This window comes from Variovorax sp. GW821-FHT09A10 (genome assembly GCF_059418385.1).
The window spans coordinates 277,313-330,553 of sequence record NZ_JBWKPT010000004.1 but is presented as its reverse complement, the minus strand read 5'-3'; the positions used below and the strand labels follow the sequence as shown (position 1 = coordinate 330,553).

The 53,241-nt window shown below is 69.3% G+C and carries 56 protein-coding genes (2 of these 56 only partly in view); 28 read left to right on the top strand and 28 right to left on the bottom strand.

The features are described from left to right. Positions 1–313, bottom strand: partial view of a hypothetical protein gene (locus AC07Q9_RS18225; protein ID WP_495311139.1) — the 5' portion only. It extends 647 nt beyond the left edge of the window; the window shows 313 of its 960 coding nt (coding positions 1–313); its start codon is at positions 311–313; its stop codon lies off the left edge, out of view. Positions 314–456: 143 nt separating this feature from the next. Here AC07Q9_RS18225 and AC07Q9_RS18220 point away from each other — a divergent pair, with 143 nt between their 5' ends. Continuing rightward, positions 457–1,899 carry a sensor histidine kinase gene (locus tag AC07Q9_RS18220; protein WP_489060584.1) on the top strand — a complete coding sequence of 481 codons (1,443 nt, stop codon included), beginning with the start codon at positions 457–459 and terminating at the stop codon, positions 1,897–1,899. Next, the gene (locus AC07Q9_RS18215) at positions 1,896–2,621 is read left to right on the top strand and encodes a HEAT repeat domain-containing protein (protein ID WP_495311137.1); all 726 of its coding nucleotides are present in this window, start codon (positions 1,896–1,898) and stop codon (positions 2,619–2,621) included. The genes AC07Q9_RS18220 and AC07Q9_RS18215 overlap by 4 nt, the downstream gene beginning before the upstream one ends. A 5-nt stretch (positions 2,622–2,626) precedes the next feature. Here the strand turns inward: AC07Q9_RS18215 and AC07Q9_RS18210 are convergent, their stop codons facing one another. From AC07Q9_RS18210 to AC07Q9_RS18200, 3 genes are read right to left on the bottom strand one after another with little or no spacing between them, the layout of a single operon-like run. After that, the gene (locus AC07Q9_RS18210) at positions 2,627–2,827 is read right to left on the bottom strand and encodes a hypothetical protein (RefSeq protein ID WP_062480380.1); all 201 of its coding nucleotides are present in this window, start codon (positions 2,825–2,827) and stop codon (positions 2,627–2,629) included. Positions 2,828–2,835: 8 nt separating this feature from the next. Further along, positions 2,836–3,651 carry a biotin--[acetyl-CoA-carboxylase] ligase gene (locus AC07Q9_RS18205; RefSeq protein ID WP_495311135.1) on the bottom strand — a complete coding sequence of 272 codons (816 nt, stop codon included), beginning with the start codon at positions 3,649–3,651 and terminating at the stop codon, positions 2,836–2,838. A gap of 2 nt (positions 3,652–3,653) precedes the next feature. Continuing rightward, on the bottom strand, positions 3,654–4,382 hold the full coding sequence (locus AC07Q9_RS18200) for an SET domain-containing protein (protein ID WP_495311133.1): 729 nt from the start codon (positions 4,380–4,382) through the stop codon (positions 3,654–3,656). Between the two features lie 84 nt (positions 4,383–4,466). Between AC07Q9_RS18200 and AC07Q9_RS18195 the strand changes: the two genes are divergently transcribed. After that, complete coding sequence (locus AC07Q9_RS18195; protein ID WP_495311131.1) at positions 4,467–7,436, top strand: DNA topoisomerase III; 2,970 nt, start codon at positions 4,467–4,469, stop codon at positions 7,434–7,436. A gap of 6 nt (positions 7,437–7,442) precedes the next feature. Continuing rightward, positions 7,443–8,423 carry a Bug family tripartite tricarboxylate transporter substrate binding protein gene (locus tag AC07Q9_RS18190; RefSeq protein WP_495311130.1) on the top strand — a complete coding sequence of 327 codons (981 nt, stop codon included), beginning with the start codon at positions 7,443–7,445 and terminating at the stop codon, positions 8,421–8,423. A gap of 7 nt (positions 8,424–8,430) precedes the next feature. Here the strand turns inward: AC07Q9_RS18190 and AC07Q9_RS18185 are convergent, their stop codons facing one another. Then, complete coding sequence (locus AC07Q9_RS18185) at positions 8,431–9,366, bottom strand: LysR substrate-binding domain-containing protein (protein ID WP_495311419.1); 936 nt, start codon at positions 9,364–9,366, stop codon at positions 8,431–8,433. A gap of 109 nt (positions 9,367–9,475) precedes the next feature. Between AC07Q9_RS18185 and AC07Q9_RS18180 the strand changes: the two genes are divergently transcribed. The 3 genes from AC07Q9_RS18180 (at position 9,476) to AC07Q9_RS18170 (ending at position 11,607) form a co-directional block, all read left to right on the top strand. Then, complete coding sequence (locus tag AC07Q9_RS18180; protein ID WP_492682101.1) at positions 9,476–10,438, top strand: tripartite tricarboxylate transporter substrate binding protein BugE; 963 nt, start codon at positions 9,476–9,478, stop codon at positions 10,436–10,438. 12 nt (positions 10,439–10,450) lie between these two features. Next, on the top strand, positions 10,451–11,332 hold the full coding sequence (locus AC07Q9_RS18175; RefSeq protein WP_495311128.1) for an N-formylglutamate amidohydrolase: 882 nt from the start codon (positions 10,451–10,453) through the stop codon (positions 11,330–11,332). Between the two features lie 95 nt (positions 11,333–11,427). Then, complete coding sequence (locus tag AC07Q9_RS18170) at positions 11,428–11,607, top strand: hypothetical protein (RefSeq protein ID WP_062480395.1); 180 nt, start codon at positions 11,428–11,430, stop codon at positions 11,605–11,607. A gap of 9 nt (positions 11,608–11,616) precedes the next feature. On the opposite strand, the gene AC07Q9_RS18165 is transcribed toward AC07Q9_RS18170, so the two are convergent. Continuing rightward, positions 11,617–12,249 carry a TetR/AcrR family transcriptional regulator gene (locus AC07Q9_RS18165; RefSeq protein WP_495311127.1) on the bottom strand — a complete coding sequence of 211 codons (633 nt, stop codon included), beginning with the start codon at positions 12,247–12,249 and terminating at the stop codon, positions 11,617–11,619. A gap of 72 nt (positions 12,250–12,321) precedes the next feature. Here AC07Q9_RS18165 and AC07Q9_RS18160 point away from each other — a divergent pair, with 72 nt between their 5' ends. The 3 genes from AC07Q9_RS18160 to AC07Q9_RS18150 are packed head-to-tail and all read left to right on the top strand — an operon-like array spanning position 12,322 to position 16,369. Continuing rightward, a complete protein-coding gene (locus tag AC07Q9_RS18160; protein WP_495311126.1) occupies positions 12,322–13,158 on the top strand; it encodes a thioesterase family protein in 837 nt (278 codons plus the stop codon). A gap of 37 nt (positions 13,159–13,195) precedes the next feature. After that, positions 13,196–14,836: an acyl-CoA dehydrogenase family protein gene (locus tag AC07Q9_RS18155; RefSeq protein WP_495311124.1), complete on the top strand. Its 1,641-nt coding sequence runs from the start codon at positions 13,196–13,198 to the stop codon at positions 14,834–14,836. A gap of 18 nt (positions 14,837–14,854) precedes the next feature. Then, positions 14,855–16,369, top strand: a complete 1,515-nt coding sequence (locus tag AC07Q9_RS18150; protein ID WP_495311122.1) for a class I adenylate-forming enzyme family protein — start codon at positions 14,855–14,857, stop codon at positions 16,367–16,369. An 18-nt stretch (positions 16,370–16,387) separates the two neighbouring features. Here AC07Q9_RS18150 and AC07Q9_RS18145 read toward each other — a convergent pair whose 3' ends face one another. Further along, a complete protein-coding gene (locus AC07Q9_RS18145; RefSeq protein WP_492682089.1) occupies positions 16,388–17,275 on the bottom strand; it encodes a gamma-glutamyl-gamma-aminobutyrate hydrolase family protein in 888 nt (295 codons plus the stop codon). Positions 17,276–17,380: 105 nt separating this feature from the next. Between AC07Q9_RS18145 and AC07Q9_RS18140 the strand changes: the two genes are divergently transcribed. After that, positions 17,381–18,433 carry a sugar phosphate isomerase/epimerase family protein gene (locus tag AC07Q9_RS18140; protein WP_390347737.1) on the top strand — a complete coding sequence of 351 codons (1,053 nt, stop codon included), beginning with the start codon at positions 17,381–17,383 and terminating at the stop codon, positions 18,431–18,433. Here the strand turns inward: AC07Q9_RS18140 and AC07Q9_RS18135 are convergent. Then, positions 18,430–19,728 (bottom strand): aspartate aminotransferase family protein, encoded by a 1,299-nt coding sequence (locus AC07Q9_RS18135; RefSeq protein WP_495311119.1) that lies wholly within the window; start codon positions 19,726–19,728, stop codon positions 18,430–18,432. The two genes, AC07Q9_RS18140 and AC07Q9_RS18135, sit on opposite strands and share 4 nt — an antisense overlap. A 120-nt stretch (positions 19,729–19,848) precedes the next feature. On the opposite strand from AC07Q9_RS18135, the gene AC07Q9_RS18130 reads away from it, so the two are divergent. Continuing rightward, complete coding sequence (locus AC07Q9_RS18130) at positions 19,849–20,325, top strand: Lrp/AsnC family transcriptional regulator (protein ID WP_159274176.1); 477 nt, start codon at positions 19,849–19,851, stop codon at positions 20,323–20,325. 9 nt (positions 20,326–20,334) lie between these two features. Here the strand turns inward: AC07Q9_RS18130 and pdxR are convergent, their stop codons facing one another. Beyond that, positions 20,335–21,801, bottom strand: a complete 1,467-nt coding sequence (gene pdxR, locus AC07Q9_RS18125) for a MocR-like pyridoxine biosynthesis transcription factor PdxR (RefSeq protein WP_495311117.1) — start codon at positions 21,799–21,801, stop codon at positions 20,335–20,337. A gap of 87 nt (positions 21,802–21,888) precedes the next feature. Between pdxR and AC07Q9_RS18120 the strand changes: the two genes are divergently transcribed. The 8 genes from AC07Q9_RS18120 to AC07Q9_RS18085 all read left to right on the top strand — a co-directional run bounded on the left by AC07Q9_RS18120 (position 21,889) and on the right by AC07Q9_RS18085 (position 28,646). Beyond that, positions 21,889–23,142: an MFS transporter gene (locus AC07Q9_RS18120; RefSeq protein ID WP_495311115.1), complete on the top strand. Its 1,254-nt coding sequence runs from the start codon at positions 21,889–21,891 to the stop codon at positions 23,140–23,142. A 389-nt stretch (positions 23,143–23,531) separates the two neighbouring features. After that, positions 23,532–23,789, top strand: coding sequence for a hypothetical protein (locus AC07Q9_RS18115; protein ID WP_099794174.1), 258 nt, complete (start codon positions 23,532–23,534; stop codon positions 23,787–23,789). A 58-nt stretch (positions 23,790–23,847) separates the two neighbouring features. Next, on the top strand, positions 23,848–24,117 hold the full coding sequence (gene infA / locus AC07Q9_RS18110) for a translation initiation factor IF-1 (protein WP_099794175.1): 270 nt from the start codon (positions 23,848–23,850) through the stop codon (positions 24,115–24,117). A 121-nt stretch (positions 24,118–24,238) separates the two neighbouring features. Then, positions 24,239–25,681: an ATP-dependent RNA helicase DbpA gene (gene dbpA, locus AC07Q9_RS18105; RefSeq protein WP_495311112.1), complete on the top strand. Its 1,443-nt coding sequence runs from the start codon at positions 24,239–24,241 to the stop codon at positions 25,679–25,681. A gap of 96 nt (positions 25,682–25,777) precedes the next feature. Then, positions 25,778–25,948 carry a hypothetical protein gene (locus tag AC07Q9_RS18100; RefSeq protein ID WP_180288607.1) on the top strand — a complete coding sequence of 57 codons (171 nt, stop codon included), beginning with the start codon at positions 25,778–25,780 and terminating at the stop codon, positions 25,946–25,948. A gap of 88 nt (positions 25,949–26,036) precedes the next feature. Further along, the gene (locus tag AC07Q9_RS18095) at positions 26,037–26,357 is read left to right on the top strand and encodes a hypothetical protein (protein ID WP_492682075.1); all 321 of its coding nucleotides are present in this window, start codon (positions 26,037–26,039) and stop codon (positions 26,355–26,357) included. Between the two features lie 17 nt (positions 26,358–26,374). Beyond that, positions 26,375–27,397 carry a MerR family transcriptional regulator gene (locus AC07Q9_RS18090; protein WP_495311109.1) on the top strand — a complete coding sequence of 341 codons (1,023 nt, stop codon included), beginning with the start codon at positions 26,375–26,377 and terminating at the stop codon, positions 27,395–27,397. 34 nt (positions 27,398–27,431) lie between these two features. Further along, positions 27,432–28,646 carry an acyltransferase family protein gene (locus AC07Q9_RS18085; RefSeq protein ID WP_495311107.1) on the top strand — a complete coding sequence of 405 codons (1,215 nt, stop codon included), beginning with the start codon at positions 27,432–27,434 and terminating at the stop codon, positions 28,644–28,646. On the opposite strand, the gene AC07Q9_RS18080 is transcribed toward AC07Q9_RS18085, so the two are convergent. After that, positions 28,583–29,470 carry a LysR family transcriptional regulator gene (locus AC07Q9_RS18080; RefSeq protein ID WP_495311105.1) on the bottom strand — a complete coding sequence of 296 codons (888 nt, stop codon included), beginning with the start codon at positions 29,468–29,470 and terminating at the stop codon, positions 28,583–28,585. The two genes, AC07Q9_RS18085 and AC07Q9_RS18080, sit on opposite strands and share 64 nt — an antisense overlap. Positions 29,471–29,559: 89 nt before the next feature. On the opposite strand from AC07Q9_RS18080, the gene AC07Q9_RS18075 reads away from it, so the two are divergent. After that, positions 29,560–30,456, top strand: a complete 897-nt coding sequence (locus AC07Q9_RS18075) for an EamA family transporter (RefSeq protein WP_495311103.1) — start codon at positions 29,560–29,562, stop codon at positions 30,454–30,456. A 4-nt stretch (positions 30,457–30,460) separates the two neighbouring features. Here AC07Q9_RS18075 and AC07Q9_RS18070 read toward each other — a convergent pair whose 3' ends face one another. The 11 genes from AC07Q9_RS18070 to AC07Q9_RS18020 all read right to left on the bottom strand — a co-directional run bounded on the left by AC07Q9_RS18070 (position 30,461) and on the right by AC07Q9_RS18020 (position 41,112). Next, positions 30,461–31,387, bottom strand: coding sequence for a fatty acid desaturase family protein (locus AC07Q9_RS18070; RefSeq protein WP_495311101.1), 927 nt, complete (start codon positions 31,385–31,387; stop codon positions 30,461–30,463). Between the two features lie 79 nt (positions 31,388–31,466). Further along, entirely contained in the window at positions 31,467–32,183 is a 717-nt protein-coding gene (locus AC07Q9_RS18065; protein ID WP_390347722.1) for a GntR family transcriptional regulator, read from the bottom strand. Next, on the bottom strand, positions 32,180–33,454 hold the full coding sequence (locus AC07Q9_RS18060; protein WP_495311099.1) for an FAD-dependent oxidoreductase: 1,275 nt from the start codon (positions 33,452–33,454) through the stop codon (positions 32,180–32,182). The genes AC07Q9_RS18065 and AC07Q9_RS18060 overlap by 4 nt, the downstream gene beginning before the upstream one ends. Then, complete coding sequence (locus tag AC07Q9_RS18055) at positions 33,451–33,699, bottom strand: (2Fe-2S)-binding protein (RefSeq protein ID WP_495311098.1); 249 nt, start codon at positions 33,697–33,699, stop codon at positions 33,451–33,453. Before AC07Q9_RS18055 ends, AC07Q9_RS18060 begins: the two co-directional genes overlap by 4 nt. After that, positions 33,696–34,799 (bottom strand): NAD(P)/FAD-dependent oxidoreductase, encoded by a 1,104-nt coding sequence (locus tag AC07Q9_RS18050; protein ID WP_495311095.1) that lies wholly within the window; start codon positions 34,797–34,799, stop codon positions 33,696–33,698. The genes AC07Q9_RS18055 and AC07Q9_RS18050 overlap by 4 nt, the downstream gene beginning before the upstream one ends. An 11-nt stretch (positions 34,800–34,810) precedes the next feature. Further along, positions 34,811–35,746 (bottom strand): 4-hydroxyproline epimerase, encoded by a 936-nt coding sequence (locus AC07Q9_RS18045; RefSeq protein ID WP_495311094.1) that lies wholly within the window; start codon positions 35,744–35,746, stop codon positions 34,811–34,813. Positions 35,747–35,761: 15 nt separating this feature from the next. Further along, a complete protein-coding gene (locus AC07Q9_RS18040) occupies positions 35,762–36,904 on the bottom strand; it encodes a branched-chain amino acid ABC transporter substrate-binding protein (RefSeq protein ID WP_095948363.1) in 1,143 nt (380 codons plus the stop codon). Between the two features lie 449 nt (positions 36,905–37,353). Further along, positions 37,354–38,328, bottom strand: coding sequence for a tripartite tricarboxylate transporter substrate-binding protein (locus tag AC07Q9_RS18035; protein ID WP_495311092.1), 975 nt, complete (start codon positions 38,326–38,328; stop codon positions 37,354–37,356). Between the two features lie 39 nt (positions 38,329–38,367). Then, entirely contained in the window at positions 38,368–39,573 is a 1,206-nt protein-coding gene (locus tag AC07Q9_RS18030; protein WP_495311091.1) for a M20 aminoacylase family protein, read from the bottom strand. 94 nt (positions 39,574–39,667) lie between these two features. Beyond that, a complete protein-coding gene (locus tag AC07Q9_RS18025) occupies positions 39,668–40,522 on the bottom strand; it encodes a pirin family protein (protein ID WP_495311089.1) in 855 nt (284 codons plus the stop codon). After that, entirely contained in the window at positions 40,519–41,112 is a 594-nt protein-coding gene (locus AC07Q9_RS18020) for an NADPH-dependent FMN reductase (protein ID WP_307695289.1), read from the bottom strand. The genes AC07Q9_RS18025 and AC07Q9_RS18020 overlap by 4 nt, the downstream gene beginning before the upstream one ends. 140 nt (positions 41,113–41,252) lie before the next feature. Between AC07Q9_RS18020 and AC07Q9_RS18015 the strand changes: the two genes are divergently transcribed. Next, the gene (locus AC07Q9_RS18015) at positions 41,253–42,191 is read left to right on the top strand and encodes a LysR family transcriptional regulator (RefSeq protein WP_495311086.1); all 939 of its coding nucleotides are present in this window, start codon (positions 41,253–41,255) and stop codon (positions 42,189–42,191) included. Here AC07Q9_RS18015 and AC07Q9_RS18010 read toward each other — a convergent pair. Both AC07Q9_RS18010 and AC07Q9_RS18005 read right to left on the bottom strand, forming a co-directional pair. After that, positions 42,181–42,597, bottom strand: a complete 417-nt coding sequence (locus AC07Q9_RS18010; RefSeq protein ID WP_495311417.1) for a PIN-like domain-containing protein — start codon at positions 42,595–42,597, stop codon at positions 42,181–42,183. The two genes, AC07Q9_RS18015 and AC07Q9_RS18010, sit on opposite strands and share 11 nt — an antisense overlap. Further along, the gene (locus AC07Q9_RS18005) at positions 42,594–43,286 is read right to left on the bottom strand and encodes a DUF433 domain-containing protein (RefSeq protein ID WP_495311084.1); all 693 of its coding nucleotides are present in this window, start codon (positions 43,284–43,286) and stop codon (positions 42,594–42,596) included. Before AC07Q9_RS18005 ends, AC07Q9_RS18010 begins: the two co-directional genes overlap by 4 nt. A 158-nt stretch (positions 43,287–43,444) precedes the next feature. Here AC07Q9_RS18005 and AC07Q9_RS18000 point away from each other — a divergent pair, with 158 nt between their 5' ends. Further along, positions 43,445–43,921, top strand: coding sequence for an FKBP-type peptidyl-prolyl cis-trans isomerase (locus AC07Q9_RS18000; protein ID WP_101490752.1), 477 nt, complete (start codon positions 43,445–43,447; stop codon positions 43,919–43,921). A 67-nt stretch (positions 43,922–43,988) separates the two neighbouring features. Here AC07Q9_RS18000 and AC07Q9_RS17995 read toward each other — a convergent pair whose 3' ends face one another. Continuing rightward, the gene (locus AC07Q9_RS17995; protein ID WP_495311081.1) at positions 43,989–45,566 is read right to left on the bottom strand and encodes a CYTH and CHAD domain-containing protein; all 1,578 of its coding nucleotides are present in this window, start codon (positions 45,564–45,566) and stop codon (positions 43,989–43,991) included. Between the two features lie 163 nt (positions 45,567–45,729). Here AC07Q9_RS17995 and AC07Q9_RS17990 point away from each other — a divergent pair, with 163 nt between their 5' ends. Both AC07Q9_RS17990 and AC07Q9_RS17985 read left to right on the top strand, forming a co-directional pair. After that, the gene (locus AC07Q9_RS17990) at positions 45,730–46,146 is read left to right on the top strand and encodes a VOC family protein (RefSeq protein WP_489060522.1); all 417 of its coding nucleotides are present in this window, start codon (positions 45,730–45,732) and stop codon (positions 46,144–46,146) included. 146 nt (positions 46,147–46,292) lie between these two features. Then, positions 46,293–47,375: a pirin family protein gene (locus AC07Q9_RS17985; RefSeq protein WP_495311076.1), complete on the top strand. Its 1,083-nt coding sequence runs from the start codon at positions 46,293–46,295 to the stop codon at positions 47,373–47,375. A 24-nt stretch (positions 47,376–47,399) separates the two neighbouring features. Here AC07Q9_RS17985 and AC07Q9_RS17980 read toward each other — a convergent pair whose 3' ends face one another. After that, entirely contained in the window at positions 47,400–47,690 is a 291-nt protein-coding gene (locus AC07Q9_RS17980) for a YciI family protein (protein WP_062473524.1), read from the bottom strand. 223 nt (positions 47,691–47,913) lie between these two features. Between AC07Q9_RS17980 and AC07Q9_RS17975 the strand changes: the two genes are divergently transcribed. From AC07Q9_RS17975 to AC07Q9_RS17965, 3 genes are all read left to right on the top strand, one after another. Further along, a complete protein-coding gene (locus AC07Q9_RS17975; protein ID WP_489060518.1) occupies positions 47,914–48,222 on the top strand; it encodes a putative quinol monooxygenase in 309 nt (102 codons plus the stop codon). A gap of 94 nt (positions 48,223–48,316) precedes the next feature. Next, positions 48,317–48,907: a hypothetical protein gene (locus AC07Q9_RS17970; protein WP_495302527.1), complete on the top strand. Its 591-nt coding sequence runs from the start codon at positions 48,317–48,319 to the stop codon at positions 48,905–48,907. Between the two features lie 15 nt (positions 48,908–48,922). Beyond that, positions 48,923–49,519, top strand: a complete 597-nt coding sequence (locus tag AC07Q9_RS17965; protein WP_495311073.1) for a hypothetical protein — start codon at positions 48,923–48,925, stop codon at positions 49,517–49,519. A gap of 18 nt (positions 49,520–49,537) precedes the next feature. Here AC07Q9_RS17965 and AC07Q9_RS17960 read toward each other — a convergent pair whose 3' ends face one another. The 3 genes from AC07Q9_RS17960 to AC07Q9_RS17950 form a co-directional block, all read right to left on the bottom strand. Then, positions 49,538–50,137, bottom strand: a complete 600-nt coding sequence (locus tag AC07Q9_RS17960; protein WP_495311071.1) for a hypothetical protein — start codon at positions 50,135–50,137, stop codon at positions 49,538–49,540. A 111-nt stretch (positions 50,138–50,248) separates the two neighbouring features. After that, complete coding sequence (gap, locus tag AC07Q9_RS17955; protein ID WP_056575024.1) at positions 50,249–51,250, bottom strand: type I glyceraldehyde-3-phosphate dehydrogenase; 1,002 nt, start codon at positions 51,248–51,250, stop codon at positions 50,249–50,251. 63 nt (positions 51,251–51,313) lie between these two features. Further along, positions 51,314–53,241, bottom strand: the 3' portion of a protein-coding gene (locus tag AC07Q9_RS17950) for a transketolase family protein (protein WP_495311069.1). 178 nt of this gene lie beyond the right edge of the window; the window shows 1,928 of its 2,106 coding nt (coding positions 179–2,106); the start codon falls outside the window, past its right edge — the gene reads right to left on this strand; its stop codon occupies positions 51,314–51,316.

Here is a 53,241-nt window from a genome sequence, read left to right as displayed (position 1 = left end):
GCACGCCCGCGGCGTAGATGCCTTCGCTGTCGTTGCCCACCGCGGCGGTGGAACCGGGCTGCGGCGCACTCAGCGAGGGCAGCGGCTCGGAGCCCGGCACGGCGGCGCGGTTCTCGGCGGGTGCGGGTGCGGGCGCGGGGGCCGGGGAGGGCGCGGGGGCGGGCGCCGGAACCGGTGCGATCGGCAGCATCGGCATGCCACCGCCGCCTCCGCCACCTCCACCGCCGCATGCGGTGACACCCACGCTGGCGGCCAACACGGTCGCGGCCATCCAGAGCGGCTTGGGGCAGCCGCCCACTGTCTTTTGCTTCATGATTTCTTCCCTGATGTTTTTGAATTGCAGAAACTGCACGTCAAGGCTACAACCAGTCACACCTTGTCAATGAAACGTCACACCTGCGAATCGCAGTACTAGTTCACGCTCGCCCGCGTTCTTTCGCCTTGCCAGGAACTCCCTTGAAGCTCTTCCAGCGCGCCCAGCGCTCCCTGTTCGGCGAGATCCTCGACTGGATGCTCACGCCGCTGCTGCTGCTCGTGCCGGTGAGCATCGGCGTGACCTGGCTGGTGGCGCAGGGCATCGCCAACGCGCCCTTCGACCGTGCGCTGGAGCACAACGTGAAGGTGCTGGCCGAACTGGTCACGGTGAAAGAAGGGCAGACGCACTTCGTGCTGTCGCAATCGGCGCGCGAGATCCTGCGCGCCGACGATGCCGGCCACATCTACTACCAGCTGCTCGACGGCCACGGCACGCTGCTGCACGGCGAGCGCGACCTGCCGCAGCCCAACGTGGACGACCCGCCCGGCACCAACGTGGTCCTGCTGCACAACAGCACCGTGCACGGCCAGCCGGTGCGCGTGGCCTCGCTGTGGATTCCCAGCGGCAGCGAGGAGGTGCCGCCCTCGCTGCTGCAGCTGGCCGAGACGCGCGAGAAGCAGGCGGTGCTCGCCACCGAGATCATCAAGGGCGTGCTGCTGCCGCAGTTCGCGATCCTGCCGCTGGCGGTGCTGCTGATCTGGCTGGCGCTGGTGCGCGGCATCAAGCCGCTGTCGGTGGTCGAGGCGCGCATCCGCGAGCGCCGCCCGGGCGACCTGAGCCCGCTCGACGAGTCCTCGGTGCCGCTCGAGGTGGTGCCGCTGGTGTCGTCGGTGAACGAGCTGCTCGACAAACTCAACGACTCCATCTTCACGCAGAAGCGCTTCCTGGCCGATGCCGCCCACCAGCTGAAGACGCCGCTCGCGGGCCTGCGCATGCAGGCCGACCTGGCGCAGCGCGAGGGCGCCAACGCCGACGAGCTCAAGCAGTCGCTCAAGCAGATCGGCCGCGCCAGCGTGCGCGCCACGCACACCGTGAACCAGCTGCTGTCGCTGGCGCGCGCCGAGGGCACCAGCGCCATGACGCACTGCCAGCCCTGCGACCTCGCGCGGCTGACCATCGAGGTGGTGCGCGAAGCCGTGCCGCGCGCGATCGAAAAGCGCATCGACCTGGGCTACGACGGCGTCCAGGCAGGCGCGCCCGGCGTGATGGTCGACGGCAACCCGACGCTGCTGAAAGAGCTGGTGCGCAACCTGGTCGACAACGCGCTCAACTACACGCCTTCGACGCCCGAGCGCCCCGGCGTGATCACCGCCCGCGTGCTGGCCGACCCCTTCGGCCACGTGCAGCTGGTGCAGGTGGAAGACAACGGCCCCGGCATCGCCGAGGCCGACCGCGAACTGGTGTTCGAGCCCTTCTACCGCGTGCTCGGCAACGAGGCCGACGGCTCCGGGCTGGGCCTGCCGATCGTGCGCGAGATCGCCAACCAGCACCGCGCACGGGTCAAGCTCGAAGACGCGCACCCCGGCAAGCACCCGCCGGGCGCGCTCTTCACCGTGCGCTTCGAGGAGGCTCCGTCGGAATGAATCCGCTCGACACGCTACGCCAACGCTTCCTGGAAATCCGCCTCGACACCGACGTGTCGGACATGTTCGACTTCGGCGCCGATCTGCTGGAACAGGATTCAGCCGAAGCGCTCGCCTTCCACTACACGCTGCTGCACGACACCGGCATGGACAGCGAGCTCTATGACTGGCTCTGCCGCAAGTTCGGCGAGCGCGGCGACGAAGCCGAAGACCACCTGCTCGCGCAGTTCGACCGCGAGCCCGATCCGGCCATGCAGGCCACGGTGCTGCAGCTGCTCGGCGGCTTCAAGTACCGCAAGGGCCGACGGCTGAAAGAGACGGCGGCCCTCGCACGCGCCGCGCTCGCGTCGCCGCACGACGAGCTGCGCTGCAAGGGGCTGTGGGTGATCGGCTGGCTCGGCGGCACGACCGACATCGCCAAGGTGGTGCCGCTGCTCGCGCACGATGCTGTCGCCGCGAATCGCCGATGGGCCGCGAGTGCGCTGATGCAGATCGTGTTCAACCGCCGCAGCGCCGCGCCCCAGGCGCTCGCGCCCTTGCGGCAGGCGCTCGACACCGAGACCGATCCGGCCGTGCTCGGCGGCATCCTGGTCGCGGTGCAGGAAATCGCGGGCAAGAAATTCGGCCTGAGCTCGAGTTCACACGAGCCGCCGTCCGAAGAAAAACTGCAGGCCGCGCTGGCCAAGGCGCGGCGCATGTTCGCGCGCGCGGCTGCGGCCTGACTGGGTCAGGGCGCGGGCGTGCCCGAAGGCTTGGCTTCCTTGCGGATCTGCAACCACTCGGGGTGGATCTGCCGCGCCATGCGCTGCGGCTCGCGCTCGTCGAGCGCCGCGGGCGCAAGCCCGAAGCCGGCCAGGTCGCCGCGCGTCCACAGCCAGTAGCCCGCGTTGGCGGCCAGCAGGGCGATGAGGACCAGGCGCAGCTTCATGCCCTCGCTCAGAAAGACATGCCGAGCGGGCGCACGCTCACTTCGTCGCTCGAGATCAGTTGCAGGCCGGCGTCGGTGCGCACCTGCAGCTCGCCGCCCCAGGCCACGCCTTCGCACAGGCCGGCGGTGCCGTCGCTGAGCGTCACCTCGCGCCCGCGCAGCACGTCGCGCGCCGCAAAGCGTTCGGCGAAAGGCGCGAAGCCCTGCGCCTCGAAGGCGAGCACGCTGCGCACCAGCGGCTCGGCCAGCGACAGCAGCACCTCGGGCGCGGACGCGTCGGGCTGCCACTGGCGCAGCCAGGCCGGCGGCGTGCGCATGCCCTCGCCCTCACGCGGGCCGATGTTGATGCCGATGCCCACCACGAGGTAGCGCGCGGCATCGGGCCGGGCCGTCTGCGGCATCGCGGTTTCGATGAGGATGCCGACCAGCTTGCGGTCGTTCACCCAGATGTCGTTGGGCCACTTGAGGCCGACCTGGTGCGCGCCCGTCGGGTCGAGGCTTTCGGCCACGCTCACGCCCACGGCCAGCGACAGGCCCGACCAGTCGGCCGGCGCCAGCGGCAGGCCCAGCGAAAAGGTGAGGGAGGCGGGCGCCTCGGGCTGCTGCGCGCTCTGCCACGGGCGGCCGAGGCGACCGCGCCCGGCCGTCTGGCGCTCGGCCACGAGCAGCACGGGGTCGGTGCGGCCGGCGCGCGCGCGGCGCATCAGCTCGGTGTTGGTGGAATCGATTTCGGCCACGGCCTCGACCGCGAAGCCGGGCAGCAGCGGCGCGACCGTCGCGGCGATCCGGTCTTCGAACCAGGCGCTGGCCGGCATCGTGCCCATCGTCAGTCTCCGGCGGCGGCCGGGGCGTCGCCCTTGGACTTCTTCTTGCCGTCGGCCTTTTTCTTGTCGGACTTCTTGTCCGCTTTTTTCTTCTCGGCTTTCTTTTCAGCCTTCTTCGCTTCCTTGGCCTCGGCCTTCTTCTTCTCGGCTTTTTTCTTGGCCTTCTTCTTTTTCTTCTTGTCTTTTTCTTCGTCCTCGTCCTTGGGCGTCAGCAGCGTGCCGCGGCACATCTCGGAGCCGCACCAGCACGGGAACTCGGACAACAGCTTCTCGGTGTACGGCTCGTCGATGATCAGGCCGTAGTCGTAGTTCAGTTCCTCGCCGGCGGCGATGTTTCTCAGGGCCTTGATATAAACGCGCCCATCGACTTCGTCGGCCTCGCAGTTCGGCTCGCACGAGTGATTGATCCAGCGCGCGTCGTTGCCCTTCACGTTGCCGTCGATCACACGGCCGTCGTCGATGTGGAAGTAGAAGGTGTGGTTCGGCTGGGTCGGATCGTGCGGATGGCGGCGCAGCGCCTCTTTCCAGCTGATGACCTCGCCCTTGTATTCGATCAGCGTTTCACCTTCGGCCAGGTCCTGCAGGGCGAACACGCCGTTGCCATGGACGTCCGAGCGGCGCATCTGGATGCGCCGGCCACCGGAGCGCGTGGCGGCGGAACGCGCCTCGGGCTCGGTCACGGGGGCGGCTTCCTTGTCGCGGCCGGCGGAAAGTGGGGATTTGGAAGGCATCGCCGAAGTCTGTTAGGTTGAATATGCACACATGCGTGTGCGCGCGTGCGCACGCGGAAGCCGCAGAGTATAGAGAGCCCTCAGATGACAAAGACTTTGGTAATCGCAGAAAAGCCGTCGGTGGCCCAGGACATCGTCCGGGCCCTCACGCCGGTGGCCGGCAAGTTCGACAAACATGACGAGCATTTCGAGAACGACACCTACGTCGTGACCAGCGCCGTGGGCCACCTGGTCGAGATCCAGGCCCCGGAGGAATTCGACGTCAAGCGCGGCAAGTGGAGCTTCGCCAACCTGCCGGTGATCCCACCGCACTTCGACCTCAAGCCGGTCGACAAGACCAAGACGCGCCTGAACGCCGTGGTCAAGCAGGCCAAGCGCAAGGACGTGACGCAGCTCATCAACGCCTGCGACGCGGGCCGCGAGGGTGAGCTGATCTTCCGCCTGATCGAGCAGTACGCCGGCGGCAAGAGCCCGCTGGGCAAGCCGGTGAAGCGGCTGTGGCTGCAGTCGATGACGCCGCAGGCGATCCGCGACGGCTTCGACGCGCTGCGCACCGAAAAGCAGATGCAGGGCCTGGCCGACGCCGCGCGCTCGCGCTCCGAGGCCGACTGGCTGGTGGGCATCAACGGCACGCGCGCCATGACCGCATTCAATTCGCGCGACGGCGGCTTCTTCCTCACGACCGTGGGCCGCGTGCAGACACCCACGCTGTCGGTGGTGGTGGAGCGCGAGGAGCAGATCCGCAAGTTCGTCTCGCGCGAGTACTGGGAAATCCACGGCAGCTTCGCGGCCGAGGCCGGCCAGTACCCCGGCAAGTGGTTCAACCCCGACTGGAAGAAAGCCAACGCGCCGCTCCTGGCCAACGGCGAACCCGACGCCGAGCAGCGCGCCGACCGCGTCTGGAGCGAGCAGGAAGCCCGCGCCATCGCCGACGCTTCGCGCGGCAAGCCCGCCACCGTCACCGAAGAGAGCAAGCCCACCACGCAGGCCTCGCCCGCGCTGTTCGACCTGACCTCGCTGCAGCGCGAGGCCAACGGCCGCTTCGGCTTCAGCGCCAAGACCACGCTCGCGCTGGCGCAGAGCCTGTACGAACGCCACAAGGCGCTGACCTACCCGCGTACCGATTCGCGCGCGCTGCCGGAAGACTATCTGCCGGTGGTCAAGCAGACCATGGAGATGCTCGCCAACAGCGGCATGAAGCACCTGGCGCCGTTCGCGCAGCAGGCGGTCGACGGCAACTACGTCAAGCCCAACAAGCGCATCTTCGACAACGCCAAGGTGTCGGATCACTTCGCCATCATCCCGACGCTGCAGGCCCCGAGCGGCCTGAGCGAGGCCGAGCAGAAGCTGTACGACTTCGTGGTGCGCCGCTTCCTGTCGGTGTTCTTCCCGAGCGCCGAGCACCAGGTGACCACGCGCATCAGCACGGTGGAGCAGGGCGGCAAGAAGTACCCGTTCCGCACCGACGGCAAGGTGCTGGTCAAGCCGGGCTGGCTCGCCATCTACGGCAAGGAAGCCCAGGACGACGAGAAGGAAGACGACAAGGACGGCAAGCGCCTCGTGCCGGTGAAGCCGGGCGAGATCGTGAACACCGAGTCGGCCGACCTCAAGGGCCTGAAGACGCGTCCGCCCGCACGCTATTCGGAAGCCACGCTGCTGGGCGCCATGGAAGGCGCCGGCAAGACCATCGACGACGACGAGCTGCGCGAGGCCATGCAGGAGAAGGGCCTGGGCACGCCAGCCACGCGCGCGGCCACCATCGAAGGGCTGATCGCCGAGAAGTACATGCTGCGCGAAGGCCGCGAGCTCATTCCGACCGCCAAGGCCTTCCAGCTCATGACGCTGCTGCGCGGCCTGGGCGTGGAAGAACTCTCCAAGGCCGAGCTCACGGGCGAGTGGGAGTACAAGCTCGCGCAGATGGAGAAGGGCGCCCTGAGCCGCGACGCCTTCATGCGCGAGATCGCCGAGATGACGGAGCACATCGTCAAGAAGGCCAAGGAGTACGACCGCGACACCGTGCCCGGCGACTACGCCACGCTCGCCACGCCCTGCCCCAACTGCGGCGGCGTGGTGAAGGAAAACTACCGCCGCTACGGCTGCACCGGCAAGAGCGGCACGGGCGAAGATGCCTGCGGCTTCTCGTTCGGCAAGTCGCCGGCCGGGCGCACCTTCGAGGTGGTCGAGGCCGAGGCGTTGGTGCGCGACAAGCACATCGGCCCGCTCGACGGCTTCCGCTCCAAGGCGGGCTGGCCCTTCACGGCCGAGATCATCCTCAAGTACGACGAGGAAGAAGCGAAGAACTGGAAGCTCGAGTTCGACTTCGGCGACGACAAGAACGCCGAGAGCGGCGAGATCGTCGACTTCAGCCAGCAGGACACCGTGGGCCCCTGCCCGGTGTGCGGCGCGCCGGTGTTCGATCACGGCAGCAACTACGTCTGCGAGAAGTCGGTGCCGACGAACGAGCAGCCGACCCCCAGCTGCACCTTCAAGACCGGCAAGATCATCCTGCAGCAACCGGTGGAGCGCGACCAGATGGAAAAGCTGCTCGCCACCGGCAAGACCGACCTGCTCGACAAGTTCGTCTCGATGCGCACGCGCCGCGCCTTCAAGGCCTTCCTCACGTGGAACGCCGAAGAAGGCAAGGTGACCTTCGAGTTCGCACCACGCGAAGGCGGCAGCAAGTTCCCGCCGCGCAAGACCTTCGGCAAGCCGGCCGCGAAGACCGCGGCGGCCAAGAAGGTCGCGGCGAAGAAGACGCCTGCTGCCAAGAAGGCACCGGCCGAGAAGAAGGCGGCCAAGCCGCGCAAGCCGGGCGCGGGCCTCAAGCCCAGCGACTCGCTGGCCGCGGTGATCGGCGCCGAACCAGTGGCGCGCACCGAGGTCATCAAGAAGCTGTGGGACTACATCAAGGCCAACGGCCTGCAGGACGCGACCAACAAGCGCGCGATCAACGCCGACGCCAAGCTGAAACCCGTGTTCGGCAAGGACCAGGTGACGATGTTCGAACTCGCGGGCATCGTGGGCAAGCACCTCTCGGCGCCCGACGCGGCCTGACAACGCATGCAGCGCAGACACCTCGCCACCGCGCTGTGTGCAGCGATGCTGCTGGGCGGTGCGGGCCTGGCCCAGGCCGCCACGTGGCCTGACAAGCCCGTCAAGCTGGTCGTGCCTTTCCCGCCGGGGCAGGCCACCGACATCTTTGCCCGCGCGCTCGCCGAACAGCTCGGCAAGCGGCTGGGCCAGCCCGTGATCGTCGACAACAAGGCGGGCGCGGGCAGCAACATCGGCACCGAGTTCGTGGTGCGCGCACCGCCCGACGGCTACACGCTGGTGGTGGCGGGCAGCGCGATGGCGGTGAACCAGACGCTCTACGCCAAGCCGGGCTTCGACCCGCGCAAGGACCTGGTCGGCATCTCGCTCATCGCGAAGGTGCCGCTGGTGTTCCTGGCCACGCCCGAGAGCGGCATCCGCACGCTGGCCGAGCTCACGGCACGCGCCAAGGCCGAGCCCGGCAAGCTCAGCTACGCGAGCGCCGGCATCGGCGGCACGCAGCACCTGTCGGGCGAAATGTACAAATCGGCGGCGCATGTGTTCATCACGCACATTCCGTACCGGGGCAGCGGGCCGGCACAGGCGGACTTCCTGGGCAACCAGGTGCCGCTGATGGTCGACTCGGTGACGGCCGCGCTGCCGCACATCAAGGCGGGCAAGGCGGTGGCGCTGGCGGTGACGTCGACCACGCGCTCGTCGCAACTGCCCGAGGTGCCTGCCGTGCGCGAGACCGGCGTGGCCGGCACGAAGAACTTCGAAGCCGTGGGCTGGCTCGGCCTGATGGCGCCGCGCGGCACGCCGCCCGAGATCGTGGCGCGGCTGAACCACGAAGTGACCGACATCCTGAAGAGCGAGCAGATGGCGCGCTTCATCCGCGACCGGGGCTCCGAGCCGGCGCCGACGACCGGCGCCGAATTCGATCGCTTCGTGGCGAGCGAGATCGGGCTCTGGGGTGCGGCGGTGAAGGCCTCGGGCGCCAAGCCCGAGTAACCCCTGCTCAGTTCTGCGCGACCGGCGGCAGCGCCGTCGCTTCCCCGCTGCGGTCGACCTCGGCCAGCAGCCAGTGGCGGAAATGATCCAGCGTGGCCAGCTGGCCGCGCCCCTCGGGGTAGCAGAACCAGTAGCCCTCGCTGCCCCGGTAGCCGCCGTTGGGCAGCGGCTCTTCCACCAGCCCCGACGTGATCTCGTCCTGCACCAGGCAGCGCGGCACCAGCGCCACGCCCATGCCGGCCATGACGGCGCGGATCATGGTCTGGAACTGGTCGAACTGCAGGCCGGCCAGCGGGTCGAGCCCGCGCACGCCGTGCGCCTCGCTCCAGTGCTGCCACGACTGCGGCACGCTCACATGGCGCAGCAGGGTGCAGCGCGCCACGTCCTGCGGCGTGCGGATGGGGGCTTCGGCCTGCGCGGCGCGCGGGGCGATCAGCGCCACGTCCTGCCCCGCGAGGTAGTGCGAACGCGCGCCGGGCCAGTGGCCGTCGCCGAAAAGGATGGCGCAGTCGAGCTCGGGCCGCTCGAAGTCGTAGCCGTGCACGAAGGGCACGAAATGCAGCGTGATCTGCGGGTGCCGCTGCTGGAAGTCGGGCAGGCGCGGAATCAGCCACTTGGCGCCGAAGGTGGGCAGGGTCGACAGGTGCAGCGCGCCGCCGCCGTCACCGCTGGTGATCAGCTCCAGCGTTGCCGCCTCCAGCTGCGCCAGCAGGGCGCGCACGGCCTTTTCGTAGCGCTCGCCGGCCGGCGTGAGCGCCAGGCGCTTGCGGCTGCGCTCGAACAGCGGCGCGCCGATCCAGCGCTCGAGCTCCTGCACCTGCTTGCTCACCGCGCCCTGCGTGAGGTGCAGCGCCTCGGCCGCGCGCGACACGCCGCCGAAGCGCACCACGGTGGAGAAGGCGCGCAGCAGGTTCAGGGGCGGGTTGAGGCGTCGCAGCGGCATGAGGGAGCCCATCAAGTCATTCCAGATTGGAATGATATCGGGTATATCCTTTGCTTCAGGTGAGCTGCAGCTTTGCACATTCACTCATCGTTCCATTGGAAGAACCCTCATGCAACGTCGTCATTTCCTCTCCACCCTGGCTGCCGCTTCTTTCGCCCCAGGAATATCCTTTGCCCAAGGCAAGCCGATCCGCCTGGTCGTGCCCTTCCCGCCCGGCGGCGCCACCGACATCACGGCCCGCGTGCTCTCCGAGCCCCTGGCCAAGATCCTCCAGCAGCCCGTGGTGATCGACAACCGCGCCGGCGCGGGCGGCTCGATCGGCATGGCCGAGCTGGCGCGCGCCACGCCCGACGGCCTGAGCTTCGGCGTGGCCACGCTGTCCACGCACGGCGTGAACCCGGCCGTGTACCAGAAGCTGCCCTACGACCCGATCAAGGGCTTTGCCGCCGTGACCGAGCTGGTGAAGGCACCGGGCGTGATCGTCATCAACCCGGCCGTGCTGCCGGTCGGCAGCTTCGCGGAACTCGTGAAGTACCTGAAGGCCAACCCGGGCAAGGTGTCGTACGCCTCGCCGGGCAACGGCACCATCGGCCACATGTGGGGCGAGCTGTTCAAGAGCAGCACCGGAACCTCGATGGTGCACATCCCCTACCGCGGTGCGGGCCCGGCCATCAACGACGTGCTCGCGGGCCAGGTGCCGGTGTACTTCGACCAGGTGGCCTCGTCGCTGCCGCACGTGAAGGCCGGCAAGCTGAAGGCGCTGGCCGTGTCCTGGAGCGGCCGCCTCGACGTGCTGCCCGAAGTGCCGACCTACGGCGAGCTGGGCTACGCGGCCAGCAACGACCCCTCGTGGTTCGGCATGATCGCGCCCGCCGGCACGCCGCCCGAGCTGGTGCTGCGCATGCAGCAGGCCGTGGCCACGGCGCTGAAGGACCCCGCGGTGCGCGAGCGCCTCGCGCTGCAGGGGCTGTACGCCTCGGGCACCACGCCGGCCGAGTTCACGAAGCAGATCGCGAGCGAGATCGAGAAGATGAAGAAGGTGGCCGCCTTCGCGCGCATCCGATTGGACTGACCGACACCGCCTATGCATCCAGTCCTGAAACTGATTCAAACCCGCGCCCAGGTGACGAGCGTCGCCGGGCACACCCCGCTGGTGCTGGACTCCCCGCACAGCGGCACCGTCTACCCCGAGGACTTCCGGCCCGTGTGCGAGCTCGCCACGCTGCGCCGGGCCGAGGACACCCACGTCGAGAAGCTCTACGCCTTCGCGAGCGACAGGGGCGCCGCCTGGATCGAGGCGCACTTTCCGCGCAGTTACCTCGACGCCAACCGCGACATGACCGAGGTCGACACCACCATGCTCGACGGCCCGTGGACCGAGCCGGTGTCGACCGACCCGCGCGTGCTGTCCAAGGTGCGCCTGGGCAAGGGCCTGATCTGGAAGCTCACCGACGAGGGCCTGCCGATCTACGACCGGCCGCTCACGGTGGCCGAGGTGCGCCAGCGCATCGACCAGTGCTGGCGCCCGTACCACGCGGCGGTGGCGCAGGCCATCGACGACGCGCATGCGCGGCACGGCTACAGCATCCACATCAACTGCCACTCGATGCCCGCCATTGCGGGCAGCCATGCCACCGACTTCCCGGGCCTGGCGCACGCGGACTTCGTGATCGGCGACCGCGACGGCAGCACGGCCGACCCGGCGCTGTCGCACAAGTTGTGCGAGCACCTGCGCGCATGCGGCTACAGCGTGGACTACAACCACCCGTACAAGGGCGTGGAGCTGGTGCGCCGGCACGGCAACCCGGCGGCGAACCGGCACAGCATCCAGGTCGAGATCAACCGCAAGCTCTACATGGACGAGGCCACGCTGGCGCTCGACGAAGCCGGCGCGGCGCGGCTGCAGGTCGACCTGCGCTCGATGGTCGAGATGCTGCTGGCGACCGACCCGCGCGTGGCAGGCTGAACACCGCCGCCCCTGCGGCGGCTGGTGTCTTTGTTACAGGGTGGCCGGGGGCCCCGGCCTATAGTGGGACGTCCTTAGTTTTCTGGAGTCCTGCCGTGAAGTCGATCCTTGCCGCCCTCGCCGTCCTTGCGACCGGTCTGCTGGTCTCGGGCTGCGCCGGCACCGCGCCGTCGCCGTCTTCGTCCTCCTCCACGTCTTCATCGGGCAGCGGCGTGACGGTGTTCGGCACCATCGACGCCGGCGTCAGCGGCACGACGAACAAGTCGTCGCGCTGAGCCAGAGCCTCAGGCCACCGTCGCCAGGTAGCCCCGCAGCGCATCGCGCAGCTGGCGTGACAGCGTCTGCAGGTCGGGCCGCCCGCCCGTGCCGATGTGGGTGTGCGCGACCAGGCCGTAGATGATGGTCTGGCACACGCGCGCTGCCTCTTTCTTCTGCGGGCCGTCGGCCCGCACGTCGCCCGCCGCGTCCAGCACGCCGACCCATTCGGCCACGAAGCGGTCGTACATCTTGCGGTAGGCCTCGGGGCTGGAGAGGTGGCGCTCCAGCAGGTAGTGCGCGCCCCAGGCCACGGGCTGCGCGCGGTGCGCGTCGAGCTGTGCATCGATCACCGCGTCGACGATCTCGCGCCACGGCCGGCCTTCGTTCGTGGCCACGACCGCACGCATGTCCAGCAGCAGCGCCTTGGAGCGCAGGTGCAGGCACACGCGCGCCAGGTCCTCCTTGTTCTCGAAGTATTCGTAGAAGCTGCCCAGACCCGTGCCCGCCACGGCCACGATCTCGCGGATCGTGATGGCGGCGTAGCCCTTCTCGACCAAAAGCCGAACAAAGGCTTCCTGCAAGGCCTGCGAGGTGTGGCGCGCGCGGGACTGGCGCGGCTTCCTCCTCGGGGCGGCGGCGGGTGCACGGGCGCCGGTCATGGCCGCCGAACCCGAACACCTTGGGGGCGGGTTGTTCCTAGAATTTTTGATCCCATCGAAAGGCATTCTGCAATGACCTCGCCCGACCGTGCCCCCGAGACAACGCCCCCCGCCGTCTACACCGGCGAGGGCGACACGTGGCAGCCCGACGCGCTCTCGCGCGGCCCCTGGGACCCGCGCGCGCAGCACGGCGGTGCGCCTGCCGCCTTGCTCGCCCACATCGCCGAACGCGCGGCGCCCGGCCCCGGCTGGCAGCTGGCGCGGCTCACGCTCGAGCTGGTGAAGCCGGTGCCGGTGGCGCCGCTGGTCACGCGCACGCAGTCGCAGGCCTCGCGCGCCACGGTGCGCGTGGGCATCGACCTGCTCGCGGGCGACACGGTGGTGGCCCGCGCGCATGCGCTGCTGCTGAAGACATCGCCGCTGACCTTGCCGTCGAACCTGCCCGCAGGCGACGCGCCGCGCGAACTGCGCCCGCTGCCCGAAGACTGCACCGAGCGACTGCGCATTCCCGGCCTGCCCGACGGCCTCTCGTTCCACCAGACCGCCGTCGAATCGCGCCTGGCGCAGGGCGACATCTCGCAGCCCGGCGCAGGCGCCGCGTGGTTCCGGCTCGCGGTGCCGCTGGTGCACGGCGTGGCCACCTCGCCCGCGATGCGCGCGGCGGCGGCGGCCGACTTCGGCAACGGGCTGAGCTGGGTGCTGTCGCCCGCCGACTTCCTGTTCTCGAACGCCGACCTCAGCCTGAACCTGTTCCGCGTGCCCGAGGGCGAGTGGATCGGCCTGCGCGCCAGCACCGAGATGCACGCCGGCGGCGCGGGCCTCACCGTGTCCCACCTGTACGACACGCGCGGCCTCATCGGCCTCGCGACCCAGACGCTGGTGGTGCGCGAACGCGCCGCCGCCGCCTGAACACGCCCCTCTTTCACCGCTTCACGGAGACAACGCCATGACCACCACCGGCATCCACCCCGACAACCAGGTCCCCGAGCTCAAGGACTACAACGTCTACACCAGCGACCCCGCGCTGCGCGGCGCGGTGGGGCGCGGCGGCGCCGCCTGGCGCGACGACGAGCTGGTGCGCCAGGGCGCCGAGTACGGCGCCGAGGCCACGCTGCGCGCCGCCGAGGACGCCAACCGCCACGAGCCCGAGCTGCACACGCACTCGCGCACCGGCACGCGCATCGACAGCGTGCAGTTCCACCCCGCGTGGCACACCATGATGTCGATCGCGCGGCGCAACGGCATCGCCAACCTGCCGTTCTTCGACGAGCGGCCCTCGGCCTGGGTGGGCTACGGCGCCTCGCTGTACATGCACAGCCAGATCGAGTCGGGCTCCACGTGCCCGACCACCATGACCAAGGCCTGCATCCCCGTGATGCGCCGCAACGCCGCGCTGTACGCCGACCTGCGCGACAAGCTCGCCGCCCACGTGCACGACCCACGCGACATCCCGCTCGAAGGCAAGACCTCGATGACCGTCGGCATGGGCATGACCGAGAAGCAGGGCGGCAGCGACGTGCGCACCAACACCACGCGCGCCGTGCCGGCCGGCCAGGGCCCGTGGGGCAGCGAGTTCCTCATCACCGGCCACAAGTGGTTCTTCTCGGCGCCGATGTGCGACGGCCACCTGGTGCTGGCCAAGACCGACGAGCACGGCTCCTCGTGCTTCTTCGTGCCGCGCTGGCGACCCGACGGCAGCAAGAACGCGATCCACATCCAGCGCCTGAAGGACAAGGTCGGCAACCGCTCCAACTCCAGCAGCGAGGTCGAGTTCAAGGAGGCCTGGGGCGTGCTGGTGGGCGACGAGGGCCGCGGCATCCCGACCATCATCGAGATGGCCACCGTGACCCGGCTGGACTGCGCGCTCGCCAGCGCCGGCTTCATGCGCCAGGGCTTCGCGCAGGCGCTGCACTACACGCGCAACCGCTTCGCCTTCGGCAAGGCGTTGGTCGATCAGCCGGTGATGACCGAGCTGCTGGCCGACATGGCGCTGGAAACCGAGAGCGCCACGCTGCTGGCGATGGAGCTGGCCTCGCGCTTCGGCTCGCCCGCGCCGCTGGACACGGCCTGGCGCCGGCTGCTCACGCCCGCCGCCAAGTTCTGGAACTGCAAGCGCGCGGTGGCGCTCACGGGCGAGGCGATGGAAGTGTTCGGCGGCAACGGCTACGTGGAAGACGGCCCGATGGGCCGGCTGTTCCGCGAGGCGCCCGTCAACTCGATCTGGGAAGGCTCGGGCAACGTGATGTGCCTGGACGTGCTGCGCGCCGTGTCGCGCAACCCCGACGACGCGCACCTCGTGCTCGACCACCTGCAGGAAGTGACCGCCGGCGAAACGCGCCTGCAGGCCGAGGTGCAGGCCCTGCGCCAGATGGTGCAGTTGGCGCCGCAGGACCTGGAGCGCCAGGCGCGCCGCTTCACGCAGCGGCTGGTGCGCGCGGCGCAGGCCGGCCTGATGCTGCAGCACGCGAGCCCGCTCGCGGCGGCGGCCTTCGTGTCGAGCCGCTTCGATCCCGACTGGGGCCCGGTGACCGGCATCAGCGCCGGCACCAGCGACCCCGCGGCGCTGGTGCGCGCCGCCTGGCACTGAGCACGGAGACGACCCCGGATGGATTTCGTTTCCCTGCTCGACCAGCACGCCCGCACCCAGCCCACCCACGAATGCCTGCGCGCCGCGGGCCGCGCGTGGACCTACGCCGAGTTCGCCGACCTCTCGCGCCGCGCCGCCACCGTGTTGCGCGGCCAGGGCGTGGGCCCTGGCGACAAGGTCGCGCTGCTGTGCTTCAACACGGTCGGCTTCGTCGCCGCGATGTTCGGCGCCTGGCGCCTCGGCGCGGCCGTGGTGCCGGTCAACCACAAGCTGCAGGCGCCGGAGATCGACTACGTGCTGGGCCATGCCGGCGTGCGCCTGTGCGTGGCCGACGGCATGCTCGCCACGCAGGTCGCCGCGCGCATCGCGCACCGCTGCGACTGGCTCGCGACCGACAGTGCCGCCGATGGCCTGCCGATGTTCGACGAGCTGATGGCACAGGCCGCGCCACTCGGCCACGACACGCCGGCGCCCGGCACCGACACGCTGGCCCAGGTGCTCTACACCTCGGGCACCACGGGCAAGCCCAAGGGCTGCCTGCACAGTCACCGCAACGTCTTCATGGCGGCGGTGTGCACGGCGGCGGGCATGTCGCTGTCGCGCAATGAGCGCACGCTGGTCGCGATGCCGGTGTGGCATTCGTCGCCGCTCAACAACTGGCTGCTGGGCACGCTGCTGATGGGCGGCACCGTGGTGCTGCTGCGCGAGTACGCGCCGAAGGCCTTTCTCGACACGCTGGCTGAAGAACGCATCACCTTCACCTTCGGCGCGCCCATCGCCTTCCTCGCACCGCTGTCGGTGGTGCCCGACGTGCAACGCTACGACTTCAGCGCGATGCGGCTGTGGGCCTACGGCGGTGGCCCGCTCGGCGCCGACATGGCGCGCAAGCTGGCCGACAGCTACCGCAGCGACCGCTTCGTGCAGGTCTACGGCATGACCGAGTCGGGCCCGCTGGGCACGGTGCTCTACCCGGAAGACGCGATCGCCAAGGCCGGCTCGATCGGCCGCGCGGGCGTGCCCGGCGTGGCCATCGAAGTGCGCCACCCCGACGGCCGGCGCTGCGGCGCGGGCGAGGTCGGCGAGATCCACCTGCGTTCGCCGGCCGCGATGCAGGGCTACCTCGACAACCCGCAGGCGAGCGCCGAGGCCTTCGACGCGCAAGGCTGGTACCGCACGGGCGACCTCGCGCGGGTGGACGAAGACGGCTTTTTGTTCATCGTCGACCGGCTGCGCGACATGATCATCACGGGCGGCGAGAACGTCTATTCGAAGGAAGTGGAAGACGCGCTGGGCGTCCACCCCGACGTGCAGGACGTGGCCGTCATCGGCCGACCGCACCCCGAGTGGGGCGAGACCGTGACGGCGGTGCTGGTGGCGCGCGGCGGACGCGCGCTCGAAGCGCGCGAGCTGGTGCGCTTTCTCGAGGACCGGCTGGCGCGCTACAAGATTCCGCGTGTCTTCGAAGTGCGCGAGAGCCTGCCGCGCACGGCGACGGGCAAGCTGCTGAAGCACCAGCTGCGCGACGCAGCCTGACGCGCAGCGGCGCTTCGCTCAGCGCCGCAACAACGCCTGCCGCAGCAACCGCGACGCCCGGTTGCGAATGCGCCCCTGCATCTCGCGCATGCTCGTGCGCGGCGCCACACGGGCGGTGGCGCAGGCCCATAAGAAGTCGTGCAGGATCGGCGTGTCGTCCACCGTCTCGGTGCTGCCGTACTTGTGGAACTCGGGGTGCCACTGGGTCGCCGCGATGTAGCCGCGCCCCTTCTCGGGCCGGCGGCGGATGGCCTCGGGCACGCGGTCGGGCAGGCTCCAGGCCTCGACCTCGAAGCCGGGCGCGAGCCCCTTGATGCCCTGGTGGTGGATGCTGTTGACGCGCGCCGTGTGCACCTCGGGGTACAGCTTCGACAGGCGCGTGCCCTGCACGATCTCGATCTGGTGAAAGTTCTGGTCGTAGGTCACCGGGTCGCGGTGGCGCACCGTCTCGGGGTGGCCGTGCTGTTCCTCGATGTCCTGGTAGAGCGTGCCGCCGAAGGCCACGTTGATCAGCTGCAGGCCGCGGCACACGCCGAAGATCGGCTTGCCGGCCTGCTCGAAGGCTTCCACCAGCGCGAGGTCATACAGGTCGCGGATCTGGTCGCCGATCCACGCGTCTTTCAGCGGCTCCTCGCCGTAGCTGCCGGGCCAGACGTCGGCGCCGCCGTGCATCACCACGCCGTCGAGCCACTCGGCGTAGTGCGAGAGCTTGGTGTCGCCGCGCGCTGTCGCGCCCGTGGGGCAGGGCACCATCACCACCATCGCGCCGGCCGACATGAGCCAGTGGGCGATCGATTGTTCGACGTACTGCAGCGTCTTGTTCGTGAAAAGCGAGCGGGCCGGGTCGGCGTGCGAGAAGCAGGCGGACAAGCCGATCTTGAGCCGGGCGGCGACAGGCTGAGACATGTCGATGGGTTCCCTGTGGACAAAGTTCATTGTGCGCCCATCGAACTTCGGTCGTGTGTCAGCCGAACCCCCGAAGTATGCTGTGCGGCGCATCAGGAGACACGCATGAAGACGATCAAGGGGCCGGGCATTTTCCTGGCCCAGTTCGCGGGCGACACGGCCCCGTTCCACTCGCTCGACGCCATCGCCGGATGGGCCGCGGGCCTCGGCTACAAGGGCGTGCAGATCCCCAGCTGGGACACACGCCTCATCGACCTCAAGCGTGCCGCCGAGAGCAAGACCTACTGCGACGAGATCAAGGGCCTGCTCGCGGGCCACGGTCTGGAGATCACCGAGCTCTCGACCCACCTGCAGGGCCAGCTGGTCGCGGTGCACCCGGCCTACGACGCGGGCTTCGACGGCTTTGCGGCGCCCGAGGTGCGCGGCAACCCCGTCGCGCGCCAGCAGTGGGCGGTGCAGCAGCTGCACCATGCGGCCAAGGCCTCGGCGAACCTCGGGCTCACGGCGCACGCGACCTTCTCCGGCGCGCTGGCCTGGCCGTACCTGTATTCGTGGCCGCCGCGCCCGGCCGGCCTCATCGAGGAGGCCTTCGACGAGCTGGCCCGCCGCTGGCGCCCGATCCTCGATGCCTTCGATGCCGTGGGCGTCGACGTGGGCTACGAGATCCACCCCGGCGAAGACCTGCACGATGGCGTGAGCTACGAGATGTTCCTGGAGCGCGTGAACAACCACCCGCGCGCCTGCCTGCTGTACGACCCGAGCCACTTCGTGCTGCAGCAGCTCGATTACCTGGCCTACATCGACCACTACCACGAGCGCATCAAGCTCTTCCACGTGAAGGACGCCGAGTTCAACCCGACCGGCAAGCAGGGCGTGTACGGCGGCTTCCAGAGCTGGATCAACCGCGCGGGGCGCTTCCGCTCGCTGGGCGACGGGCAGGTCGACTTCAAGGCCATCTTCTCGAAGATGGCGCAGTACGACTTCCCGGGCTGGGCGGTGCTCGAATGGGAGTGCTGCATCAAGCACCCGGAAGACGGCGCGCGCGAAGGCGCCACCTTCATCCGCGACCACATCATCCGCGTGGCCGATCGCGCCTTCGACGACTTCGCGGCCGGCGGGGCGGACGTGGCGGCGAACCGGCGGATGCTCGGGATCTAACTCACCGCCCGGATCGCGTCGTCGAGTATTTCCAGGCCGCGATCGATTTCTTCCGGCTTCACGTTCAGCGGCGGCGCGATGCGCCACACGGCCGCCATGCCGCCGACGGCCACGATGTTCATGCTCAGGCCGCGCGCCATGCAGGCGTCGGTGATGGCCCGGCCGCGCTCGGCGTCGGGTTCGCGGGTCTCGCGGTCCTTCACGAGTTCCACGCCCTGCAGCAGGCCGTGGCCGCGCACGTCGCCGATCACCTCGTGCCGCGCCTTCAGCGTGGCCAGGCCCCGGCTCAGGCGCTCGCCCATGGCGGCGGCGCGCTGGTTGAGCCCTTCTTCCTCGAGCACGTCGAGCACCGCCAGGCCGACCTCGGCCGGCAGCGGGTCGGACACGTGCGAGGTGACGTGCACGAAGCCCTTCTCGTGGCAGTCCTGCTCGATCGCTTCGCTGGTGACCGTGGCGCCGATCGCCAGGCCGCCGCCCAGCGTCTTCGAGACGGTGAGGAAGTCGGGCACCACGCCCGCCTGCTCGAACGCGAAGTTGCTGCCCAGGCGGCCGAAGGCGGTCTGCGCTTCGTCCAGGATGAGCAGCATGCCGCGCTCGCGGCATTTGGACTGCAGCTTCGGGAAGTAGCCGGCGGGCGGCACGATCACGCCGCCCGAGCTCAGCACCGGCTCGGCAATGAAGGCCGCGAGCGAGCCGCTGGACTGCGCATCGACCATGTCGAAGCCGACATCGAGGCAGGTGGTGTCGCAGGCGTCGCGGCAATGGCGGATGGGGCAGCGGTAGCAGTTCGGCGCGGGGATCGACATGGTGCCGGGCTTGCGCGGCCCGTAGTCGACGTGGTGCCGGCCAGCGAAGGTGAGCGCGGCCATGCCGCCGTTCACGCCGTGCCAGCCGCCGTTCAGGCCCACGATCTCGTAGCGGCCGGTGGCCACGCGGGCCATGCGCGCGGCGGCCTCGTTGGCCTCGCCGCCGGTGGACAAAAACAGCGATTTCGACAGCGACGGCGGCAGCATCGCCGCCAGCCGCCCGGCCAGTGCCGGCACGGCCGGCCCGACGAAGCCGCTGTACAGGTGCAGCGCGCCTTCGCAGGCTTTCTCGATGGCCGCGACGATGCGCGGGTGGTTGTGGCCGATGGTGGCGCACATCTGGCCCGAGGTGAAGTCGAGGATCTCGCGCCCGCTCGCATCCCACAGCGTGGCGCCGCGCGCCTTGACGATGACATGCGGGCTCAGCCCCATGCCGTAGCGCACGAGGTGCTTGCTGACCACGGGGTCGTAGGTTGCGCCTTCGGCCATCGGATGCTCCTTGTTCGTCGGGGGAGCCCCAGCGTAGCCATCGGCCGCGAAATCCGGTGTCGTTGTGCGGGCCCGAAAACGAAGCCGATTGCGCGCACCTTGCGCCACACTGGCGGCACCATGAAAACCGGCACCCTCGATCGCATCGACCAGTGCATCCTGGCCGAACTGCAGGCCGACGCGGGCCTGCAGAACCAGACGCTGGCGGAGCGCGTGAACCTCTCGCCCTCGGCCTGCCTCAAGCGCGTGCAGCGGCTGCGGCGCGCGGGCGTGATCCGCGAGGAGGTGGCGATCCTCGACGCTGCGCGCGTGGGCTTTCCGGTGCTGGTGATCTCGCGCGTGTCGCTGCGCAGCACCACGCGCGAGGCGATCGGGGCCTTCGAGCGCAAGGTGCATGCGCTGCCGCAGGTGCTGCAGTGCCATTGCGTGGCCGGCGAGACCGACTTCGTGCTGGTGATCTGCGCGCGCTCGCTGCCCGACTACCAGGCCTTCGCGCAGGAGCAGCTGGGCGACGCGCTGGAGCTGGAGAACTACTCGAGCGACATCGTGCTGTCGACCACCAAGTTCACGACCCGGCTGCCGCTGGACAGCGCCTGAGCCCACGCGCTACAGCAGGCGCACCAGCCGCCGGATGGCGCCGTCGATCTGCGACTCGGCGATCAACCCGAAGCCGAAGGCCAGCCCGTTGGGCGCATCGGGCGCCTGCGGATCGAGCGCGAAGCGCGACAGCGGCGGCAGCGTGATGCCGGCCGCCGCGGCGCGCTCGACCACCACATGGTCGCGCGCACCGCCGTGCAGCCAGGCCGACAGGTGCAGGCCGGCATCGGACGGAATCGCCTCCAGCCGGCCTGCGCCGTGGCGCGCCAGCGCGTCGAGCAAAGCGCTGCGCCGCGCGCCGTAGAGCTTGCGCATGCGGCGGATGTGGCGCGCCAGGTGCCCTTCGGCAATGAAGGCCGCGAGCGCCTCCTGCCCGAGCACCGGGCCGTGCCAGTCGGCCAGCTCGCGCGCCCGCACCAGTGCCGCGCGGGCCCAGGGCGGCGCCACCACGAAGCCCAGGCGCAGGGCGGGGAACAGGCTCTTGGAAAAAGTGCCGACGTAGAACACCGAGCCGGCGCGGTCGAGCGTCTGCAGCGCGTCGAGCGGGCGGCCGGCAAAGCGGAACTCGCTGTCGTAGTCGTCCTCGATGAGCACGGCATTGCGCGCCCGCGCAAAGGCCAGCAGCGCGGCCCGGCGCGGCGGCGACATCGCCACGCCGGTGGGGAACTGGTGCGAGGGCGTCACGCAGACCACGCGCGCCTCGGGCGGGATGCGGTCCACGCACAGGCCGTCGTCGTCGGTCGGCACCGTGACCACCTTCGCGCCGGCCGCGAGCATGGCCTCGCGCAGCGAGGGATAGAACAGCTGCTCGACCGCCACCACCGTGCGCCCCGGCACCACCAGGATGCGCGCGAGCAGCCCGAAGGCCTGCTGCGCGCCGGCCGTGACCACGATGTCGTCGGCCGTGCAGCCGACCGCGCGCGTGAACGACACGTGCGCCGCGATCGCCTCGCGCAGGGCGCCCTGGCCCTGCGGGTCGGCGTAGTCGGCGGTCTGGCGCGCCACGCGGCGCAGCGCGCGGTCGGACAGGCGGCGCCAGATGTCGAACGGAAAGGCGCCGACGTCGGGCAGGCCGACGCGGAAGTCGTCGCGCGCGGCCCGCGGCTGCAGCGTGGGGGCGAGGTCGGCGCCGGGCAGGTTCAGCGGCACCAGCCGCGGATCGCGCCGGGGCGGGGCGCCCGCCTCTTTCGGCGCGGCCCGGCCGCGCCGCAACGCGGGCAACGTGTCGGCCACGAAGGTGCCGGAGCCCGGGCGCGCCAGCAGGTAGCCCTCGCTCAGCAGCAGGTCGTAGGCCGCCAGCATGGTGTTGCGCGACACGCCCAGCCGCTGCGACAGCGCGCGCGTGGCGGGCAGGCGCGCGCCGGGCTGCAGCCGGCCGTCGAGGATGGCGTCGCGCAGCTGGCGGTGCAGCGCGCGCAGCAGGTCGCGCGAACCGGCGACCGGCAGGCGCAGGGCAAGTTCGAAAAGTGGCTCCATGATCTTTGCCGATTGTGGTTCTTTTGAAGAGCCGCCTGCAATCCTATTCTGGAGGCCTTGGAACACCCACCCATGGAGTCCTTCACCATGCACACCGCTCCTGAAACCTCACAGCAGCAACCGCCCGCCGAACGCCTGCCCCAGGGCCTGGCCTGGCTCGCGCTGGGCGCCTTCGCCATCGGCACCGAAAGCTTCATGGTCGCCGGCCTGCTGCCGGTGCTGGCGGCCGACCTGCAGGTCAGCGCCGCGCGGGCCGGCCAACTGGTGCTGCTGTTCGCACTGAGCTATGCGATCGGCTCGCCGCTGATGGCCGCGCTGCTCGCGCGCTTCGGGCGCCGCCCGTTGCTGATCGCCAGCCTGGCGACGTTCGCGGGCCTGACGGCGGCGGCCTCGATGGCGCACGGCATCGCGCAACTGGCCCTGGCGCGCGTCGCGCTCGGGCTGGTGGCGGGCGTGTTCCTGCCGACAGCCAGCGCGGTGGCGGCGGCGATGGTGTCGCCCGCGCTGCGCGGCCGGGCGCTGGCCATCGTGACCGGTGGCGGCACCGTGGCGGTGGCGCTCGGCGTGCCGCTGGGCGCCTGGATCGCGGGCTGGGGCGGCTGGCGCACGGCCTACCTGCTGATCGCCGCGGTGGCGGCACTGGCCACCTGGGGCCTGTTCGTGGGGCTGCCGCGCACGCTGGAGCAGGCGAAGGCCGACGCAGCCCCGCGCACCTCGGCCTTCGCCGTGGCGCGCGAACCCGGCGTGGCGCCGGCGCTGCTGGCCACCGTGCTGTGGGCCACGGGCGGCTTCAGCTTCTACACCTACATCGCGCTGTTCCTCGGCCACACGCTGGGCTTCGGGGCCGAGGGCGTGGGCGCGGTGTTCTTCGCGATCGGCGTGGCCGCGGCGCTGGGCACCGCGACCGGCGGCTGGGCCACCGACCGTTTCGGCGCCGACCGCATGGCGCGGGGCTTCGCGCTGGCGCTGGTGGTGATCATGGGCGGGCTCTCGTTCGCCGCGCAGATGCTGCCGCGCGGGCTGGCGCTGCCGCTGATCGTGGGCCTCTCGGCGCTGTGGGGCTTCGCCGGCTGGGGCTTCGGCCCGGCGCAGGCGGTGCGGCTGATCCGGCTCGCGCCCGAGCGTGCGCCGATGACGCTGTCGCTCAACGCCTCGGCGGTCTACCTGGGCATCGCGGCGGGCTCGGGGCTGGGCGGTGCGACGATCGCATGGGTCGGCGTGAGCGCGGTGGGGTGGGTGGGCGCCGCCGCCCAGCTGGCGGGGCTGGTGCTGCTGTGGCGCGCGGCGCGGCGGGCCCGGTCGGCGGCGCCTGCGGCGTCGACGGCGCCGGCCTGCGCCTGATCCATCGGCGGGTTGCTATATTTTTAATAGCTGACTTGGCAGAATGGACGGCCCTTCGGGGCCTTTTTCATGCAGGCGTTGTTTTTAAGACAAGCAACTGTCATGCCCTGCAAGCTATAATGTCGGGTTCGTTTCGATACCACGACGAAGAATTTCGTCACTCCCGCCGGCTGACCTGCACTGTCCTTGGATTCTTCAGGCCTCTCATTTTCAAGCCGGCTTCACAGTGTGTTGGAGCGCCAGACCGGGCGCCCATGATTGCCACCACTGCCTTCGTTCCTGTTGAAGCGAATTGCGCATCCCCCGCGCCGTTGCGGCCGGTCCGCGTCCGTTTTCAATTATTTTTCAGGCTCTTCGCGCGCTGTCTCTGCGCGTGGCGCCAAGGCTTCATGGACATCATTCAACACAGTATCGCGGTGGGCAAGTACCTTGTTTCCCCGCTCATTCGACACCAGGACGACGGCGGCTATGCCGCTTCCGTCTCGATCCGCTCCGGCCACGGCAGCGGCATGCACGACCGCGTGATGCGCTTCACGCCGCGCTTTGCCAGCCACGCCGCGGCGCTCGGCTACGCCATCGAACAGGGCCTGGGCTGGGTGCGCGAACGCGCACCCGTGGCCCCTCTCGCACTTCCGTGCGCGGCCTGAAACAATTGCACCCAATTCCATCTCCAACACACATCGAACGATTCAGAGGTAATCACTTATGCCCAAGGAAGAACTGATCGAAATGAACGGCGCAGTGACCGAAGTCCTGCCCGACTCGCGCTACCGCGTCACGCTCGACAACGGTCACCAGCTGATCGCCTACAGCGGCGGCAAGATGCGCAAGCACCACATCCGCATCCTGGCCGGCGACAAGGTCTCGCTCGAGCTCTCGCCCTACGACCTGACCAAGGGCCGCATCACGTTCCGTCACCTGGAACGCCGCGGTCCCCCGCCGACCAACTCGGGCAACAACTCGCCCCGCCGCTGAGCGACGCCCGGCCGGCCTTGCAGAGCGCCCTCCCGGAGGGGGCCCTGCAAGGCCTTTGTCTTTTCCGGGCCGTCACTTTTCTGTTTTCTCCGTCTTCCTGTCTGTCTCCGGCTGCCGAACGATGAACACCACCACCTCCCCAGCCGGCGGCCTCCCCGCCGAACCCCACGGCTTTGCCACGCTGGCGCTGTCGCCCCAGATGCTGGCCAACCTCACCCAGCTCGGCTACACGCAGATGACGGCCATCCAGGCCGCCGCACTGCCGCCCGCCCTGCTGGGCAAGGACCTGATCGCGCAGGCCAAGACCGGCAGCGGCAAGACCGCCGCCTTCGCGCTGGCGCTGCTGTCCAACCTGAACCCGCGCCGCTTCGCCATCCAGGCGATGGTGCTGTGCCCCACGCGCGAGCTGGCCGACCAGGTCACGACCGAAATCCGCCGCCTGGCGCGCGCCGAAGAAAACATCAAGGTGGTCACGCTCTGCGGCGGCGTCGCGCTGCGCGGGCAGATCGCCAGCCTGGAGCACGGCGCGCACATCGTCGTGGGCACGCCGGGCCGCATCATGGACCACCTGGAGCGCGGCAACCTCGACCTCTCGGCGCTCAACACGCTGGTGCTCGACGAGGCCGACCGCATGCTCGACATGGGCTTCTTCGACGACATCGTGACGGTGGCGCGCCAGTGCCCCAAGGAACGCCAGACGCTGCTGTTCTCGGCCACGTACCCCGAAGGCATCGCCAAGCTCGCGCAGCAGTTCATGAAGAACCCCGAGCAGATCACGGTGCAGGCCCAGCATGAAGGCAGCAAGATCCGCCAGCGCTGGTACCAGGTGAAGGACAGCGAGCGGCTGCACACCGTGAGCCTGCTGCTCGACCATTTCCGCCCCGTGAGCACGCTGGCCTTCTGCAACACCAAGCAGCAGTGCCGCGACCTCGTCGACGTGCTGCAGGCGCAGGGCTTCAGCGCGATGGCGCTGTTCGGCGAGCTGGAGCAGCGCGAGCGCGACCAGGTGCTGGTGCAGTTCGCCAACCGCAGCTGCTCGGTGCTCGTGGCCACCGACGTGGCGGCGCGCGGCCTGGACATCTCGCACCTCGAAGCCGTGATCAACGTCGACGTGACGCCCGATTCCGAGATCCACATCCACCGCGTGGGCCGCACCGGCCGCGTGGGCCAGCAGGGCGGCTCGGAAGGCCTGGCGCTGAACCTGGCCAGCATGAACGAGATGGGCTTCGTCGGAAAGATCGAACAGCTGCAAGGCCGCGAGTCCGAATGGCACAACCTGGCCGAGCTCACGCCCGCGAAGGGCGCGCCGCTCACGCCGCCGATGGCCACGCTGCAGATCGTCGGCGGGCGCAAGGAAAAGATCCGCGCCGGCGACGTGCTGGGCGCACTGACGGGCGACTGCGGCTATGCCAAGGAGCAGGTCGGCAAGATCAACGTCAACGAGTACTCGACCTATGTTGCGGTGGACCGCAGCATTGCCGAAGAAGCCGCACGCAAGCTCGACAACGGGCGTGTGAAAGGCAAGAGCGTCAGGGTCCGCCTGCTGACACCGCAGTCGACCTGACACCCCTCCCATGGCCCGCCGTTTCGCCTCTTGGCATGTGAAATCTGCCGATGTGGCCTAATTGAGGGTCGAACATCTTTTTTATCCGAGCTTTCCATGCCCAAGAAAATCCGTACCGAAGCCGACCGTCTTGCCAGCCCGAAGCCGACCCCCATGCCCGGCTACACCGCGCCTCGCACCGGTGGTGGCCAGAAGGTCAGCCTGGAACGCGGCACCGCCACGCGCAGCAAGAAGAACCCGGGCAAGCGCCCCACCAAGGGCGGCTGATCCAGCCCCCACGGCTCCTTCTTCGGAGCCACGACGAACGCGCCCCCGGGCGCGTTTTGTCATTGGGCCCGCTTAAAACAAGGCCGCCATGTCGGACGACAACCAGATCTACATCCCGCCCTCGTTCTTCGCGGTCTACAGCGACGCGCGCCAGCGCCTGAGCGAGCCGATCGACGTGGTGCGCGCGCGCTACGAGATCTGCGAAGACCTCGCCGGCCACCTCGTGGGCCATGCGCAGATCCAGCACCACACCGAGGTGCCGGTCGAAAGCGAGATCCTGCGGCGCATCCACGCGGGGCTCGCCACGCCGGAATCGGGCGTGTCGCCCGCCGAGGCCGAATGGATCGTGCAGCGGCTGGCCGAGTTGCTGGGGTGGCCCGGGCCCGAGCCCGTCGCAGCCGACGATTAGAAAAGCAGGGGCGCACGGTGCGGCTCAAGGTCGGAGAACTCGCCAGGCGCACCGGCCTCACGGTGCGCACGCTGCACCACTACGACGCCATCGGCCTGCTCGTGCCCTCTGCGCGCTCCGAGGCCGGCTACCGGCTCTACGACGCCACCGACATCGGCCGCCTGCACGCGATCCAGGCGCTGCGGCTGCTGGGCCTGCCGCTGGCCGACATCGGCGGCCTGCTGGCGGCGCAGGGCGGGGCGCTGCCGGACATTCTCCGGCGCCAGATCGTCTCGCTCGACCAGCAGATCGCCCAGGCCACGGCGCTGCGCGAACGGCTCGGCCTGCTCGAACAGCGTCTGAGCGACGGCGACCCGCCCGGCCCGCAGGACTGGCTGGCCACGCTGGAGCAGATGAGCACCTACGCGCGCTATTTCAGCCCGGCCGAAGTCCAGTCGCTGATGACCAACGGGAAGGCCGTGGCCGCGCTGTGGCCGCCGCTGATCGCCGAGGTGACGGCGTGCATGGCCGGCGGCGTGCCGGCCGACGCCCCGCAGCTGCAGCCGCTGGCCGCCCGCTGGATGACGCTGATGGGCCTCTGGATGGACAGCAACTTCGACCGCGTCGCGCGCTGGGGCGAGATGTACCGGCGCGAGCCGGTGGTGCGGCTCGACAACGGGCCGTCGGCCGAACTCATCGCCTACATCGAACAGGCCATCGGCCTGCGCATGGCCGCGCTGCTGCGTCACCTGAGCACCGACGACCTCGCGCGGCTCGGCCCGCCGCCCGACGACGAATGGCGCCGGCTGGCGCACGAACTCGCCGACCTGCAGGCGCGCGGCGTGGCGCCCGGCGACGCCGCCGTGCAGGCCATCGCGCGCACCTGGGCGCAGCTCTTCGAGGCCTTCACCGACCACGACCCGGCCCTGGCGGCCCGCCTGATGCAGGCGATGGCCGCGGAGCCGGTGCTGCAGGCCGGCGCGGTCGCCACGCCCGCCGTGCGCGAGTACCTGCTGCGCGCCTTGGCCCTGGCCCGGCCCGACGCCACCACAGCCCCTTGACCCTGACGTTGCGTGAGGCTCGAGAGTGGGCCGCATGAACAACGCACACACCCCTCAACGGCTCCACGCGCTCGACAACCTCCGCGCCCTGATGATGTGGCTCGGCATCGTGCTGCACGTGGCGATCAACCACCTCACCGTCGCCTCGCCGCTGCCCTGGCGCGACCCGAAGACCTCGCCGGTCGCCGACCTGCTGCTGCTCTTCATCCACAGCTTTCGCATGCCGGTGTTCTTCGTGCTGGCGGGCTTCTTCGTCGCGCTGCTGGTCGAGCGGCGCGGCGCCCACGGCATGCTGAAGAACCGCAGCCTGCGGCTCGCGCTGCCCTTCGCGATCTTCTGGCCACTGCTGTTCGTGGGGACCACGGTGCTGGCGATGGTCTACATCCACCTGACCGTGCGCGGCGTGCCGGGCATCGACACCGCACTCACGCCTGCGCGGCAACCCGGCGGTTCGCCCTTCAACACCATGCATCTGTGGTTCCTCTACCAGCTGTTCTGGTTCAGCGTGCTGGCCTGGGCCGGCGTGCGGCTGCAGCGTTTCGTGCCGGCGCGGCTGCGTGATGCGGTCGCCCGCGGCTTCGTGCGGCTCGCGGAACGCCGCTGGGGCTTCGCGGTGCTGGCGCTGCCGCTGGCGGTGACGGGCGCCTTCCATCCGTCCGGCTTCGTGATGGAGAGCGGCGCGTTCCTGCCGCCGTTCGCCGAGTGGGTGCAAAGCGGCCTGTTCTTCGTGTTCGGCTGGTACCTGCACCGCGATCAGGAGCGCCTGCTCGCGCGCTTCGCTGCGCGCTGCAAAGGCCATGCGCTGGCCGGACTGGTCTTCTTCCTTGTGACGCTCGCGCTGCTGGGCGCCATGCGCGGGCCCGGTGCGCACCGCCTGCCGCACCCCGAGTTCTGGATCGCCTTCACCTACAACGCGACCTCATGGCTCTGGAGCCTGGCGCTGATCGGCGGCTTCGTGCGCTACCTGCCGCGCCAGAACGCGGTGCTGGCGTACCTCTCGGAAAGCTCGTACTGGGTGTATCTCGTACACATGCTCGGCACCATCGGCTTCGGCATCCTGCTGTTCCACGCGCCGCTCGGCGCGCTCGCGAAGATGGGCCTCAACATCGCGGCCACCTCGCTCGTGGCGCTGGCGAGCTACCAGCTGCTGGTGCGCCACACCGTCATCGGCCGGCTGCTGAACGGTCAGCGCGCCGCAAACCGTTCCAGCAGGAAGTCGACAAAGGCGCGCGTTTTCGCCGCCAGGTGACGCGAGGGGTACACGGCGTACACCGGCGTGCGGTCGGCCTCCCAGTCTTCGAGCGCCGCCTGCAGGCGCCCCGCTACCAGCTCCTGCTCGACATAGATGCGCGGCACCAGGCTCAGGCCGAAGCCCGCGAGCAGGGCGTCGCGCACGGCGATGCTGGAGCTGACCTTGTAGCGCCCGTCGATCGGCACCGCCACGCTGCGTCCGGCGCGGCGGAAGGTCCATTTGTTCGCGTGGCCCGACAGGGTGAACTGCACGCACTCGTGGGCCTTCAGGTCTTCGGGCGCGGCAGGCCGGCCGTGGGCCGCGAAGTAGCCGGGCGCGCCGCACAGCACGTGGGTCATGGTCATGAGCTCGCGCGCGACCAGGCTCGAGTCTTCCAGCCGGTCGCTGCCGCGGATCGCGAGGTCGTAGCCCTCGCCGATCAGGTCGATGCGGGTGTCCTGCAGGTTCAGCTCCAGCCGCAGGTTGGGGTGGCGCGCCAGGAAGGCGGGGATGTGCGGCGAGATGCAGGTCAGCGCGAAGGTCAGCGGCGCGCTCACGCGCAGCACGCCGCCCGGGCTCGCGCCCACGGGCGCCAGCGCGGCGTCGGCCTCGTCCAGGTCGTCGAGGATGCGCGCGAGCCGCTCCACGTAGGCCGCGCCGGCCTCGGTGAGGCTCATGCTGCGCGTGGTGCGGTTGATCAGCCGCACCTTCAGGTGCGCCTCCAGCTCGGCGATGTTCTTGCTGACGGCCGCGGCCGACAGCCCCAGCTGCCGCGCGGCGCCGGCGAAGCTGCCCGCCGCGGCGGTGGTGCGAAAGACCTTGAGGGCGGTGAGATGGTCCATGGGCCGGCGCTCGATTGACGACTGTCAGTAAAGAATCAATTCATTATTCGAGCATTCACAACCACAGGTCAACGGCCTAGATTCGAGCCATGACCTCCTCCAACCGCACCACCGACGTCCTGCTCACCGCGATCGCGCCTGCGGTCTGGGGCAGCACCTACATCGTGACCACCGAGCTGCTGCCGGCGAACTACCCGCTGACGGTGGCGCTGCTGCGCGCACTACCGGCGGGCCTGCTGCTGATGCTCATCGTGCGCCAGCTGCCGCCCCGGGCGTGGTGGGGGCGCATCCTGCTGCTGGGCGCGCTGAACTTCTCGGTGCTGTGGGCGATGCTGTTCCTGGCCGCCTACCGGCTGCCGGGCGGCGTGGCGGCCACCATCACCTCGGTGCAGCCGCTGTTCGTGGTGTTCCTGGCCGGCCTGCTGCTGGGCGCGCCGGTGCGCGCGCTGTCGGTGGCGGCGGCCGTGATCGGCATGGGCGGGGTGGCGCTGCTGGTGCTCACGCCGAACGCCGCGCTCGACGCGCTGGGCATCGCCGCGGCGCTCGCGGCAGCGGTGTCGATGGCCTTCGGCACGGTGCTGAGCCGGCGCTGGCAGCCGCCGGTGTCGGCGCTGACCTTCACGGCCTGGCAGCTGACGGCCGGCGGCCTGCTGCTGCTGCCGGTGGCGCTGTGGCTGGAACCGCCGCTGCCGGCGCTCACGGCGATGAACTGGGTCGGCTTCGCCTGGCTCGGCCTGGTCGGCGCCGCGCTCACCTACATCGTGTGGTTCCGCGGCGTGGCGCGGCTGGAGCCCTCGGCGATCGCGCCGCTGGCCTTCCTGAGCCCGGTGACGGCGGTGATCCTGGGCTGGGCCTTGCTGGGCCAGAGCCTGTCGGGCTGGCAGATGGCGGGCATCGGCATCGTGATCGCGAGCATCTGGCTGAGCCAGCAGGCGCAGCGCGGTGCGCAGCCGGTGCCGGCGGTGCAGCCCGCACCGAGTCGTTGAGGTTTCAGCCCACAGGGGCGGCGCGGCGCAGCAGCTGCAGGTAGCCGGGCTGCACTTCCATGCGCGCCGTCGCGCCCTGGCGCTGCAGCAGGCGGTGCGCCTTCGGGAGCGCCCAGCAGGGCAGGTTGGTGAACATGTGGTGCTCGCAGTGGTAGTTGACCCAGTAGGGCGCCACGAAGATGCGTTCGAGCCAGCCGGCGTGCGTGGTGCGCGCCTGGCGCAGCGGATCGGCCTCGTTCTGCGCCACCAGCGCATGCTCGGCGATGTTGCGCACGCGGCTCACGAGCGGCAGCCAGGTCGCCATCGGCAGCAGCCACATCAGCACCCAGGCCCACCAGTAGCCCGCCACGGCGAAGGCCAGCAGGCCCAGGCCGTTGCCGATGAGGAAACGCCTGTCCTTCGCCAGCTCGCGCCCGAACACGCGCAGCGCCGATTCGCCCGGCGCACGTTGACGCAGGGCGTCGGCGATGTGCCCGAAGCGCTGCTTGTAGAAGGTCTGGCCGCTGAGGTCGCGCACGACCTTGCGCCACATCGAATCGCGCGAGATCGGGAAGGGCGCCGACAGCACGAGGTCGGGGTCTTCGGTCTGCTGCACGAAGCGGTGGTGCTGCAGGTGGTAGGGCCGGTAGTCGCGCAGCGTGGGCGAGCACAGCCAGTAGCCGACCCAGTCGTTCACCTTGCGGTTGCGGTGCAGCCCCGCGTGCGCGGCGTCGTGCATGAGGATGAACAGGCCCAGCTGGCGCGCGCCGACGATCGGCACCATGAGCGGAATGGTCCACGGCCACACGATGCCCACGAGCATCGCGGCGCCGATCACGCCCCAGCAGTGCGCCACCAGCCACAGGCCCCGCCAGGACGAGCGCGCGGTGAGCGATTGCCACTCGTCGGGGGTGAAGAAGTCTTCGGGTCGAGCGCGGGGTGCAGCGGCCATCGGGCCAGTATGCGGCGAAGGCGCCGGCAGATCACGCGTAGTTCCCCGGTGTGGGCGGGGGCAGGCGAGGCCCTTCGGCCTACTTGTCGATGATTTTTCGGGCGAAGACTTCGAGGTAGTCCATGAGCCGCTCGGCGCCCGCGATGGCCGCGGCCTCGTCGCCGGTGGCGATGCCCTGCGCCAGTTCGAGGTGCGCGTTCGCGCCTTCGACGATCTCGCCCTCGTGCTGGTAGGCGTACCAGAAGCGCCGGCACTGCACGATCAGCGGCACCACCGCCTTCACCGCCGAGTCGTTGTGGCTCGCCTGGTGGGTGACGAGATCGAGCGCGCGGTCGGCCTGCATGTAGTCGTTCAGGTCGCCGCGGCCCGCGGCCTCGACCATGGCCTCGGCGCAGCGCACGATGGCCTGGCGCTGCGGCGCGGTGGCGCGGCGCGCGGCGCAGGCGGCAATCAGCTGCTCGAGCACGCGGCGGGTCTGGATCACGTCCAGGTGGTCGGCCAGGTCGATGGTCGACACCAGCAGCCCGCGGCGCGGCTGCTGCACGATGAGGCCGATCGACACCATGCGCATCAGCGCCTCGCGCACCGGCGTGCGGCCCAGGCCCGTGCGCTCGGCCAGCTCGGCCTCGACGATCTGGCTGCCGGGCTCCAGCTGCATGGTGGACAGCAGCGCCTCGATGGCGTCGTAGGCCAGGTCGGCCGCGCGGCGCTTGGGCGGGGGTCGGGGAGCGGTCTTCGGGGCGGCCATGGTGGGGATGTGGATGTGCTCGTGCGTGTACTGAGGCGGGGCCGTCATTGTCGGGCGTCGCCGGGCGCTGCGAGCCCGGCCAGTGTCTCGATGCGGACCGGCACCAGCGGCGGGCGCGGCGCGGGCGGCGTCCAGCCGAACAGGAACTGCGCCGCGTCGCCGCACACGCGCCCCTGGCAGGCGCCCATGCCGCAGCGGCGGTGCAGCTTGGCATCGGTCCAGCCGGTGCAGGCCGAGAGCGCGGCAAAGGGCACGTCCTCGCAGCGGCACACGAGCGTGTCGGGGCGGGGCAGGGCCTTGAGGTCGTCGGCCAGCGCGAAGCGGCGGTGCAGCTGGGCGGCGAAGGCGTCCCAGCGGGCGCGTTCGCGGTCGTGGGTGCGGGCCTTCGCGGCCTCGCCGACGGCGGCGTGACCGGCGATGGTGCCCTGCACCAGCGCGCGCTCGCTGCCACCGAAGCCGGTGCACTCGCCCGCCGCGTAGATGTCCGCGACGCTCGTGGCCTGCAGCGCGTCGACCGCGAGCCCCGGCCCCGCGAGCGCGCAGCCGAGCAGCTGACCGAGCTGCGTGTTGGGCGTGAGCCCGAAACCGCAGGCGATGCGATCGCAGGCCATCTCGACCTCGCGGCTGCCCTGGCGCAGCCGCACCGATTCGACCTGCGTCGTGCCTTGCGCCGAGACGATGCGCGACGCGGTGCGGTAGCGCGCATCGGCCAGCGTGAGCGCCTGGACAGCCTTGCCGGGCCAGCGCACGAGGCTGGCACCGAAGGCTGCGACCGAGGCGAACGAGGCCTGCTCGGCGATGCGCAGCACCTGCGCGCCCGCGGCCTTGGCCGTGGCGGCGGCGGCCAGCAGCAAGGGCCCGCTGCCGGCGATGACGATGCGTTCGCCCTCGACCGGGAGGCCGGCCTTGATCAGCGCTTGCAGCCCGCCCGCGCCCGTCACGCCGGGCAGCGTCCAGCCGGGGAAGGGCAGCAGCAGTTCGCGGGCGCCGGTGCACAGGACGAGCTTTGTCCATCGCATGCGCGTCGCACCCTCGGCGTCTTCGAGCAGCAATTCATGCGAAGCAGGCGCAGCGACGACGCGCGTGCCGCTGCGCACGCGGATGTCCGCGTGGCGTGTGAGTGCCTCGCGCCACTGACGTGCCGCCGGTGGCAGCGACGCGCCCGGGCCGTCGCGCCAGATCTGTCCGCCGGGCGCGGGGTTGTCGTCGATCACCACGACCGACGCACCACTGGCCGCTGCCGCCACGGCCGCGGCCATGCCCGCGGGGCCCGCGCCGACGACCAGCACATCGCAGGTGTCGAACGCCACGCCGCTCATGCCGTCGTCTCCACGCGCATGCCCTCGGCGCACACGGTCTGGCATGCGAGGCGGCGCCGCCCGTCGATCTGCACGCGGCATTCCTGGCACACGCCCATGCCGCAGAACGGCGCGCGCGGCTGGCCCGTGACCGAGGTGCGCGCCGCGCCCATGCCGCCGGCGATGCGCAAGGCGGCGGCGACCGAACTGCCGGCCTTCACGCGCACGGGCTGGCCATCGATGTGCAGTTGCGTCTGATCGCTCATGCCCTCTCCCGCAGACCGCGCGGCGCATACGGCGCGGCGTCGAAATCGGGTGTCACACCAGTCATCAGCGCCGCGAGCACATGCGCGCTGCCCGGCGCCGTGGTCACGCCCAGCCCTTCGTGGCCGACCGCGAGCCAGAGCTTCTCGCGCCACGGGTGCCTGCCCAGCAGCGGCAGGCCGTCGGGCGAGGCGGCGCGCAGGCCGGTCCATGCGCGCACGGCGTTCAGGTCGGCGAGCCCCGGCAGGTAGTCGAGCGTGCGCTGCAGCATGCGCGCGAGCATCGGCGCCTCGACGGCCAGGTCGGTCGTGTCGAACTGGCGCGACGAGCCCACCAGCAGCTGCCCCGTGGGGCGCGGCTGCACGTTGAAGGCGACCGAGTCGCCGTCACTGTGGTGCGCGCTGGTCACGTAGCCGAGTTCGACGAGCTGGTGGCGCACCGTGCCGGGGTAGCGGTCGGTGATGAGCAGGTGGCCCTTCTTCGGGCGGATCGGCAGTTCGGGGCACAGCGTCGTCGCCTCGATGCCGTTGGCGAGCACGACCTGCGGCGCGGTGCGGCGGCTGCCGTCGGCCAGGCGCAGCGTGCCGTCGTCCTCGATGGCCTCGACCTTCGCGTGTTCGACATGCACCAATGCCGCATGCTGCGCGAGCAGCCAGCGCGCCGCGTTCGGCGCATAGAGGATGCCGTCGCCCGGCACTTCGAGCGCACCCGACAGGCCGGGGCGCAGGGCGGGCTCGGCGCGCGCGAGTTCGGCCGCAGTCAGCAGCCGGCTCTCGATGCCGAGCGCGCCCAGCCGCTGCTGCTTGCGTTCGGCCTCGGCCATTTCCTCGTCGTTCGCCGCGATCCAGAGCGTGCCGCAGGGGCTGTAGGCGCAGTCGGCGCCCAGGCGCGGCGCGAGGGCGCGCCACTGCGCGACCGAATGGCGGCTGAGTTCGAGTTCGGCCGCGTTGTCGTCCATCACCACGAGGTGGCCCATGCCCGCGCCGGTAGCACCGCCCAGGCGCGCATCGAGCACGCACACGCGGCGCCCGGCCTGCGCCAGTGCATGGGCACACGCCGCGCCGACGATGCCGGCGCCGATGACGATGACGTCCGCGTCCATGCGCCCCGGTGTCAGAGGCGGATGCCCCAGCCGAAGGGGTCTTCGTCGTCGATGAGCAATGTGGCTTCGGCACTGATGTGCGCACGGCCGCGCAGCGTGGGAATGACCCGGTCGCCGTCCATCGCGTAGCTCGCCTCGAAGACGCTGCCGATCACGCTGGCCTGCCGCCACACCGCGCCCGGCGCGAGCTTGCCGTCGGCCGCGAGGCAGGCGATCTTGGCGCTGGTGCCGGTGCCGCAGGGCGAGCGGTCATAGGCGTTGCCGGGGCACAGCACGAAGTTGCGGCTGTCGGCGCCTTGGTCATCGTTCGCGAAGAGTTCGATGTGGTCGATCTCCGCGCCCTCAGCGCCCGTGATGCCCTGCGCCGCCAGCGCCTGGCGCAAGGCGGCGGTGTAGTCGGTCAGCGCCGCGAGGTTGTCGCTTGCCACGCGCTGGCCGTGCTCGCTCACGAGGAAGAACCAGTTGCCGCCCCACGCCACGTCGCCGCGCACCGTGCCGTGGCCCGGCAGCTCGACCGCCACCTGGTGCAGGTGCCGGTACGCGGGCACGTTGCGCACGCTCACCGAGCCGTCTTCATGCAGCGTGGTCGTGACCGTGCCCACGGGCGTCTCGATGCGGTGCTCGCCCACGCCGATGCGCCCCATGTGTGCCAGGCTCGCGACCAGCCCGATGGTGCCGTGGCCGCACATGCCCAGGTAGCCGGCGTTGTTGAAGAAGACCACACCGGCCGCCGCATCGGGCGACACCGGCTCGCACAGCAGCGCGCCAACCACGACGTCGCTGCCGCGCGGCTCGAGCACGGCGGCGGCGCGCCACTTGTCATGCTGATCGGCCAGCAGCGCGCGGCGCTCGGCCATGGAGCCCTTTCCCAGATCGGGAAAGCCGCCGATCACAAGGCGCGTGGGCTCGCCGCCCGTGTGCGAGTCGATGACCTGGATGCGTTGCATACGTGTGGGGCTCACTCAGTAACTGGCGATCGGCACGGGGGCCGCGTTCTTGAAGGTGAAGACGGTGATGGGCGCCTGCTTCATGTTGCCCTTGTCGTCGTACGCGTAGGTGGCGGCCACGCCCTTGTAGGTGGCCTTGTAGAGCTCGGCGCCGACCTTGTCGGGGTCGATGGCGTTGGCCTTCTTCATCGACTCGCCGATGAACAGCACCTGGTCGTAGTACGAGGCGGCGTACGCGTCGGGATCGACGTTGAAGCGCTTCTTGAACTTCTCCTTGAAGGCCGGACCGCTTTGCGCCTTCTCGAGCATGGAGCCGCCCTGCGCGCAGAACACCAGGTCGTTCACCGCGTCGCCGCCGATCTTGCCGGTGGCCGGGCTGCACACGGTGTCGCCGCCCAGCAGCTTGCCGGGCACGGCCAGCTGCTTCATCTGGCGCGCCATGGGCGCGGCCTGCGGCGCGTAGCCGCCGAAGAAGATCGCCTCGGGCGCCTTGCCCTTCATGTTGGTCAGGATGGCGGTGAAATCGACGGCCTTGTCGGTGGTGAACTCCTGGCCCACGATGGTGAGGCCCTGCTTCTTCGCTTCCTTGGTGAACTCTTCGGCGAGGCCCTGGCCGAAGGCCGTGCGGTCGTCGATCACGCCGACCTTCTTCACCTTCAGTTCCTTGGCCGCGTACACGGCCATGGCGCCGCCGATCTGGTTGTCGCTGGCGATGATGCGGTACAGGTTCTTGTAGCCGCCCTGCGTGACCTTCGGGTTGGTGCCCACGGTGGACACCAGCGTGCCGCCGTCGCTGTAGATGCGCGAGGCCGGAATGGCCACGCCCGAGCAGTACGGGCCCATGACGAACTTGACGCCGTCGTCGACGAACTTCTGCGCCACGCTCACGCCGGTCTTGGCGTCGCACTGGTCGTCTTCGGAGACCAGCTCGAACTTCAGCGTCTTGCCGCCGACGCTGAGCTTCTTCGCGTTGAGCTCCTCGATGGCCAGGCGGATGCCGTTTTCATTGTCCTTGCCCGCGAAGGCGTTGGGACCCGACAGCGGACCGCTGTGGCCGATCTTGACCACCTGCTCCTGGGCCTGCGCGGGACTGGCCACGGCCAGGGCGACCAGGCCCGCGAGACTGAGTGAGGAAACCATGCCTGCTTGTGACTTCATGCTTCTTCCTAGGGTTGGGAACAATGAAAAACGACAGGGCCCGGCTGCATGGAGACCTGTCTCAGTTTAAATATATTAAGCACATATCTTGTGGATATCTGTGGGGCAAGCGCTCTTTCGGTCGTTGGGGTTCTGTGATATCTGTGAACGAACGGGCCGTTCGGGGCGCGATCACGCCGACGGGGCACCTTGCTCCGCGAATGTCCCCCGGCCTGCGGCCTCCTCCTTAATTTCGCTGCGCAAGGCACCCCATCGGCGTGACCGTTGTCAGCCACGGTCGTTGATCGGCGAGCACCCGCAGCGTGCCCTCGTGCGCAGGGCATCGGGTGCTCCCCGCAGCGAAATCAAGGAGGAGGGGCGCAGCCCCGGGGGACATTCGCGGAGGGGAGTACCCGGTGTCCTGTGCACGCGCCCCGAACAAGAGCGCCAAAAAACCAAGGAACAAAAGGTCAGTCGACCTTCGCCCCCGAAGCCTTCACCACCACCCCCATCGCATCCCAATCCGCACGCAGCAGCTTCTGGAAGGCGTCGGCGCTCTGGCTGCGCGGCTCCACGCCCAGGCGCTTGAAGCGTTCCTGGATCGCCGGATCGGCCAGCACCTTGTTGGCCGCCGCGTTGATGCGCTCGACCTCGGCCTTCGGCGTGCCCGCCGGTGCCAGCAGGCCAATCCACGAATCGAAGGCGTAGCCCGGCAGGCCGCTCTCGCCCACCGTCGGCAGCTTCGGCAGGAAGGGGCTGCGCGACTGGCCCGTGGAGGCCAGCAGCTTCATGCGCGCGTCGTCCTGGAAGCCCATCACGCCGATGCTCGACGAGATCACCGCCTGCACGCGGCCCGCGAGCACTTCGTTCACGGCTTCGCCGGTCGACTTGGTCGGGATGTGCGTCATCTGCAGACCCGCCTTCGCGAGGAACGACGCCATCGCCAGGTGCGTGGCGCTGCCGTTGCCGGCCGAGGCGTAGTTGTACTTGCCGGGGTTGGCCTTGACCTCCTTGATGAAGTCGGCCGTGCTCGCCACATTCATGCCGCTGGCCACCGCCAGCACGTAGCCCGCGTTGCCCACGTTGGCCACGCCGACGAAGTCCTTCAGCGGGTCGTAGGGCAGCTTGCTGTACAGGAAGCCCGCGATGTTGTGGCTGGCCGCCGCCAGCACCAGCGTGTTGCCGTCGGCCGGCGCCTTGGCCACCACCGCCGCGCCCACCGTGCCGCCCGCGCCCGCGCGGTTCTCGACGATGGCGCTGCCGCCGAGCGCGACGCCCAGCTCGTTGTTGAAGGCGCGTGCCACCGTGTCCTGCACGGCGCCCGTGCCGAAGGGCACGATGATGTGGATCACGCGCTGCTGTGCGTGCGCGGCACCAAGGCCGCCCAGGGCCACGGCGGCTGCAAGCGCAGCCAGCGAACGTCGGGTGAACAGGGGAAAAGTCATCGAGGTGGCCGCTTTCATCGTCAACAAAAAAGTTGTTTTTCAGGTGCCCGACGGCAGCCAGCGCTGCACCAGCTTCACGAAGTAGCTGGCACCGATCGGGATGATCTCGTCGTTGAAGTCGAACGAGGTGTTGTGGATGATGCAAGGGCCGGGCCCGTGGCCATCGAGCCGGTGGTCGCCGTCGCCATTGCCCAGGAACGCATAGCAGCCGGGCCGCGCGAGCAGCATGTGGGCGAAGTCTTCGGCGCCCATCACGGCGGGGAAGTTGTCGGTGACCATGTCGTCGCCCACCACCTCGCGCATCACGCCGGCGGCAAAGCGCGCCTCGGCCGGATGGTTCACGGTCGGCGGCGAGGAGCGGTTGAAGTACACCTCGGCCGTGCAGCCATGCGCCGCCGCCACGCCGGCCGCCACTTCGCGCAGCCGCGCCTCGAGCTTGTCGATGGCCTCGATGGAAAAGGTGCGGATCGTGCCGCCCACCGTCGCCACATCGGGAATCACGTTCGGCGCGTCCGAGCCCTGCAGCTGCGTGACCGCCAGCAGTGCGCGCTCGGTGCTGGGAATGGTGCGCGCCACGATGGTCTGCAACTGCTGCGCCAGCGTGACCACCGCGGCCACCGGGTCGATGCCGGTGTGCGGCATCGAGGCGTGCGTGCCGCGCCCGCGCACGGTGATCTTGTAGGTGTTGCTCGATGCCATCAACGCGCCTTCGTTGAGCGCGAAGCGGCCCACGTCGCCGACAGGAAAGTTGTGCAGCCCGAAGACCGCGTCGCACGGAAAGCGCTCGAACAGGCCCTCGTCGATCATCTTCTTGGCGCCCGCCTTGCCCATCTCTTCGGCGGGCTGGAAGATGAAATGCACGGTGCCGTCGAAGTCATGAGGACCTTGTTGCGACAGGTGCCAGGCGGCGGCCAGCAGCATCGTCGTGTGGCCGTCGTGGCCGCAGGCGTGCATGCGGCCGGGGTTCGTCGACTTGTGGGCGAACGCGTTGGCCTCGTGCAGCGGCAGCGCGTCCATGTCGGCGCGCAGGCCGATGGTGCGGCTGCCCGTGCCCTTGCGCAGCACGCCGACGAGGCCCGTGCCCGCGATACCGCGATGCACCTCGATGCCCCATTCAGTGAGCAGGCTCGCGACCTTCTCGGAGGTGCGGTGCTCCTCGAAACCGAGCTCGGGGTGCGCGTGGATGTCGCGCCGGATGTCGATGAAACGGGTGGCGTGGGCGGCGAAGGCGTCGACAAGATTCATGGCGGGCGGCTGCGGGATCGTTCGCGAAAAACAGAAGCGAACGATTCTGGCGCAGCCGCCCGCGCGGCGCATGCTGGCTTACGCGCGGTTCAGGCTAGCGGAGCCGGCCTTCCTCGCGCAGCTTCGCGCCGATGCGGCGGATCTCGGCCTCGCCCCGGTCGAGCGTCGCGCGACTGGTGTGGACCGAGTAGTGGCCCATCACCAGCTCGTGCGGATGCGGCACCGCCGAGCCGAGCACGAAGGCCGTGTCGCCCTGCGCCACGACGTCGATGGCCGCACCGGACTCTTCGAACACCGCGAGCTCGCCCGTGCCGATGAGGCCGCCGGTGCCGTCGCCCGCGTCGAGCCGGCCCGCGTTCACCGCGACCCAGCCCACCGTGTGGCCGGCGGGCGGCGTGTAGCGCCAGCGTTCGCCGTCCTTGAGCTGCACGGCCAGGTAGTTCATCGGCGAGGGCGCCGGAATGGGGCTCTGCGCCGCGCCATAACGCCCGAGCAGCACGCGCGCCGGGCCATCCTGCGGCACCTGCGAGGGCGCGAGGTAGATGCTCTGCGCGGGCGCGTTTTCTTCAGCGGCCGGCAGCGCTACCCAGAGCTGGAAGCCCTGCACGCGCGTCACGCCCGGCGCCGGTGCGCCCGTGTGCCACACGCCGTTGCCGGCACGCATCCACTCGACGCCGCCGCCGCGCAGCACGCCTTGTTCGCCCGTCGTGTCCTCGTACAGCGTGTCGCCTTCGATCAGCCAGGTCAGCGTGGCGATGCCCGAGTGCGGGTGCAGGCCGAAGCCCTTGTGGCCGCCGTCGACGTCGAAACCGAACAGGTCGAGGAACACGAAGGGCTTGAGGTACTCGCCCAGGTCGCCGGGGCTCATGAGCCGCGTGATCGGCCCGTGCTTGGCGCCGCGCGTGCGGTAGACGATGGCGCGGGTGTCGGTGGCAACAGCGGTGGTCATGCAGCCTCCCTGGCGGTCTTCAGTGCGCGGGTCCACCACGCCATGTCGTCGAGCAGGCCCGTGGCCGACTGCGCCAGGTGCGGGAAATCGTCGAAGGACTTGCCCTGCTGCCAGATGCCGAGGAACTCGACCATGCCGATGTGCACCGCGTGGCGCACCGGCGCCATCTGCATCTCGACCGCGACCAGCCGCAGCTGCTCCACCGCCCGCGCCGCGCCCACGCCGCCGTAGCCCACGAAACCGATCGGCTTGCGGATGAACTCCTTGTAGGCCCAGTCGATCGCGTTCTTCAGCACCGCGCTCGGGCCGTGGTTGTACTCGGGCGTGACGATGATCAGCCCGTCGAAGGTGGCCAGCTTGGCCTGCCAGCGCTGCGCGGCCTCGTTCTTCACCGGGCCCCAGGCGGGCGCGCCGGCTTCGTTGAAAAAGGGCAGCGGGTGCTCGCGCAGGTCGACCAGCTCGAAGGCGAGGTCGGTGCGCTGCTTCGCGATCTCGTGGATCCAGTGCGCGGGCTTCTCGCCGAAACGGCCCTCGCGGGTCGAGCCGATGACGATGCCGATGCGGGGTTGTTGTTGTTGCTGTCCGGTCATGGGGTGCGTGCTCCTGAATGAAATGGGGGTGGTCAAAGGCCGGGAAGGCCATGGACTGAAGGTTAGGCACGCCCGCATTGATCGACTAGACGGTAGAGTCGGATTGCACTCGTCCACCAACAGAAGTAATCGACCCCGCCATGCTCGACCTCAACGACATCGCCGTCTTCGTGCAGGTGGTGCGCCACGGCAGCTTTGCCGAGGCCGGCCGCCGGCTGGGCCTGCCGCCCAACACCGTGAGCCGGCGCATCCAGCAGCTGGAGGCGCAGCTCGGAACCCGGTTGCTGCAGCGCTCGACCCGCAAGCTCACGCTCACCGGCGCCGGACAGGCCTTTCACGAACGCTGCGCCGAGGCGGTCGACGGGCTGCTCGAAGCCGGGCAGGCGCTCATCACCGGCAGCCAGGAACCCAGCGGCCGGGTGCGCGTGGCGGCCACGGCCGATTTCTTCGACTTCTTCCCCATGGCCTGGGTGGCCGACTTCCTGGCGGCGCACCCGCTGGTGCGCGTCGAGTTCGTGCTCAGCGACGCCAGGGCCGACCTGATCGCCGAGCAGATCGACATCGCCTTCCGCGGCGGCGCACTGGCCGACTCGGGATACGTCGCCCGCCAGCTGCTCGGCCCGCGCACCGACGGCCTCGTCGCCAGCCCCGCCTACCTGGCCGCGCGCGGCACGCCCGCCACGCTGGGCGAGCTGTCCGATCACGACTGCGTGACCCCCGCCCACGCCAGCGGCCGCACCACGTGGCGCCTGACCGGGCCCGAGGGGAAGGAAGAAGAGGTGCAGGTCGGCGGCCGCTTCAGCGGCAACACCGCGCAGGCACTGCGCAAGGCCGCCATCGCCGGCCTGGGCATCGCGCTGCTGCCACCGGCCATGGGGCGGCTCGATGTGGAGGCCGGGCGGCTGGTGCCGGTGCTGCCGCAGTACCAGCGCACCGGGCATGGGCTGAGCGTGGTCTACCCGAGCCGCAAGCACCTGCCGCGGGCGGTGTCGGCGTTCATTGCGGTGGTGACGCAGAAGCTGCGGGAGGAGGAGGCGTTGCCGGACGTGTGGCGGGCTACCTCAAGGCTTACAGCTTGATCGGCTTGAACTTGGCGCCCGTCCGATGCGAGAACGGCACTGACAACATGCCGCCCGCCTGGATCTGTGCTTGGGTGACGATTTGCGGCCACCACCCGATCAAGCGCTCTGCTTTTGTCCAAAACGGCTGACCACTCCACTGCTTTTCCAGCACGAAGACCATGTGCCCGCCCTTACGCAGTGCCTCGCGCTCGGCGTTGTGGTGCTTCTTGAAGCGGTCGATGGACACAATGCACCACGGACCTGTTTTGGTCAGCTCACCAATCCAGTCCACGTCCTGGGCGTCAGATCTGAAGAGGTCGGTGAGATGCACGACTTGTTCAACTTCATCTTTGATCGAACCGCATAGGCCAGCGATGCCACGAGCGAAGTGTGGCGACAGATTCGCATCAAAAAAGAACTTCAGGCCCGTAGCCGCTCCTCAAATCGAACGGCAGCATCTACATGCTTGGGGTCGATTTCAAATTGTCGCGCCACCGCTTTTCGATCACGCCCTTCGGCGATGAAAGCATCGAACAAGGTATCGGTCGGAATGCTCGGGCCAACCACGATCGGCGTACCGAACTGACGCGAGGGGTCCAATGCGATGCCTCTGTTGCCAGGGGGATGCCACAAACGCGCCACATTCCCGTCGTACTCAATCCCGGCATAGAGAGAAGGCTTGATGACGTGGGTAAAAACGATTTGATGTGCTCGCACATCGATCAGCGTTTCATCGCCTGTGTCATCGACAGCCGATTCGAAGATCTTCCTTCCATCGGTCAAGAAACGACGTGTGGTCAACGGATAGTCTGTGTCCCAACTTTCACGCGCGGCCTCGATCGTAGCTTTGATCACGTGCAGGCTCACCCCTGCATCGGTGAAAGCACGCACCAGGCGAAGCTCCATCAAATCGCGAAAACCAATTGCAGGTTCATCGAAATCTGCGTCGGCCAATTGCGTTTTCCACAATGGGGCCGTGTGGCGATGACCTTCGCCATATTTCCAGCGATGGCCACGCATCCAACGCCGTACCGCTCGCGTTTCCGCACCGATCAAGCGCGCGGCTTGTCCCAGTGAATAGATTCCAGTGTCGAGCAAGTTCGGGGCGGGCATGTCGGGGAAAGTGTAGTGGGTGGCACAGTCCAAACACTGTGTATTTATACAGATATTCCGACTTTCTGCCCAGTAGACATTGCGGGAAATACCTATCACCGCATCCAAGGCGGCCAATGTGCAAGTGGCCGTCGACGGTTCAAAGGAAAATGCCCGCCATGAAAATCGAAAAAGACACCGTCGTCACCCTCAAGTACAAAGTCGCCGACGCCCAGGGCAAGCTCATCGAAGCCAGCCCCGAGCCGATGGCCTACCTGCATGGCGGTTACGAGAACACCCTGCCCAAGATCGAGCAGGCGCTCGACGGCCAGGAAAAGGGTTTCCAGACCACGCTGAACCTCGCGCCCGAAGACGCCTTTGGCCTGCGCGACGAGGCGCTGGTGCGCACCATTCCCAAGACCGAGTTCCCGCCCGGCGTGAAGGTCGGCGGCCAGCTGCAGGGCCGGCTCGACGACGGCACCGAGCACGTGTTCACCGTGACCAAGATCAAGGGTCCGGTCGTGCTGCTCGACGGCAACCACCCCTGGGCCGGCAAGGCGCTGAAGTTCAGCCTGCAGGTGACGGACGTGCGCGCGGCGCTGCCGGTGGAGATCGAGCACCGGCATGTGCATGGGGCACACGGGCACCACCACTGAGTGACCGGGTCGGTGACGAACGCCGAGGGCCGCGTGGCCCGGCGTTCGTTTCGTCTGTTGTTTCTTCTTAGTTCTTCTTCCAGAACCTCGGCGCCTCGCCGATTCTCTCCAGCGCCTTGCGGCACGCCTTCGCACCCGCCGCGCGGCGCGCGCTGAACCAGCCCACCGCGAACCACGCGCGCGGGTCGCGCGATGCAACCTCGCGGTACAGCGCAAGCGCCACGGCTTCGTCGTTGAACGCGCCCAGCGCGTCCTGCGCGGGGCGCAGGGCTTTCAGGTAGCGCTCGGCTGCGTCCTTCTTCTTTTTGCTGCCGTCCGCTTCGGCGAACAACGGCGCGACGAACTCCGCCAGGTAGCGCAGGCGCTTGAGCCGCTTGCGCGCGCGGTGCTGACGTTCGGTGGCGAGCGATTCGAAACGCCGGCCGTCGCGCACCGCCTGTTTATGCAGGCGCTGGAGCCACTCACGCAGCAGCTGAAGGGCCGCGTCGGCAGCGAGCGGCATCGGGCCCGCCGACTCGGGTGCGGCGGCGGTGAAACCGATCAGCGACACCAGCACGTCCTGGAACGCGGCGGCGCGCACGATGTCGCCGGGTGTCGATGCCGGCGCGGCAGACGCATCGCTGGCATCACCCGCCAGCGGATCGACCTCCGGCGCGCCCGCTTCACGCAGCCGTGGCTGCGCGAGCTTCACGACCTGTTCGCGGTCGCGCAGTTCGCCGAGCGCGCGGAAGGCGTCGACCAAGGGCGGCTCCCACGCGGCAGCGTCGAAGCGGCTCGTGTCGGCATCGAGCCCCGCCAGTTCGCGCAGCGCGGTGCGCAGGCGGCGGATGCCGATGCGCAGCTGGTGGATCTGTTCTTCGTCGGTGCTGCCCGCGGCGATTTCGCTGGCGTTGGGCAGCATCTGGTCCAGGCACGACGCGACCACGGCCTGCTGGAGGGCGCGGCCATCGCGGCTGTGAGCGGGGAAGCGCGGCGCTTCGGCCTTGATGGCGGGCACCGTCTCCTGTTCGGCCAGCAGGCGCATGCCGCGCTCGGCCTTCGAGACGGTGCTGAACCACAGGCCGTGCTGCTGCGACCAGCGCCGTGCGAGCGCCACGAGCCCCTGCACGTCGCCGCTCTTGAGTTCGAGCTCCAGCTCGCACACGGGCGAGGTGCGCTGCGCGGGCGTGCCCGCGTGCACGACGACCTTGCCGACGTCGAGCGCCATCTCGACGACGGCGCCGCCCGGGCCGCTCACGCGCAGGTCGCGCGTGAGCCGCACGATGTCGGTCGACTGGCGTTCGACCAGCGGCACCGCGCCGCCATCGGCCGGCTGCAGCAGGCGGGCCAGCCGCTCGCCGACGGGCGTGCCGGCGTGGCGCGCGGGGTCGATGGCGGGCGCAGCGGCGCCGGTGCCCAGGTCGACGTTGTGCTCGAGCCGGTGCAGCGCGTTGTCGCCGGCGGCCTTGACGGTCTGCACCCAGCGCCGGCCCTCCTTGCGCAGGCGCAGCACCATGCCGTCGGCCACGAGGCGCTGGTCGGCGGTGTCGAAATAGCGGGCCTGGAGGCGCGTGCGCATGATGGCGCCGCGCCGCAATGCGGCTTCGACGGCCTTCAGGCGATCGGGGGGAATGCAGAACTTGAACTCGATTTCCATGGTGTTCATGATGCCCGCTCTTTTTCCCCCAAAGCGACGTGGTACCGGCCGATTCCGGTGGATCGAAAAATAATGTGGACACCGTCCATTTTCTTTGTTATCTTTTGTGGACGGCGTACACAAAACGTCGGCAAACACCCCCTTCAACCGTCATCGACACAGGAAAGACACCATGGCCACCAAGCAGATCTTCGTGAACCTCCCCGTTCGGAACCTCGACAAGAGCAAGGCGTTCTTCGGCGCGCTGGGCTACACCTTCAACGCGCAGTTCACCGACGCCAACGCCGCCTGCATGGTCATCCACGAGGGCAGCATCCACGCGATGCTGCTGATGGAGGACTACTTCAAGACCTTCACGAGCCAGGGCATCACGGACACCCGCAAGGAGAACGAAGTGCTGGTGTGCCTGTCGTGCGAGAGCCGCGCCGAGGTCGACGAACTGGTCGCCAAGGCCGTGGCCGCCGGCGGCACGACGCCGCGCGAGCCGAAGGACTACGGCTTCATGTACGGCCACGGCTTCCTGGACCTGGACGGCCACATCTGGGAACTGGTCTACATGGACCCGAACGCCGTGATGCCGGGGCAGTGACACCGGGGCGGACGATGCCCATCGTTCCATATGCGCTCTTGATCGTTGCGCGGAAGGCACCTACCGAAAGGCGGCGGCGCCCCGATATTCCTGGTTCAGGCACGGCCCGCATGGCGGCCGTGCCCACCCCACCCAGGAGTCCCGACATGTCCGACAGCAACGACAACAGCAAGAGCAGCAGCCCGTCTCCCATCGTCCAGGTCCAGCCACTCGGCTTCCCGTGGCAGACCCTCGACCCGTTCCTGTTCTGCGTCTACCACGACGACGCGTACCCGAAGGCCAACGGCCGCATGGGCCCCGAGGCCTCGCTGGCCGGCCGCCAGATCGGCCAGGACTTCAGCCGCAAGGACGGCTGGAGCATGTACCACGGCGAGACGGTGCCGGGCTTTCCGTCGCACCCGCACCGCGGCTTCGAGACGGTGACCATCGTGCGCAAGGGCCTGGTCGACCATTCCGACTCGCTGGGCGCCACGGCGCGCTTCGGCGGCGGCGACGTGCAGTGGCTCACGGCCGGCAAGGGCATCGTGCATTCGGAGATGTTCCCGCTGCTGGACGCCGGCGCGCCGAATCCGCTGGAGCTGTTCCAGATCTGGCTCAACCTGCCGGCCAGGAACAAGATGGCCGAGCCGCACTTCACGATGTTCTGGTCGGAGGCGATTCCGCGCTTCGCCTCGGACGACGCACAGGGTGGTCGCACCGAAGTGGCGGTGATCGCCGGGCGCTTCGGCGCCGATGACGCACAAGCCCAGGCGGCCATTGATCCGCTCGCACCGCCGCCCGATTCATGGGCCGCGCAGGCCGGCGCCGACCTGGCGATCTGGACGCTGCGCTTGACGCCCGGCGCGCGCTGGACGCTGCCGCCCGCCACGGGCGAGGGCACGCGACGCATGCTGTATTTCTTCAAGGGCGCCACCGCGCAGGTGGCGGGCCGGCGCGTGGACGGACCGGCGGCCATCGAGTTGCGCGCCGACGCGGCCGTGGAACTGTGCAACGGCCCCGAGGGCGACGGCGAGTTCCTGCTGCTGCAGGGCCGCCCGATCGGCGAGCCGGTGGCGCAGTACGGCCCGTTCGTGATGAACACGCAGGCCGAGATCGCCCAGACGATGGCCGACTACCGTCGCACGCAGTTCGGTGGCTGGCCCTGGGCCGACCCGGCGCCGGTGCATGGCGCCGAGGCTGCGCGCTTTGCGCGGCACCCGGACGGGCGAGAGGAAGTGCCGGGGGCCTGATCCGCGGGCCCGGCCGCGCGGCCCTCAGTAGCCGCGCAGCACCTCGACGCTCAGCGCGGTCATGCTGGGGATGAACTCGATCACGTCGGTGCGCGCGACGCCGCCCTGCACGAAGGGGTCGCGCGCGAGCACCGCCTCGAGCCCCTCGCGGTCGCCCGAGCGCGCGAGGATCACGCCGCCCTTGCGCGGCACCTGGCGCCCCGAAGCCACGAACAGGCCGCTGGCGTAGTGCTTCTTGAGCCAGGTGACATGCGCATCCATCAGAGCGTCGAGTTCCTCGAGCGGGCGGATGTAGGTCAGGGTGACGATGAACATGGCAACGGCAGGTCGATGCGGAAGATGACCCGATCCTATGACCTCGGCGCGACAGCGGCGGGGCGAGTGTGTGTCTCGCCGGTAACTCTCGCATGCGGCGTGTGCATGCGCCGGCCGGCTGGCGCCTTGTCGCCCACCGGACCTGCGCGACCGTGCGCGATCTCGTAGATTCGGTCGTTCCCTTCACCGCATCACCACCTCACTTCAACGGAGACCCTGTTCCATGATCCAAGTCGTTGCCGTCATCACCGCCAAGCCCGGCCAGCGCGCCCTTCTGCTCGAAGCCTTCAAGGCCAACCGCGCCGCCGTGCTCGCCGAAGAGGGCTGCATCGAGTACGGGGCCACGATCGACGCACAGGGCATTCCGCCGTCGAAGGCCAGCTTCGGGCCCGACACCTTCGTGGTCATCGAGAAGTGGGCCTCGCTCCCGGCCCTGCAGGCCCACGGGGTCGCGCCGCACATGGCGGCCTTCAGCGCCCAGACCAGGGAGTTCACCGAAAGCAAGCGCATCCACGTGCTCGAGCCGATCTGAGCCGGCCGCGCCGCCGCTGTCTTCGCGCGCGGCGCGATGCCTGCTACCCTCGCGCCGGGGAGAAGAAGACATCTCGGACGAGGGAGTTCAAGACATGGCGATCGTCTCCAGACCGCAGGGTCTGCGCTGGCGCACTGGCGCGCTCCTGCTGGCGGCACTGGCCACCGGCTGCGCACAGCTCGGCGCACCGCCCTATGCCGCTGACTACGAGGCGCTCGACCGGCTCGAGGCCCACAACCCCGGCAAGGTCGCGGTGGGCAAGGTGCAGCCCACGGACCCCAATGACGCCCTCAACACCCTGCGGCTGCGCCGCGCCAGGCTGGTGTCGCCCAGCGGCACCTTCGCCCAGTACCTCGAAGACGCGCTGATGCGCGACCTGGGCGAGATCTCGGTCTACGACCCCAAGGCGCCGACCCGCATCGCGGCGCGCATCCTCGTCAACGAGCTCGACCTGGGCGTGGTCAACGGCTCGGGCCGCATGGACGTCGAAGTCACCGTCACGCGCAACGCCGCGCAGACGCTGCGCAAGACCTACCGCGGCGAGATCGCCTTCGATTCGAGCTACGCCAATATCGTGGCCGTGCCCGCCGGACAGGCCGCGTATCCGCGGCTGGTGCGGGCGCTGCTGCGGCAGGTGTATGCCGATCCGCAATTCGTCGCGGCCATCGCGCCGTCTGCGCAGTAAGGCCGAGGACACACCATGTCGCTTCTTTCTTCCCTGACGCCCCGACTGGCCGCAGCACTGGCAACCGCCGTGCTGCTGGCGGGCTGCTCCCACCCGATCACGATGATCACCGAGACCGCACCGCCCCGGTCGCCCGCCCACCTCATCCCCAAGAAGGTGGCCTACGTGATGACCGACGCGCAGCGCGACCTGCAGGTGACCACCGCCGGCGGCAGCGGCGACCGCGTGAGCTACTACCCGTACCGCGACCTGGAAAAGTCGATCCGCGATGCGCTGCGCGGGGTCTACCGCAACGTCGTCGTGCTGCGCACCGCGGGCGATGCCAAGGCGAACGAGGCGGCGGGCGTGTCGCTGGTGTTCACGCCGCAGATCAAGACCGATTCGAGTTCGTCCTCATGGATCACCTGGCCGCCCACCGCGTTCACGGCCGAGGTCGCCTGCGTGGTGACCGACACCGCGGGCGCCGAAGTCACGCGCGTGCGCGCGGTCGGCAACGGCACGGCGGAGTTCGGCGAGTTCAACGGCGACTACGGCCTGGCCGCACGGCGCGCGGCCACGCGGATGACGGCGCAGCTCAGCAGCGAGATTCGGCGCAACGAGAAGCTGCGCTGAACGGTTCGCACCCGAGCGTTAGTCCAGACGCTGGTTGATCACCCGCCCCACGAAGTTTTCCAGTGAAACCCGGATCGCCTTTTCAGTGGCTTTCCCAAGGGCCTCTGCACCCACCGGGCATTGGCCATCGACCGACTCCTGGCCAAAACCGCGCACCGTGGTCGTCGCGAGTTCCCGGCCGTCGGCGGAGACCGCCGTGGTCTTGATGGAAATCTCGACGCTCGCATCCGCGGTGGGAACGAAGAAGCCCGGTTGGAACCGCAGGCGGGGATTGAAGTCATCGAGGGCAAAGGTGTAGAGCACGCCGTCGTTGCTCGCTTCCGAGGCTGTGGAAACCGGTACCACCGACGAATGCGCCGCCGAGACGGTGCGCACGATGGACGTCTTGACGGCCGCACCCAATGCCACCGGGAAGCTGTGCGCGCCGCAGATGTGGCCCGGCTTGACGGTTTTCTCGAGCGTCGCCAGATCGCTCGACACGGCGACATACGCCTTGCTCGACTGGACTCGGTCACGGCGGACTTCGTAGGCCGCCGATGTGCTCCCGACTTCCGCCCGGTGAGCGCAGCCCACGATCAACAGGGCACCCGCGCAGATACCAGCCAGTCTTGCAATCACATGCTTCTCCTCGTAATGAATTGTTATTTGATTCTAGGAGGCGCAGGAGCGCACCTCGCGCCGCCAATAAAAAACGCGCCCGAAGGCGCGTTTTTGTTGGTGTCTGCCGTCTTACTTCGACACGACCTTCACCATCTCGAGGCACTTGTTCGAGTAGCCCCATTCGTTGTCGTACCAGCTCACGAGCTTCACGAACGTGCCGTCCAGCGCAATGCCGGCTTCGGCGTCGAAGATCGAGGTGCGCGGGTCGCCGCGGAAGTCGGTGGCGACGACCTTGTCTTCGGTGTAGCCCAGCACGCCCTTCAGCGCGCCTTCGCTCTGTGCCTTCATTTCGGCGCAGATCTCGGCGTAGGTGGCGTCCTTGACGAGTTCGACGGTCAGGTCGACCACCGACACGTCGGAGGTCGGCACGCGGAAGCTCATGCCGGTGAGCTTCTTGTTGAGCTCGGGGATCACCACGCCCACGGCCTTGGCAGCGCCGGTGCTCGAGGGAATGATGTTTTCCAGGATGCCGCGGCCGCCGCGCCAGTCCTTGTTGCTCGGGCCGTCCACGGTCTTCTGCGTGGCGGTGGCGGCGTGCACGGTGGTCATCAGGCCGCGCTTGATGCCCCACTTGTCGTTCAGCACCTTGGCCAGCGGGGCCAGGCAGTTGGTGGTGCAGCTGGCGTTGCTGATGATGGCTTCGCCGGCGTACTTCTTGTCGTTCACGCCGTAGACGAACATGGGGGTGTCGTCCTTCGAGGGGGCCGACAGGATCACCTTCTTGGCGCCTGCGTCGATGTGCTTCTGCGCGGTTTCCTTGGTGAGGAACAGGCCGGTCGACTCGAGCACGATGTCGGCGCCGACTTCGTTCCACTTGAGCTGCGACGGGTCGCGCTCTTGCGTGAGGCGGATCTTCTTGCCGTTGACGATCAGCGTGTTGCCTTCGACCGTCACTTCACCCTTGAAGCGGCCATGCACCGAGTCGTACTGGAGCATGTAAGCCAGGTATTCCGGCTCGAGCAAGTCGTTGATGGCAACGATTTCGATGTCGTTCTTGAAGTTCTGCACGGCTGCGCGCAGCACGTTGCGACCGATGCGGCCGAAGCCGTTGATACCGAGTTTGATAGCCATCTGACTTGCTCCTAAGGTTGAAAAACTTTTGATCGGACGGGAAGAGGACGAACCGCGCGACGCTCAGTCGCGCAGGGCCGCTTCCACGGTGGCGGCCACGTTCTCCGCCGTGAAACCGAAGTGCTTGAACAGCACGGGCGCGGGGGCCGACTCGCCGTAGCTGTCGATGCCGACCACGGCCGCGCAGCCGTACTTCCACCAGCCGTCGGTGCAGCCCATTTCGACCGCGACGCGCGGGATCTTCTTGGGCAGCACGGCCTTCTTGTAGGCCAGGTCCTGGCGGTCGAAGGTGGTGGTCGAGGGCATCGACACCACGCGCACGGCGATCTTCTTGTCGGCCAGCAGCTTCTGGGCGGCCAGCGCGAGCTGCACTTCGGAGCCGGTGGCGATGATGACCGCCGCCGTCTTCTTGTTCTTGAGGCCGACGTTCTCGGGCTCGGACAGCACGTAGGCGCCGCGGCTGATGTCGCCCAGGTCGCTCTTGGCGGCGTAGGCGATGTTCTGGCGGCTCAGCAGCAGGGCGGTCGGGCGCGTGGCGTTCTGCAGTGCGACAGCCCAGGCCACGGCGGTTTCGGCCGTGTCGCCCGGACGCCAGACGTCCAGGTTGGGAATGAGGCGCAGCGAGGCGGCGTGCTCGATCGACTGGTGCGTCGGGCCGTCTTCACCCAGGCCGATGGAGTCGTGCGTGAACACGTGCACCACGCGGCGCTTCATGAGCGCGGCCATGCGGATGGCGTTGCGGCTGTAGTCGCTGAAGGTGAGGAAGGTGCCGCCGTAGGGGATGTAGCCGCCGTGCAGCGCCACGCCGTTCATGATGGCGGCCATGCCGAATTCGCGCACGCCGTAGTTGATGTGGCGGCCGATCTCGCCGTGCGGCGGCTCGACGGCATCGCCCTGCGCGGCTTCGTCCTCGCCGCCCTGGGGCACCGCCGGTGCGGCGGGCGCGTTCAGCACGACGGCGCCGGTCTTGGCGTCGAAGCGCAGCGCGGCGGTGCTCTTGGTGTTGGTGAGGTTGGAACCCGTGAGGTCGGCGCTGCCGCCGAGCATTTCGGGCAGCGCGGCCGTGAAGGCCTCGAGCGCGAGCTGGCTGGCCTTGCGGCTGGCCACGGTTTCGCCCTTGGTGTGGGCGGCGACCACGGTGTCGAAGGCGACCTGGTGGAAGTTCTTGGGCAGCTCGCCCTTCATGCGGCGCGTGAACTCGGCGGCGAGTTCGGGGTACGCGGCCGTGTAGGCGGCGAAGGTGTCGTTCCAGGCGGCTTCGGTCTTGGCGCCTTCGGCCTTGTGGTCCCAGTCGGCGTACACCTCGGCCGGGATTTCGAAGGCGGGGTAGGGCCAGCCGATGGCTTCGCGCGTGAGCTTGATTTCTTCGGCGCCCAGCGCCTCGCCGTGCGCCTTGGCGGTGCCGGCGCGGTTCGGGCTGCCCTTGCCGATGGTGGTCTTGCAGACGATCAGCGTGGGCTTGGTGGCTTCCTTCTTGGCCTTGGCGATGGCCTTGGCCACTTCCTTGGCGTCGTTGCCGTCGATGGGGCCGACGACGTTCCAGCCGTAGCCCTTGAAGCGCTCTTCGGTGTTGTCGATGAACCAGGGCTTGACCTGGCCGTCGATGCTGATGCCGTTGTCGTCGTACAGGGCGATCAGCTTGTTCAGGTGCCAGGCGCCGGCCAGGGCGCAGGCTTCGTGGCTGATGCCTTCCATCATGCAACCGTCGCCCAGGAAGGCGTAGGTGTGGTGGTCGACGATGGCCAGGTCCTTGCGGTTGAACTCGGCGGCCAGCAGCTTCTCGGCCAGCGCAAAGCCCACGGCATTGGTGATGCCCTGGCCCAGCGGGCCGGTGGTGGTCTCGACGCCGGGGGTGACGTCGACTTCGGGGTGGCCGGCGGTCTTGCTGTGCAGCTGGCGGAAGTTCTTGATCTCGGCCAGGGGCAGGTCGTAGCCCGTGAGGTGCAGCACCGCGTAGATCAGCATCGAGGCGTGGCCGTTGGACAGCACGA

What these genes read in the sequence shown, in the direction of transcription:
- AC07Q9_RS18080 (WP_495311105.1), bottom strand. Translation starts at nt 29,470, where the DNA reads ATGGACCATCTCACCGCCCTCAAGGTCTTTCGCACCACCGCCGCGGCG.
- AC07Q9_RS17970 (WP_495302527.1), top strand. Translation starts at nt 48,317, where the DNA reads ATGGCGATCGTCTCCAGACCGCAGGGTCTGCGCTGGCGCACTGGCGCG.
- AC07Q9_RS18060 (WP_495311099.1), bottom strand. Translation starts at nt 33,454, where the DNA reads ATGAGCGGCGTGGCGTTCGACACCTGCGATGTGCTGGTCGTCGGCGCG.
- AC07Q9_RS18185 (WP_495311419.1), bottom strand. Translation starts at nt 9,366, where the DNA reads ATGCCGCTGCGACGCCTCAACCCGCCCCTGAACCTGCTGCGCGCCTTC.
- AC07Q9_RS17995 (WP_495311081.1), bottom strand. Translation starts at nt 45,566, where the DNA reads ATGAACACCATGGAAATCGAGTTCAAGTTCTGCATTCCCCCCGATCGC.
- AC07Q9_RS18160 (WP_495311126.1), top strand. Translation starts at nt 12,322, where the DNA reads ATGACCTCGCCCGACCGTGCCCCCGAGACAACGCCCCCCGCCGTCTAC.
- AC07Q9_RS18075 (WP_495311103.1), top strand. Translation starts at nt 29,560, where the DNA reads ATGACCTCCTCCAACCGCACCACCGACGTCCTGCTCACCGCGATCGCG.
- AC07Q9_RS18215 (WP_495311137.1), top strand. Translation starts at nt 1,896, where the DNA reads ATGAATCCGCTCGACACGCTACGCCAACGCTTCCTGGAAATCCGCCTC.
- AC07Q9_RS18145 (WP_492682089.1), bottom strand. Translation starts at nt 17,275, where the DNA reads ATGTCTCAGCCTGTCGCCGCCCGGCTCAAGATCGGCTTGTCCGCCTGC.
- AC07Q9_RS18030 (WP_495311091.1), bottom strand. Translation starts at nt 39,573, where the DNA reads ATGAATCTTGTCGACGCCTTCGCCGCCCACGCCACCCGTTTCATCGAC.
- AC07Q9_RS18200 (WP_495311133.1), bottom strand. Translation starts at nt 4,382, where the DNA reads ATGCCTTCCAAATCCCCACTTTCCGCCGGCCGCGACAAGGAAGCCGCC.
- AC07Q9_RS18205 (WP_495311135.1), bottom strand. Translation starts at nt 3,651, where the DNA reads ATGGGCACGATGCCGGCCAGCGCCTGGTTCGAAGACCGGATCGCCGCG.
- AC07Q9_RS18000 (WP_101490752.1), top strand. Translation starts at nt 43,445, where the DNA reads ATGAAAATCGAAAAAGACACCGTCGTCACCCTCAAGTACAAAGTCGCC.
- AC07Q9_RS18025 (WP_495311089.1), bottom strand. Translation starts at nt 40,522, where the DNA reads ATGACCACCGCTGTTGCCACCGACACCCGCGCCATCGTCTACCGCACG.
- AC07Q9_RS18165 (WP_495311127.1), bottom strand. Translation starts at nt 12,249, where the DNA reads ATGACCGGCGCCCGTGCACCCGCCGCCGCCCCGAGGAGGAAGCCGCGC.
- AC07Q9_RS18115 (WP_099794174.1), top strand. Translation starts at nt 23,532, where the DNA reads ATGGACATCATTCAACACAGTATCGCGGTGGGCAAGTACCTTGTTTCC.
- AC07Q9_RS18175 (WP_495311128.1), top strand. Translation starts at nt 10,451, where the DNA reads ATGCATCCAGTCCTGAAACTGATTCAAACCCGCGCCCAGGTGACGAGC.
- AC07Q9_RS18015 (WP_495311086.1), top strand. Translation starts at nt 41,253, where the DNA reads ATGCTCGACCTCAACGACATCGCCGTCTTCGTGCAGGTGGTGCGCCAC.
- pdxR (WP_495311117.1), bottom strand. Translation starts at nt 21,801, where the DNA reads ATGGAGCCACTTTTCGAACTTGCCCTGCGCCTGCCGGTCGCCGGTTCG.
- AC07Q9_RS18070 (WP_495311101.1), bottom strand. Translation starts at nt 31,387, where the DNA reads ATGGCCGCTGCACCCCGCGCTCGACCCGAAGACTTCTTCACCCCCGAC.
- AC07Q9_RS18040 (WP_095948363.1), bottom strand. Translation starts at nt 36,904, where the DNA reads ATGAAGTCACAAGCAGGCATGGTTTCCTCACTCAGTCTCGCGGGCCTG.
- AC07Q9_RS18005 (WP_495311084.1), bottom strand. Translation starts at nt 43,286, where the DNA reads ATGCCCGCCCCGAACTTGCTCGACACTGGAATCTATTCACTGGGACAA.
- AC07Q9_RS18065 (WP_390347722.1), bottom strand. Translation starts at nt 32,183, where the DNA reads ATGACGGCCCCGCCTCAGTACACGCACGAGCACATCCACATCCCCACC.
- AC07Q9_RS18190 (WP_495311130.1), top strand. Translation starts at nt 7,443, where the DNA reads ATGCAGCGCAGACACCTCGCCACCGCGCTGTGTGCAGCGATGCTGCTG.
- AC07Q9_RS18055 (WP_495311098.1), bottom strand. Translation starts at nt 33,699, where the DNA reads ATGAGCGATCAGACGCAACTGCACATCGATGGCCAGCCCGTGCGCGTG.
- AC07Q9_RS18085 (WP_495311107.1), top strand. Translation starts at nt 27,432, where the DNA reads ATGAACAACGCACACACCCCTCAACGGCTCCACGCGCTCGACAACCTC.
- AC07Q9_RS17975 (WP_489060518.1), top strand. Translation starts at nt 47,914, where the DNA reads ATGATCCAAGTCGTTGCCGTCATCACCGCCAAGCCCGGCCAGCGCGCC.
- AC07Q9_RS18100 (WP_180288607.1), top strand. Translation starts at nt 25,778, where the DNA reads ATGCCCAAGAAAATCCGTACCGAAGCCGACCGTCTTGCCAGCCCGAAG.
- AC07Q9_RS18020 (WP_307695289.1), bottom strand. Translation starts at nt 41,112, where the DNA reads ATGACCGGACAGCAACAACAACAACCCCGCATCGGCATCGTCATCGGC.
- AC07Q9_RS18130 (WP_159274176.1), top strand. Translation starts at nt 19,849, where the DNA reads ATGAAAACCGGCACCCTCGATCGCATCGACCAGTGCATCCTGGCCGAA.
- AC07Q9_RS18155 (WP_495311124.1), top strand. Translation starts at nt 13,196, where the DNA reads ATGACCACCACCGGCATCCACCCCGACAACCAGGTCCCCGAGCTCAAG.
- AC07Q9_RS18210 (WP_062480380.1), bottom strand. Translation starts at nt 2,827, where the DNA reads ATGAAGCTGCGCCTGGTCCTCATCGCCCTGCTGGCCGCCAACGCGGGC.
- AC07Q9_RS17990 (WP_489060522.1), top strand. Translation starts at nt 45,730, where the DNA reads ATGGCCACCAAGCAGATCTTCGTGAACCTCCCCGTTCGGAACCTCGAC.
- AC07Q9_RS18035 (WP_495311092.1), bottom strand. Translation starts at nt 38,328, where the DNA reads ATGACTTTTCCCCTGTTCACCCGACGTTCGCTGGCTGCGCTTGCAGCC.
- AC07Q9_RS17980 (WP_062473524.1), bottom strand. Translation starts at nt 47,690, where the DNA reads ATGTTCATCGTCACCCTGACCTACATCCGCCCGCTCGAGGAACTCGAC.
- infA (WP_099794175.1), top strand. Translation starts at nt 23,848, where the DNA reads ATGCCCAAGGAAGAACTGATCGAAATGAACGGCGCAGTGACCGAAGTC.
- AC07Q9_RS18045 (WP_495311094.1), bottom strand. Translation starts at nt 35,746, where the DNA reads ATGCAACGCATCCAGGTCATCGACTCGCACACGGGCGGCGAGCCCACG.
- AC07Q9_RS18095 (WP_492682075.1), top strand. Translation starts at nt 26,037, where the DNA reads ATGTCGGACGACAACCAGATCTACATCCCGCCCTCGTTCTTCGCGGTC.
- dbpA (WP_495311112.1), top strand. Translation starts at nt 24,239, where the DNA reads ATGAACACCACCACCTCCCCAGCCGGCGGCCTCCCCGCCGAACCCCAC.
- AC07Q9_RS18140 (WP_390347737.1), top strand. Translation starts at nt 17,381, where the DNA reads ATGAAGACGATCAAGGGGCCGGGCATTTTCCTGGCCCAGTTCGCGGGC.
- AC07Q9_RS18195 (WP_495311131.1), top strand. Translation starts at nt 4,467, where the DNA reads ATGACAAAGACTTTGGTAATCGCAGAAAAGCCGTCGGTGGCCCAGGAC.
- AC07Q9_RS18150 (WP_495311122.1), top strand. Translation starts at nt 14,855, where the DNA reads ATGGATTTCGTTTCCCTGCTCGACCAGCACGCCCGCACCCAGCCCACC.
- AC07Q9_RS18120 (WP_495311115.1), top strand. Translation starts at nt 21,889, where the DNA reads ATGCACACCGCTCCTGAAACCTCACAGCAGCAACCGCCCGCCGAACGC.
- AC07Q9_RS18050 (WP_495311095.1), bottom strand. Translation starts at nt 34,799, where the DNA reads ATGGACGCGGACGTCATCGTCATCGGCGCCGGCATCGTCGGCGCGGCG.
- gap (WP_056575024.1), bottom strand. Translation starts at nt 51,250, where the DNA reads ATGGCTATCAAACTCGGTATCAACGGCTTCGGCCGCATCGGTCGCAAC.
- AC07Q9_RS17985 (WP_495311076.1), top strand. Translation starts at nt 46,293, where the DNA reads ATGTCCGACAGCAACGACAACAGCAAGAGCAGCAGCCCGTCTCCCATC.
- AC07Q9_RS18180 (WP_492682101.1), top strand. Translation starts at nt 9,476, where the DNA reads ATGCAACGTCGTCATTTCCTCTCCACCCTGGCTGCCGCTTCTTTCGCC.
- AC07Q9_RS17965 (WP_495311073.1), top strand. Translation starts at nt 48,923, where the DNA reads ATGTCGCTTCTTTCTTCCCTGACGCCCCGACTGGCCGCAGCACTGGCA.
- AC07Q9_RS18135 (WP_495311119.1), bottom strand. Translation starts at nt 19,728, where the DNA reads ATGGCCGAAGGCGCAACCTACGACCCCGTGGTCAGCAAGCACCTCGTG.